This window comes from Lactobacillus sp. ESL0679 (assembly GCF_029433515.1).
In the GTDB taxonomy this organism is placed as follows: Bacteria; Bacillota; Bacilli; order Lactobacillales; family Lactobacillaceae; genus Lactobacillus.
In genome coordinates, this window is the sequence record NZ_JAQTIG010000004.1 from 173,014 (window position 1) to 230,684 (window position 57,671).

Consider the following 57,671-nt stretch of genomic DNA (forward strand, 5'->3'; position numbering starts at 1 on the left):
ACGGCTATGAATGGTCAACAGAAAAATATACTGTGATAATGGAATATCATCCGGCAGCGGTTTTCTATAATCGGAAATTAACGGAAACTATTAAAGAAGATTGGCTCGCACTAAAGCCATATTTAGATAATCAAAAAGACTAGAAAGAAAATTCTAGTCTTTTTTGTTAATTAATATTATTGCGGTAAAGGCCGACAACCTTACCTAAGATTTGCACGCGGTCAAGAATAATCGGTGCCATTGTGTCATTTTCTGGTTGCAAGCGGTAATGTTTTTTTTCTTTATAAAAGCGCTTGACTGTTGCCTCATTTTCTTCAGTCATTGCGACAACAATTTCACCATTAATTGCGGAACTTTGCTTACGCACGATAACGTTGTCACCATTTAAAATGCCTGCATTAATCATACTTTCACCGTGCACTTTTAACATAAATAAGTCGCCAGCGTCATTGGCTAAGTCAGGTGGAAGGGGAAAGTAATCCTCAATATCTTCAACGGCTAAAATTGGTTGCCCAGCAGTAACAACACCGACAACTGGAATTTCACTCGGCTTAATTCCTAATGCTCGTTTGCCTTCTGCTGTAATTTCCAAAGCTCGCGGCTTAGTGGCATCTTTAATTATTAGCCCCTTGCGCTCTAAACGGGATAAGTGCCCGTGAACTGTTGAGGTCGAAGATAAATTGACTGCGGCACAAATTTCACGAACAGTAGGGGGAAAACCACGGTCTGCCACGGTTTCATAAATATAGCGTAATATTTCTAATTGTTTGGAATCATGATTAACAGGCATAATTGCTCCCCATTACTATAAGATAAAATTTCTATAAGGTAAGTTTACCAAAAAGTTTTGCTAAATACAAACAAATGTTCTAAGAACTTAAACTTTTTTTCTTAGTGCAAATAAGGTAGACTTTTTTAATAGAGGTGTAAAAATGACTAAAGATGAAGAAAAGAAATCAATCAATCGCATTAATGAATTATATCGCAAAAAAAAGGCTGGCAATTTGACTAAAAAAGAGGAAGAAGAACGTAAAAAATTACATCAAGAATTTTTGAAAAACTTCCGCGCTAGTTTTAAACAAAACATTGAAGATATGGTTATCATTGATAAAAATGGTAAAGAAATCACGTCCGAAAAGGCAAAACAAGCCCAAAGACGCAAAGGTTTAAGAAAAGATTAATTTTAACCTTTAAATTTTAGGCAAGTTTAGGTAAGATATAACTATTGGATATTTTGAGGAGTTAATTTTTATGAATTTGGCAATAGAAATTGTTTTAATCATTGTTGCACTATTGATCGGCCTCGTTGGTGGCTTTTACGGTGCAAGATCATATATGAAAAAGTATTTTAAGGAAAATCCACCAATCAGTGAAGATATGATTGTTGCGATGATGTCACAAATGGGACAAAAACCATCTGCCAAGAAGGTTAACCAAGTGATGAACATGATGAAGCATCAAAATAATTAATCTTGAGATTAACTAGTAAAGACGGGGATTGTTCCCCGCCTTTTTTGGTTTGGTGTTGGGTCAGATAGGAATAAAAATGGGAATATTTTTTAAATTAGGTTGGTTTTTTAAAAAGGAAAAGAAGCGCTATATAGTCGGAGTTACATTTTTGGCACTAACTTCAGTAGTTAATTTAGTACCACCGCGAATTTTAGGCTTAATGGCGGATCAGCTTGATCAAGGGCATATTAGCTGGGGTCAATATGGCGTCTTAATTTTGGCAATCATTGCGGCGGCACTATTGTTATATGGCTTTCGCTATTTTTGGCGTAAACAAATTTGGGGTGGCGCAGCCGAATTAGAGCGACAATTGCGCTCGAAATTATTTAATCATTTTATGGAAATGGACCGGACATTTTACCAACGTCACCGAACAGGTGACTTGATGGCACACGCAACAAATGATGTCTCGGCAATTCAAGATGTTGCCGGCGCGGGCGTTTTGACTTTGGTTGATTCATTAATTATGAGTGTGTCAACCATGATTGCGATGATCATTTTCGTTGACTGGCGGCTAACGATTTTGGCGTTATTGCCGTTGCCAGTTTTAGCATGGGGAGCATGGCAGTTAGGTAACCAGTTGCATGATGCCTTCGATAAGTCACAGGCTGCATTCTCACGGTTAAATAATAAGACGCAAGAGTCAGTTTCTGGGATTAAAGTTATCAAAACTTTTGGTCAGGGAGCTGAAGATACTGCTGCTTTTGACCAGATGGTTGCTGACACGATCAAGATTAATAAAAAAGTCTTCAAATGGGATGCGCTGTTTGACCCGTTAGGAACAATTATTATTGGTTTAACATATACGATTACGATTATTTACGGTGGCATAATGGTTGCCAACAAGACCTTAACAATTGGTCAACTAGTTTCCTTTATTGCCTATATTGGTAACATGGTCTGGCCGATGTTTGCGATTGGTTATCTCTTCAATATATTGGAGCGGGGAAGTGCCAGTTACGATCGGGTTGAAAAGTTACTTGATGAAAAGCCACAAATCACTGATGAGTATGCAGATAAAAGTATCACGGCAGATGATTTAAGTGGTGACTTAAATTACCACATAAACTCATTTGCATATCCTGATGAGCCGCAACTACCAGTTTTGCAGCAAATTAACTTCACACTGAAAAAAGGCCAGACATTAGGTCTTGTTGGTAAGGTTGGTTCTGGTAAAACGACAATTATTCAGCTGCTATTGCGCGAGTTTGACAAGTATGATGGTCTGATAACATTAAATGGTCATGATATTCGCACAATTCCGCTTGATGTATTATTGCAACAAATATCTTATGTTCCACAAAATAATTATCTTTTTTCAACGTCAATACAAAAGAATATTGCTTTTTCGCAAGCTGATGCACCTGAAGAAGCAATTATTAGTGCGGCTAAAAAGAGTGACTTGCACAACGATATTTTGGAAATGCCAGCTGGCTACAAGACATTGGTTGGTGAAAACGGCGTTTCACTATCTGGCGGGCAAAAGCAACGGATGTCAATTGCGCGGGCACTACTTAAACAAAGTAAAATTCTGATATTAGATGATGCCCTGTCAGCAGTTGATGCACGTACCGAAATGGCGGTTTTGCAATCATTGCGTAAAGAACGTGCGGGCAAGACGACAATGATTGCAACGCACCGATTAACATCGGTTATGAATGCCAATTTGATTTTGGTATTGAAGGATGGCGAGATTGTTGAACGCGGCACTCACGAGCAATTACTGGCTGCAGATGGCTGGTATGCGGAGATGTGGCAAAGGCAAGAATTAGAAGAAAAGGTAGGTGAGTAAGATGGATGAACGAAACGAATCAGTTTGGTCTAAAGAAATTCCGGTTAAAGAGCAACTCGACATTTTCAAACGACTTGTCCGCTTTGTGCTGCAATTTAAGAACGAAATGATTATTGCCGGAGTTGGCGCGCTGCTTGTTAGTATCATCAATATGCTGCTGCCGTATGGCTTACAGTTCTTTCTTGATAATTATTTAGTTAAAGCTGATGTGACAACCCAAGTGATTATTTTTGCCGGTTTATTATATGCTGGTGGATCAGTCATTAAAGGAATTTTGCAGTTTACGTACGAATACTTTTTTGCTCTGGGTTCTGAAAAATCTCTGGAGGGTTTACGGGCAGAATTATATAAAAAATTGCATACCTTAGGGATGCGTTACTTTGATCAGACACCCGCTGGTTCTATTGTTTCGCGCGTGACTAACGATACTATGACACTGAGCAACTTCTTGACAGTGTTATCCAGCGTTGTCTTGTCATTATTTTCTATTATTTCGGCGTTAGTTGCCATGTTTTCAACTAATGTACTCGCTGGCCTGATTGTGCTTGCCTTCTTACCGCTTTCTTTAATCGTTATTTGGCAATATTCCAAGCGCAGTTCCAAGCTTTACCGTAATTATCGTGAGCGGCTAAGTCGAATTAACACCAACTTGAATGAATCAATTGAGGGTGTTTCCCTAATTCAGCAATTCAAGCAAGAAAAACGGATGACTGGTAACTTCGAGCACGAGAATGCGGCGTTAATGAAAACGCGCTTTAACATGATTAACCTCAATTCCTTGTTGCTATCACCATTGACAAGTCTGCTATATTCATTGGCCTTGGCATTAACCTTAATGTATTTTGGCTTTCCCTTACGGCAGACTTTTGTGCCTGCTGGGGTGGTATATGCCTTTTCGCAGTACATTTCGCAATTTTTTAATCCAATTTCAAATTTGATGGATCAAATGACCTTCTTCCAGGATGGGATTGTTGCTGGTAAGCGAATTTTTCGCATTTTAGATGATACTAATTATGAGCCGCAGCAGGATGAACAGCAGGGGCTGACCATTACGCAAGGCAAGATTGAATTTAAGCACGTTAGTTTTTCGTATGACGGTAAAAACGAAATCTTGCACGATATTTCTTTCACCGTTAATCCCGGTGAAACTCTGGGAATTGTAGGTCATACTGGTTCTGGTAAAAGCTCAATTATCAACGTTATGATGCGTTTTTACGAATTTTATCAAGGGCAAGTCTTAATTGATGGCGTTGATATTAAAAAGTATCCTAAGGCAGAATTGCGCAAAAAACTCGGACTAGTCTTACAGGATCCCTTCATGTTTTACGGCGATATTAGTTCTAATATTCGTCTATATAACCAAAAAATCACGGATGAGCAGATTAAGCAAGCTGCAGAAACCGTTCAAGCCGCTGACTTTATTGAAAGGCTGCCGGGCAAGTATCATGCTGAAGTTGGTGAGGGTGGCAGTGAATTTAGCCAAGGTCAACGGCAGCTGATTTCATTTGCCCGAACATTAGTAACTAATCCTAAAATTTTAGTTTTGGATGAGGCAACGGCAAATGTGGATACAGAAACAGAAACGCTAATTCAGGCAGGACTAAGGCGTTTGCGTCAAGGACGAACAACATTAGCGATTGCTCACCGCTTATCAACGATTGTTGATGCCGATCAGATCATTGTTCTTAATCAGGGTAGGATTATTGAACATGGTACGCATCAAGAATTGCTAGCACAAAAAGGTTACTACTACAATTTGTATACTCTACAAAATCAGAATTAAAATTAGCGTGGTGATTGATGTAGCGGTCATACCACGCTTTTTTTAAAATATTGACAGCGATTACATTGTGGCGTAAATTAAGAGATGATGTTTTTATAGTGAGAAAGGAAATTGTAATGGAATATCATAAAATAGATCAAACTGATCGTGAAAATTTAAGTAAATTTATTTCTGAGCCCGAACGGTTCATAACTAAACCAACTGAACACTGGGACCACGACCAGTTTAAGACTGTCAGAGCAATGCCGGAATTAGTAATTCAACCCGTAACTAACGATGAAGTTAAGAATGTGGTTAAATATGCCAGTGATCACAACATTCTAATCGTTCCACGCGGTAATTCAACGGGTTTAATGGGTGCCAACTTAAGTGTTGATGGTGGTATTTCTCTTGACATGGTTAAAATGAACCAAGTGATTGAATATGATCCTGAAAGTTTGACAATGACTGTTCAAGCCGGAATCAGATTAAAGGACATTGAGGAATACTTGGCAGACAAGCCATTTACGTATATGCCTGCACCTGCAATGCACTGGGCAACAATTGGTGGTAATACTTCAACTAATGCTGGTGGCTTAAAGGCCATTAAATATGGCGTTACTAGAGAGCATATTCGTGAATTAAAGGTAGTTCTAACTGACGGTAAGCTTTACAAGTTTGGCTCTAAGGCAGTTAAGTCGGCTTCTGGCTATTCACTTAAAGATTTAATTATTGGTGCAGAAGGTACATTAGGTGTTGTTACTGAGGTAACTGTGCGTCTTTATCCAAAGCCACACAAGTCAATTAATGCAATTATTCCGTTTCCAACCTTGAATGACGCTATTAAATCTGTACCTGCAATCTTAAAATCTGGCGTTGTCCCAACAACAGTTGAATTTATGGGCCGTAAGGTAATCAATTTATGGGAAAAGTATGCTGGTGATCAATTCCCAATTAAGCATGGTGATGGCTTCATTATCGTTGGCCTTGATGCGTTTACTGACGAAGAATTGAAGGCTGAATTGGAACAAACTTTAGCTACTGTCAAAGACTTTAAGGCTGAAGAAGCAGTTGTTTTAAGTGCTGATTCTGCTGAAGCTAAGAAGATTTGGGCATGTCGCGAAGCATTGCTGTTGGCAATTCAGAAGTCAACACCAAAGATGGATGAAATCGACGTTTGTGTTCCAATCAATCACATTCCAGATGTTCTGGATAGAATTGAAGAATTAGAAAACGAATTGCATATTAGAATTCCTAACTTTGGTCACGCAGGCGACGGTAATTTGCACATTTACCTTTGCTCAGATGAAATGAACGATGAAGAATATGCCAAAACAAGTGAAAAGGTAATTAGTGAGTTGTACAAGACCGCCAAAGAACTTGACGGTAACATGTCTGGTGAACACGGTATTGGTTATGCTCGTGCTGGTTACTTCGAGGACTTCTACGGTCATGATTACACCGAATTATTACGCAAGATTAAGACCCTGTTTGATCCAAATGACGTTTTGAATCCAGGTAAAATTTTCAAAATGTAATTCATAAGATAAAAAAACTAGCAGTCCAAGTTAATTTGGATTGCTAGTTTTTTTGAGTTTATTTATTTAACATGTAGTCACGAGTTAAGGGGAGGTTTTTACCAGAAGGACCCTTGGTAATCAGATATTGAATGACATCAATGTTGCCAGATTCAAATGAGGCAGCACAGGCTTGCAAATACAGGTCCCACATTCGGGTAAATCGTTCACCCATCAATTTTTGAATTTGGTCACGGTGCTGGTTAAAGTTCTTATCCCAAATCTCAAGCGTGCGTTGGTAATGGCGTCTAAGCATTTCGATATCATCAATTTGCATATCGCTGGCAATGATGTGCTCGATGTTTTCATTTAAGCCGGGGACATAACCACCCGGAAAAATGTACTTGTTAAGCCATGCATTAGTAGCACCACCTTGCTGGCGGGTAATTCCGTGAATTAGGGCAACACCATCTTTTTTCAGATATTTGGCAACATCACTAAAATACTGTGCCAGATTTTCCTTGCCCACATGTTCAAACATTCCGACAGAGGTAATGCAGTCCCACTGCTTGTCGCCAAGTTCGCGGTAATCTTCCAGCTTAACCTCGGCCACATCTTGCAAATTCTGATCGAAGATTTTCTTCTGCACTAATTTGTATTGTTCTTCGCTAAGTGTCACGCCAGTTACCTTTAGGCCGTATTCCTTAGCAGCTGTGAGCATTAGTGTGCCCCAGCCGCAACCGATATCTAACAGTGTTTTGCCTTTTTGGGGATGTAATTTATTTAAAATATGATGAATCTTAGCAATTTGTGCCTGCTCAAGGTTATCATGATTATCCCCAGCAAAGTAAGCACAAGAATATGTCAGCGTAGAGTCAAGCCATAATTCGTAGAAGTCATTGCCGATGTCGTAATGGCTTTGGACGTCTTTTTCGCTTTGTTCCTCGGTGTGCTTTTGCTCTGGCAAAAATTTACGAAATTTACTTGACCGCAAAAAGCTATCCGAGCTTTCGTAAGCACCGCAAATTAATTGTTGCAAGCTACCCTTGACTTCGATTTTCTTATCCATGTAAGCTTCGCCTAATGCTAAAGAAGCATTACGAGAAATTGCTGTAACTGGAATTTTTTCATTAAAAATAATTTCAATGTCTGGATTACCATTACCGTAAATTTCACCCTTACCGTCCCAATAGGTAACCTTGATCGGAAACGGGAACGACTTACTGAGCATCATTTTGTAAAAAGTTTTCTCTAACAACTTAAAATTCCTCCATTTTTTCAAATATATTTATCATAACACTAACAAAAAAGATTGAACTCTTAATGAATTCAATCTTTTTTATTTAGCAACGTAATGAAAATCCGGATTGTGCTCAGCATCAATTTGATCCCAAACCTTTTGCAATTGCTTATCAAATGCAGCTTCGTTTTCATGGGTTAATTTCATTTTCCGATCAACTTGAATTGGATTACCAAAGCACACATCAAGTGGTTGACGCTTTAATAAATTGCCGAAGGTGAGTGGCCCTTGATAAACGACAGGGACAATTGGCTTACCAGATAATTTGGCAATTGCCAAGGTTCCAGCCTTGAGCTCAGTGGAGTGTCTTGTTCCTGATGGAAAAATAATCAGGGAAAAGTTGCCTTTTCTTAGGCCCTTAATTGGGATTTTAAGTGCTGAAGGGCCAGGATTTTTGCGGTCAACAGCAAAAGCATGTGCGTGAGTCATAATGAACCGTAAAATTGGATTTTTAAACAATTCGATTTTGGCCATAAACATAAATTCCTTGGGACTAGCGGCTAAAGCAAATAAAATTGGCTCCCACCAAGTCCGGTGTGGGGCAGCTAAGATATAGTTACCTTCAGGGATGCGTTCTTTATGATAAACATGTAAATGACCGTTAAGGATCCAAACAATAAATCGCGCAGCTACGCGAATAAAATGATAAAACATGATTAAACTCCTCCAATTGTTGTAAAATATTATAACAAAGCTCAGGGAAAGGACAAAATTTTATGGTGAAATTGGCAGATAGCGAACGAATTGATTATATGTATAGTGATGATTTGAGGATTATTCAGGATAAAACCGCGTTTAGTTTTTCATTAGATACTTTGCTGTTGGCATCACTAGCTAAAGAGGCAGTTCGGGATCGGTCAAAAGTTGCTGACTTGTGTGCGGGCAACTGTGCCGCCAGTATGTATATGGCGTATTTTAACCGGGCAAAATACGATGCAGTGGAAATTCAGGAGGAGGCGGCCTCGCAAGCTCGGCGTTCAATTGAGATTAACCAAATGGAAAATAGAATAACCGTTTTTCAAAAAAATGTTAAGAATGTCGCCAAGTTTTTACGCAAGGATTCTTATGATGTCGTGGTTGTTAACCCGCCATATTTTAAGGTGCCCGAGGGTCATGAAATTAACCCTGATCCAAAAAAGGCAATTGCGCGGCATGAAATTTTAATTAATCTTGAAGAAATAATTGAGGCTGCAAGTGGTCTATTGAAGATGAAGGGGAAGATGTTTATGGTGCATCGGCCCGAGAGATTGAACGAGATTGCCTACTTTTGCATGAAGCATGACCTGAGTATTAAATTTGTGCAGCCCTTTGTTTCGCATCGCGGGGATGACAGTAATTTAATCATCATTGAGGCAGTTAAACACACAGCTAGTGATGGTTTGGTCTTAAGGGATGCAATTGAAGTTCATGATCAAAATGGGGAATTTTTGCCGGCAATTAAACGCATTATCCGTGAAACTCCAGAAGATCGAGCTAAGCGCCAAAAAAGTAAGGATTACTTTTTTTACGTCTTATTATGCAGTGATGGCAGCTTTTATGGCGGCTTTACAGATGATTTGCAAAAGCGCCTGGCTGCTCATAACTCAGGCAAGGGTGCCAGGTATACCAAGGCAAGACGCCCAGTTAAAATGATTTATCATGAAAAATTTGTAGATAAGAATTTGGCATTAAAGAGAGAGTATTGGTTCAAGCACCATCCAAGACAATGGAAAGAAAAATTTTTGCATGAACATGCAGTTGATTTTTAGTCTTGCATCTTAAGCTGAAATCTAGTATTCTATTATGGTGTGCTAAATATAGTACGCAGGTAAAACACATCAAGAGCGATCAATATTTTGGTGCCAAACACTTGGCGAAATATTGAAATGACCGCTTGAGAGGATTAAAAACCATAGGAGGAATTTATTATGTCAGTAGTTTCAATGAAACAATTACTTGAAGCTGGTGTCCACTTCGGTCACCAAACTAGAAGATGGGATCCAAAGATGGCTCCTTACATTTTTACTCAAAGAAATGGTATTTACATCATTGACTTGCAAAAGACAATCAAGATGTTGGACGATGCTTACGCTTTTGTTAGAGCCGTTGCTCAAGATGGTGGCGTTATTCTTTTTGTAGGTACTAAGAAGCAAGCCCAAGATTCTATTGCTGAAGAAGCAACTCGTGCCGGTCAATACTTCGTTAACCAACGTTGGTTAGGTGGTACTTTGACTAACTGGAAGACTATCCAAAGCCGAGTACAAAGATTAAAGGATTTAAAGAAGATGTCAGAAGATGGTACTTTTGAAGTATTGCCAAAGAAGGAAGCTTCACTTTTGACTAAGGAAATGGACAAGCTTGAAAGATTCTTAGGTGGTATCGAAGATATGCCTAGAATTCCAGATGTTTTGTTCGTAGTTGATCCTAAGAAGGAAAAGATTGCCGTTCACGAAGCTAACATTTTAGGTATTCCAGTTGTCGCAATGGTTGACACTAATACTGACCCAACTCCAGTTGACGTAGTAATTCCTTCAAACGATGATGCTATCCGTGCTATTCGTCTTATTTCAGGTGCAATGGCTGACGCAGTTATCGAAGGTAAGCAAGGTCAAGACGATGACGACGAAAGCGTTGAAGTCGAAATGGCTAATGGTGCTGCTGACGATGAAAGTGTTGAAGAAGCAGAAACTACTGAAGAAGATTCAGACAACGAATAATTACTGTTTCTAACTAGGAGGACACATCAATGGCAAATATTACTGCTAAGCAAGTTAAAGAATTACGTGATCGTACCGGTGCTGGTATGATGGACTCCAAGAAGGCTTTAGTCAAGGCTGATGGAGACATTGAAAAGGCAATCGATATTTTAAGAGAAAACGGTGTTGCTAAGGCTGCTAAGAAGTCCGGCAGAATTGCTGCTGAAGGTTTAGCTGAATACGCATTTAACGACAACACTGCTGCTTTAGTTGAAATCAATTCAGAAACTGACTTTGTTTCTTCAAACGACAAGTTCGTTAAATTAGTTGACGATGTTACTAAAGCAATCCTTGTTGCTAAGCCTGCTAATGTAGAAGAAGCATTAAAGGCTCCAATGGGTGACTCAACAATTGGTGAAGAGATCACCAACTTGACTGCTGTTATCGGTGAAAAGATTACTTTGAGAAGATTCGACTTAGTAACTAAGAAGGATGATGAAGTATTTGGTGCTTACAAGCATAATGGTGGTTCAATTGTTGCTCTTGTTACCTTAAAGGGTGACAGCGAAGAAGCAGCTAAGAACATCGCAATGCACGTAGCTGCAATTAATCCAGAATACTTAAACAAGGATTCTGTACCAAAGGCTGATTTTGACCGGCAAAAAGATGTCTTCACTAAGGAAACTGAAAATGAAGGCAAGCCTGCTAAGATTATTCCTAAGATCGTTGAAGGTCGTGTAAACAAGTACTTAAGTGAAATTTGTTTAGTTGACCAACCATACGTTAAGGATTCTGATAAGACTGTTGCTGAATATGCTAAGTCAGAAGGCTGTGAAGTTGTTGGTTATACCCGTTACGAAGTTGGCGAAGGTATTGAAAAGAAGCAAGAAGACTTTGCTGCTGAAGTAAAAGAACAAATGAAGTAATTTATTTGTTAATTAAAAAGAGAGGGTAACTACCTTCTCTTTTTTTCTGGATAAAATCGTTGTCTTTTATTTTGTGGTCGGACAATTTAATGTTTAATATGGTAAAATATTTAGATGATGAGGAGGTCACTATGACTAAAGTTAAATATAAGCGTGTTATTTTGAAAATTTCTGGTGAAGCCCTTGCTGGTGATAAGGGGACAGGAATTAACCCTACAGTTATCAGTCATTTGGCTCAAGAAATTAAGTCAGTTCACGATTTAGGCGTTGATATTGGTATTGTCTGCGGTGGCGGTAACATGTGGCGCGGTGAAACTGGTGAAAAACTAGGCATGGAACGTTCACAAGCTGACTACATGGGAATGCTTGCAACCATTATGAATGGTTTAGCTCTTCAAGATGGTTTAGAGCATGTAGGCGTGCCAACCAGATTACAGACCTCAATTGAAATGCGGCAAATTGCAGAGCCGTATATCAGAAGAAAGGCAATTCGGCATTTAGAAAAGGGGCGCGTTGTAATTATGGGTGGTGGAACAGGTAATCCATACTTTTCAACTGATACAACAGCTGCATTGCGTGCTGCTGAAATCAATGCTGACGTTATTTTAATGGCTAAAAATGGTGTTGACGGAGTTTACTCTGCTGATCCAAAGCTTGACCCTAATGCTAAGAAGTATCAGGAATTAACGCAGCTCGATTTGATTGCTAAAGATTTAAAAGTAATGGATCGGACAGCAAGCTCGCTTTCAATGGATACGAACATACCGCTTATTGTGTTTAACGTTAATACTGAAGGTAATATTAAGAAGGCAGTCATGGGTGAACCAATTGGTACTGTTATTGAAGGTGGTAAATAATGAATAACGAAACAATTAAAAAAGCCCAAGAAAATATGGACAAATCAATTACGGTTTTCCAAAAAAATCTTGGTTCAATTAGAGCTGGTGTTGCTAACGCTGCAATTTTGGAAAGTGTTAAGGTTGACTATTATGGTGCCCCAACTCCGCTGACACAGATGTCGAGTGTAACTATCCCAGAACCACGCGTTTTGTTAATTACACCGTATGACCAAAGCAGTTTGGACAATATTGAGCATGCATTGCTTGCCTCCAACTTAGGTCTAACTCCAGCCAATGACGGTAAGGTAATCAGATTAGTTATTCCACAATTAACTGGTGAAAGACGGCAAGAAATTGCCAAGCAAGTTAATAAGTTAGCTGAAGAAGCTAAAATTGCGGTTAGAAATGTTCGCCGAGATGCGATGAACAGCCTTAAGAAACAACAAAAAGATGATGAAATTACCGAGGATGAGCAACGTAATTTAGAAAAGCAAGTTCAAAAGGCCACTGACAATGCAACCAAGAAGATTGATGAAGTAGCTGACAAAAAGCGCACTGAAATTACTAAAGGTTAATGACAATGGCAGAAAAAAATCAATTAAATCATCTTGCAATTATCATGGATGGCAATGGTCGCTGGGCACGCCGCCAAGGTAAGCCACGGGTTGCTGGTCATCATGAGGGGATGAATAATGTTGAGCGAATTACATTAGCTGCCGATAAGCTAGGGATTAAGATTTTGTCGCTTTACGCATTTTCAACTGAAAATTGGGCACGACCAAAAGAGGAAGTTGCTTATTTGATGAATTTGCCAGTTCGCTTTTTTGACAAATTTATGCCGACGTTAATGGCGAATAATGTTAAAGTGAACATTATGGGTTATTTAGATGAATTGCCACCTAAAACTTATAATGTTGTTCAGCGAGCAATGGCAGAGACCGCCAATAATACTGGCTTAATCTTAAACTTTGCATTTAATTACGGCTCACGCAGCGAAATTACTTCAGCTGTTAAGGAATTGGGTGGCATGATTGAAAGTGGCGCGATTTCTAGTGAGCAAATTGATGAAGAAATGATTTCAGAGCGGTTAATGACGGCTAAGTTTGGTGCTTTTCGTGATCCTGATTTACTAATTAGGACTTCAGGAGAGCAACGAATTTCCAATTTTTTGCTTTGGCAATTGGCTTATTCCGAGTTGGCATTTAGCCCGAAAAATTGGCCTGACTTCAATGAAGCCGACCTGCAAAAATTCGTAAGTGAGTTTCAAAATCGTCACCGCCGTTTTGGCAAGGTTGATGAATCAGATAGTTAGGTAGTTTATATGAAACAACGTGTTATTACAGCAGTTATTGCTTTAATTTTATTTATTCCCATCGTTTATGTTGGTGGTCTTTGGATGGACTGGTTGACTGTGGCTTTTGCGGCAGTTGGGATCAGTGAAATCTTCCTGATGAAGAAACAAATTTTAGTGTCGATTAATTTTTTATTGGCGTTATTAGCAACAATCATTTGGGCCGTTCCAGATTCTTTCATTAAGGGGATGCCATGGCATTGGTCTAAGTATGGTATGTATTTTGCTATTATTATGCTAATGCTGACATGGACGGTTTTATCAAAGAATAAAACGACCTTCGATGACGTTGGTGTCTACACCCTGTCGTCATTATATATTGGGACTGGTTTTCACTATATGGCCGCCATCAGAAATAGCAATAACGGGTTAGCACTTTTGTGCTACGTCTTTGTTGTTGTGTGGCTAACTGATACTGGTGCATACATGATAGGCCGCCAGATTGGTAAGCATAAGTTATGGCCAGTAATTAGTCCTAATAAGACCTGGGAAGGTTCAATTGGGGGTACAATTTGTGCCGTTATTTGCGCAGCAATTTACGTATATTGCGTTCAAGTAGGTTACCCACAAATGCAAATGATTATTATTGCCTTTTTCCTTTCGATTGTTGGGCAAATGGGCGACTTAGTGGAATCTGCTTATAAACGCTACTATGGTGTAAAGGATTCTGGTAAGATTTTGCCGGGACACGGCGGTATCTTGGACCGATTCGACAGTATGCTATTTGTATTACCAGTAGTTGCTGCCTTGTTAGGAATTATGCACTAGGAGAATTCTATTGAAGGGCATACTAATCTTTTTAGTCGTATTTGGTATTCTTGTTTTTGTTCATGAATTTGGGCACTTTATTGTTGCTAAAAAATGCGGTATTTTGGTGCGAGAATTTTCAATCGGAATGGGACCGAAGCTTTTTCAAGTGAGGCGTAATCCGACTACTTACACAATTCGATGGTTGCCATTAGGCGGCTATGTGCGGTTAGCAAGTAAAGATGATGAAACCAAATTAGATCCGGGGATGACTGTGATCTTGCAGTTAAATGATCAAAATGAGGTTGTTAAAATCGACGCATCAGAATCTGATATTCCGCTTGAAGGTGTTCCCGTTCAAGTAACTAAGTCTGACTTAGTTGATGATTTGTTCATCACTGGATACGAAAATGGCGATGAAGAAAAGCAAGTTACGTATCGCGTTAATCATGATGCGACGATAATTGATCAATCTAAGACCGAGTTAGTAATTGCCCCGCGTGATACCCAGTTTCAGCAGGCAAATGTTTGGCAAAAATTAGCTACTAACATCGCTGGACCCTTGATGAATATTATTTTGGGATTTGTTGTTTTTTTAATCTGGACATTTACGGTTCCTGGTCCAGCGACCACTACTGTTGGTCAAGTTACTCCAGGGTCACCCGCACAGGTTGCCAAGATTAAACCGGGCTCCAAATTTATTGCGATTAATGGTCAGCAAACGACCTCTTTTGACGATCTTGCAATGCAAGTAGATCAGAGTAAGGGTAAGAGGATTGCCATTACTTTACTTAAAAATGGTCAAAGAGAAACTGTCAAAGTAAAACCCAAAGCAGTAAAGCAGCAGGGACAAACGAGTTACCAAATTGGAATTTTGGCCCGCAGTGATGAACGCGCTAATGTGAAACTTAAGCGTGGCTGGGCTACTGCTGTTTCTACCACGGGCTTGATTTTTAATGCTGTTGGCGGACTATTTAGACACTTCAGTTTAAATAAGTTATCTGGTCCAGTTGGTATTTATTCGGAAACATCGCAGGTTTCCAAAATGGGCTTTTCGTACATTCTTGCCTTTTTAGCAATGATTTCAATCAATTTAGGAATTGTCAATCTAATTCCAATTCCTGGTCTTGATGGTGGTAAATTCTTGCTTAATATTATTGAAATTATCCGCAGAAAGCCAATTTCTGAGAACCACGAAGCAATGGTTGAACTGATTGGTTTTGGCTTATTGTTAGTTCTAATTATTGCAGTTACTGGTAATGATATTTATCGTTACTTTATTAAATAGAAAATTTTTATTTTTCTTGGGAGAAAATTAATGCGTCAATCTAAATTATTTATGCCGACATTGAAAGAGGCACCTTCTGATGCTGTGGCTAAAAGTCATCAGTTAATGTTGCGTGGTGGCTATATTCGCCAGGTTACAGCTGGAGTTTATGCATATTTGCCATTAGGCTACCGCGTTTTACGCAAGGCTGAAAACATTATGGAAGAAGAAATGGCCAAGATTAACGTGCCAGAAATGTCAATGCCACATTTTCTGCCAGCTTCACTCTGGGAAGAATCTGGTCGTTTGCAAAAATATGGTCCAGAAATGTTCCGTCTAAAGGACCGTCATGGTCGTGAAAGTATTTTGGGGCCAACTCACGAGGAAACTTTTACTGAGATTGTTGCTAAAAATATTAAGAGTTACAAGCAAATGCCAATCGCACTGTACCAAATCCAAACTAAGTACCGTGATGAAAACCGGCCTCGATTTGGTCTATTGCGCGGACGTGAATTTATCATGCTTGATGCATACAGTTTTGCGGCCAATCGCGCGCAACTTGACGAACAATTTGATGATGAAAAACGTGCTTTTGAAGCAATTTATCGTCGTTGTGGTGTTCAAGTAAACCCAGTAATCGCTGATTCAGGTACAATGGGTGGTAAAAATTCAACCGAATTTCAAGCACCAGCCGCAATTGGTGAAGACACGATTGCAACTAATGAAACTGGCACTTATTCTGCTAACCTTGAAATGGCAGTGAGTGATGATACATTTAAGCAAGACCCAGAAGAATTGCAGCCAATGACTGAAGTCGCGACTCCTGATCAGGAAACAATTGCTGACTTAGTTGACTTTATGAACGTACCGGCTACCAGAATTGTTAAGAGTGTCCTTTATATTGTCGATGAAAAAGAGCACGTGCTAGTTTTAATTCGCGGTGATAAGAAAGTAAATGAAATCAAATTGACTCATTTACTTGATGCTGATTCTTTGCGAGTAGCAACCGACGAAGAATTACAGGCGATTACTGGTGCTGCGAAGGGCGGCGTAGGCCCAGTTAATGCTGATTGGGCTGATAAAATTGTTGCTGATAATACAGTGAAGGGTCTTTACAATGTTGTTGTTGGTGCCAATAAGACTGGTTACCAATTGAAGAATGCTAACCTTAACCGAGACTTCAAAGTTGAGCAATTTGGTGATATTCGAGTTGCTAATGAGGGCGAACCTGACCCAGTTGATCACTTACCATTGAAATTTACAACCTCAATTGAAGTTGGCCACATTTTCAAGCTTGGAACTTACTACACTGAGACCATGGGTGCTGATTTCTTAGATCAAAATGGTAAAACTCAACCGGTAATCATGGGTTCATACGGAATTGGTGTGACTAGAATGTTATCAGCAGTTGTTGAACAGCACGCAACTAAATTTGGGATTGCTTGGCCCAAAGAAATTGCACCATTTGCAGTGCACATTGTTCAAATGAAGATGAAGGACGATGCTCAAACTAAGCTGGCTGAAGAATTAGAGCAAAAGTACAGTGCTAATTATGATGTTCTATATGATGACCGTAATGAGCGTGCTGGTGTTAAATTTGCCGATGCCGATTTAGTTGGTGCGCCAATTAGAATTACGATTGGTAAAAAGGCTAGTGAAGGCGTCGTTGAAGTTAAACGCCCAACTGATGATAAAGCTAGTGAAATTACAGTTGCTGAATTAGATAGTTTTGTAAATAAAGAGTTAGGATAATTTTTCGTGACTGATAAAAACAAACTTTTCTTACATCTTTTAGAGCAAATTCATTTTCCAGAACAATTCTCAGATAATGAGTTGCTTCAAAAGGGTGAAATTGAGAACGTGGATGTATACGCTAAAGAACATAAGTGGGATATCCATGTTCTTTTTACTACTCCGCTAAAATTTGAAACTTATGCGGCATTGAATAAGGCAATTAACGCGAGTTTTGCTTCTTTTGTTAAAACGCGGCTTTTTGTTCGAACTGAAGATGGTGCTGATGATTATCTAACAGATTATTGGCACTATGCTGTGCAGAATTCGGACTTTTTGCAGCCAGTTGCCCGTGAGTTCATTTCAAGTCATAAGCCTAAAAAAGAAGATGGGCGTTGGATTATACCCGTTGATAATTTAGTGGTTGATGGCTTAATTGAACAAAAAATGTTGGATCAACTAGCTGAAGAAATGCGTGACTTTGGTTTCTTTAATCTGAAATTTGTAACGCAGCTTGATGAGCAAAACACGCAAAGTAATTTAGCTAGTCTGCAGCAATTGCAAGAGCAGCACGAGCAAAGCATGCAGGAAGCTTATAATGCGGCGCCACCTAAGGAAAAGCCAAAGCCGCAAGCTTATCCAACAAAGAAGACACGTTATGGTAATCGTAAGCTTGATGAAAGCCTGCCGATTACGCAAGTTAAAGATGTGGTTGATGGCACTAGAAATATCGTTATCGAAGGTAATATTTTTAACACTGAAAGTCGGGAATTAAAGTCGGGCGCAATTATTTTTACCGGTGAAATTACAGATTATAGTGACTCAATTTCATTTAAAAAGTTTGTTTCTGATAAAGAACAAATCAAGAGTGTCTCAGAATTGAAGCCGGGTACTTGGGCTAAAATGCAGGGTTCAGCCGCTGATGATCAATGGCAGCACGATGTTGTCTTTAATATTTCTAGTTTTGAAGTTGTTGAGCATGTTGGTCGAACAGAAAAATATCAAGGCGAAGAAAAACGTGTTGAATTGCATTTGCATACTAATATGAGTCAACTAGATGCTACCAATACGGCAACAGATTTTATTCTCGCTGCTAAGAAGTTTGGTCAAAAGGCGATTGCAATCACTGACCACGCCAATGTTCAATCATTCCCTGAGGCCTATAATGTCGGTAAGAAAAACGGGATTAAGATTGTTTATGGTGTTGAAGCCAACATGATTGACGATCATGCGCTGCTTGTACTGAATCCAGCACCAATGACTTATGAAAACCGCGAATTTGTTATTTTTGACGTGGAAACTACAGGCTTATCATCGGTTTACGACACAATTATTGAAATTGGTGCCGTCAAGATGAAAGACGGCGAAGTCATTGAGCGTTTTGATAAGTTCATTAATCCGCACCACCCATTAAGTGAGCAAACGATTAATTTAACCTCGATTACTGACGAGCAAGTTGGGGCAGCTGACGATGAAGCTGTTGTTATCAAACAGTTCCAAGATTTTTATGGCGAGCGGCCTTTATGTGGGCACAACGTTCAATTTGATGTTGGCTTTGTTAATGCAGCACTAAGAAGAGCTGGTCTTCAGGAGATTACACAGCCAGTTGTCGATACACTGGAAGTATCGCGCTTGCTGCACCCAGAACAAACACGGCATACATTGGATTCGCTAGCTAAAAAGTACAATGTTGTCTTGGAACATCACCATCGTGCCAATCAGGATGCCGAAGCGACAGGTTATCTGATGTTTAAGCTGCTTGACGCGTTTAACGCCAAATTTGATGAAGATGACCTAGGCAAGATGAATGATTATGCCGCTCATGGTCAGGTCTTTAAACGCGCGCGGCCGTCACACATGACAATTTTGGCTAAAAATCAGGCGGGACTTAAAAACATGTACCGTTTAATTTCAATAGCCAGCACCAAAGATTTTTATCGGATACCGCGCACACCTAAGTCGGACTTAGCGCAATATCATGAGGGCTTATTATATGGCTCTGGTTGTCTGCAAGGCGATGTCTTTGTTGCCATGATGCAAAAGGGTTATGACGAGGCACGTAAAAAGGCCAAGTTCTATGATTACCTTGAGGTTCAACCACCTGCAAATTATGCGCAAATGATTGTTGACCATCTGATTAGCGATGAGGCAGAGTTAGAAGAAATTTTAACTAATATCTATAAACTGGGTAAGGAATTGAATAAGCCGGTTGTGGCTACGGGGGATGCCCATTATGTTGAAAAGCATGACGCCATTTATCGCACAATTTTAATTTCTGCGCAAAGAAGTAATCCTGATCGCAACAAAACGCAACCTGATTTACACTTTTATACCACGCAAGAGATGCTTGACGCCTTTAGTTTTCTTGGTGAAGAAGCCGCTAAAGAAATTGTCATTACCAATCCGAATAAGATCGCGGCGGCAACTGAAGAGATTGCACCAATCAAGGATGGATTATTCCCACCGCACATTGATAATGCCGATGAAGAAATGAAACGGCTGACTTACGATAAGGCCTACGAGCTCTATGGCAAGCCGCTACCGAAAATTGTCCAAGACCGTTTGGAAATGGAATTAAATTCAATCATTTCCAATGGTTATGCAGTTATTTACTTAATTTCACAGCGGCTAGTTGCCAAGTCCAACAAGGACGGCTACTTAGTAGGCTCGCGGGGGTCTGTTGGTTCAAGTTTGGTTGCGACTATGTCGGGAATTACGGAAGTTAATCCGTTGGCGCCACATTATCGCTGTCCAAAGTGCAAGTATTCTAAGTTCTTTGAGAATGGCGAATATGGTTCAGGTTATGACTTGCCTGATAAAAAGTGTCCAAAATGTGGTGTTGAACTAGTCAAAGATGGACAAGATATTCCGTTTGCTACTTTCTTGGGCTTCCACGGTGACAAGGTTCCCGATATTGATTTGAACTTTTCGGGTGACTATCAGCCAGTTGCGCATAACTTTATTCGAGTTATGTTTGGGCCAGATAATTCATATCGGGCTGGGACAATTGCCACGGTGGCGGACAAGACCGCGTATGGTTATGCTAAGCATTATGACGAAGAACAAGAATTGAACTTGCGTGGTGCCGAGCTTGATAGATTAGCTGCTGGGGTCAGTGGTGTTAAGCGCACAACTGGACAACACCCCGCGGGAATTGTTGTTGTGCCTGATGATATGGATATTTATGATTTCACACCTGTGCAGTATCCTGCCGATGATGTCAATGCGGCGTGGCTGACGACGCACTTTGACTTCCATTCGATTCATGATAATATCTTGAAGTTTGATATTCTGGGGCATGATGACCCGACGATGATCAGAATGTTGCAGGATTTATCGGGAATTGATCCATTGACAATTCCACCCGATGATCCGGGTGTCATGTCGCTGTTTTCTAGTCCGAAAATTTTGGGTGTCAAGCCAGAACAAATTCAATCAGAAACTGGCACCTTAGGCGTCCCAGAGTTTGGTACTAGATTTGTTCGGGGAATGCTTGAGGAGACTAAGCCAACGACGTTTTCAGAGTTGCTGCAGATTTCTGGACTGTCACATGGTACTGATGTGTGGCTCGGAAATGCCGAGGAATTGATTAATGACGGTACTTGCAAGCTGAAGAATGTAATTGGTTGTCGGGACAATATCATGATGGACTTGATTCACTGGGGGGTTAAGCCAGAGGTTGCCTTTTCAACAATGGAATCTGTGCGTCATGGTCGCGGAATTAGCGATGACGACATGGCTGTCTTGAAGAAAAATGACAAAATTCCGAACTGGTATATCCCATCATGTCTTAAAATCAAGTATATGTTCCCGAAGGCACACGCTACTGCCTACATTTTAATGGCGCTGCGGATTGCGTGGTTCAAAGTTTACTATCCCGAGATTTATTACACGGCTTACTTCTCCGTTCGGGCTGACTTATTTGACTTAGTTGCGATGAGTCACGGTAAAAATACGGTCAAAAAGGCGATGGCTGACATTCAGGATAAGGGTAACGATGCTTCTGCTAAAGACAAGAGTTTATTGACGGTGCTTGAAATTGCTAATGAGTGTTTGGAGCGAGGAATTAAGATTAAGATGGTTGACATCAACCAATCAGAAGCAACTAATTTTAAGATTCTTGACCAACACACGATTTTAGCACCATTCAATGCCGTACCTGGACTTGGTAATAATGCGGCTAAACAAATTGTTGCGGCTCGTGCTGAACAAAAATTCTTGTCAAAAGAAGATTTGTCTAAGCGTGGGAAAGTATCGCAGACGATTATGGACTATTTGGAAGATAATGGCGTTCTGGAAGGGATGCCCGACCAAAATCAATTGTCATTATTTGATATTTAATATAAAAAATCGTTAGTCATTAGACTAGCGATTTTTTGTGTTTCCGATTCATTTTAAGGAAGAGAAATTTTTTATTTTATTCTTTGTTTCACTTTTACTAAATTATCAAGCTATAATATAAGTAAAAGATTTCATTTAGTTGATTGAGGGCAAGAAATGGTAACCATTAAACAAGCACAAGATATTATTAGTAATTTTACTAATCCCAATAATGACGATATTAGTTTAAACACTAAGCGTTCACTTTATTCTAGCAAGAACATTGCCAACCAGTCGGGGTATCCTAACCAGCAGAAGCACCTGCTGCATGAACTGAAGGTTGCTCAAGAAAAGTATGGTACTGACCATGATTTTAAGGTCGTGTACAACCACATTCATTCGGCACCGCTGCAATTTTATCTCGCTAACCAATTGGGGATTGCGACTGATAAGGCAGAAGTAGAAATTCGGCAGCAGCAATTGCCGATGATGAGTGAGGCTAAGAAGTTTCGGGATAATTATCTGTCGTATGAGGAAGTTGAAGCGGCAATGATTAAATTAATCGAGGGTTAAGTTTTAGTTGTTAAATTGGTAAATATTTTCAAGTAGAATTACAAATAGCAGCAGATGAAGACTATTACCTACAAAAAGTTGACGCTAACCAGAAAAGTTTTTGATTGAACATCAATGTTAAAATATGATATACTAATTAAGAAGTTCGGATAATTAATTCGAGTGAGCAGTATTTTTTGCTCACTCTTTTTATTACGGAGGAAAATATTTGGCGAAAGTTACAGATCTTGTTCTTACAGAAATCAAACCAATAGTTGCACAGCGCAATGACGAGTTGGTGGACATTGAATACGTAAAAGAAAAAGGCCAAAATTATTTAAGAATATATGTTGACCGTGAAAACGGAATTGATATGGATGAAATCGTCGGGCTTAGTGAATTAGTTTCAACTAAACTTGACGAGATTGAGCCTGATCCGTTCCCTGAACCTTACGTTTTAGAAGTATCTTCACCCGGTGTAGAGCGACCAATTAAAACGAAGAAGGATTGGCAAAAAGCCCTTGATAATTATATTCATGTTGGCCTTTATCAAAAGCTTGACGGTGAAAAGAATTATGAGGGTACGCTCAAGTCATTTAATGATGATGAAATCGAGTTAGAAATAAAGATTAAGACGAGACGGAAACGATTAACTATTCCTCGCAAGTTGATTGCAAATATCCGTTTTGCAATTGAATTTTAGAAAGGCTGATTAAACTTATGTCTAAAGAAATGCTAGAGGCGTTTGCTACTTTAGAGAAGACAAAAGGTATCAAGCAAGACGTTATTGTCGAAGCAATTAAAGCAGCTCTTGTTGCTGCTTACAAAAAGAATTATAATCAAGCACAAAATGTTGAAGTTGAATTTGATGAACGCAAAGGTAATTTTAAATTACTTGCAGTTAAAACTGTTGTTGATGAAGTTCATGATGAACGGCTTGAATATAGTTTGAAGGATGCCTTAAACATCAATAAAGCTTATGAAGTTGGCGACGAAATTCGTTTTGAAGTTGCACCAAAAGACTTTGGTCGGATTGCTGCGCAAACTGCTAAACAAGTTATCATGCAGCATTTGCGTGAAGCAGAACGTAATCACATCATTGACGAGTATTCACAATATGAGGATGAACTGATTACTGGTACGGTTGAAAGACGTGATAATCGCTTCGTTTATGTTAAAATTGGTAATGTTGAAGCTGTGATGCCACACAATGACCAAATGCCTAACGAAACTTACAACCCACAAGACCAAATTCGTGTTCTTGTAACTCATGTTGGTTCTGATTCTAAGGGTGCGCAAATCACTGTTTCTCGGACTGCGCCAAATATGGTCAAGCGCTTATTTGAACAAGAAGTTCCAGAAATTTTTGATGGTACTGTCGAGATTGTTTCAATTGCTCGTGAAGCTGGCGATCGGACTAAGATTGCGGTGAAGTCAAATGATCCTAACATTGATCCTGTGGGTACTTGTGTTGGTCAACGTGGTGCTCGGGTGCAAAATGTGGTTAATGAACTTGACGGTGAAAACATCGACGTCGTTAAGTACGAAGAAGACCCATCAGACTTTATTGCCAATGCGCTGAATCCAGCTGAGGTTATTGCCGTTCAATTTGGCGATGATGAAGACGAGAAGAGTGCTCTTGTAATTGTTCCAGATTATCAATTATCACTAGCAATTGGTAAGAAAGGTCAGAATGTTCGTTTAGCTGCTCGCTTAACTGGTTACAAGATTGATATTAGACCAGAATCAGAAGTTGAATTTGTTGATGAAAGTAGTAAGGCTGCCAACGAAGATAATGAAGAAGCTGCAGAAGCAGCTGAAAATATAACTGATGAAACTGTTGATACTGATATTAAAAACGAAACTGCTGCTGAAGAAGTCGAAGCTACTGATGATAATTTAGAAGCCCAAGCTGATGATGCAGAAGAGCAAGAAGAGCTAGCTGAATCTGAAGAAGAAGCAGACGAAGAATAAGTCTAGGGGTGAGTTCTTTTGAAAAAAAGAAAAATTCCAATGCGGAAAGATCTATTAACTGATACCATGCAGCCCAAAAAGGAATTAGTGCGAATTGTGATTGACAAGGACAAGAATGTCACTGTTGATCCTAGCGGTAAAAAACCTGGACGCGGTGCATATGTATCACTAGATCCAAGTAAGATCAAATTTGCACAAGAAAAAGGTGTTTTAGAACGAAGTCTAGGGGCAAAAGTGCCGGACTCGTTTTATGAAGATCTTTATTCTTATGTAGATCATCAAAAGGCAAGAAAAGAATTGTTTGGTGATAAATAAATTTGCAAAATAGACAAAAAGCATTAAATTTGCTTGGGCTAGCTCAACGAGCTGGGAAACTGGTTTCTGGGCTTGAAATTGTATTAGTTGGCCTTAAAGCAAAGCAAATCAAGATAGTTATTTTGGCTAATGACAGCCATGCCGATACAAGTGAGAAGATCACTAGAGCAGCTAAACAGAATAACGTTAAGGTTATTACTGAATTTAGCAGCGATGAGATGTCGCATGCAATTGGTAAAGAACGTAAGGTGTTGGGCTTAACTGACGCTGGTTTTTGCAAAGCATTAGTACAAAAGATTAATGAAGGAGTGTGATTGGATGGCTAAAAAAAGAATTTACGAAATTGCAAAAGAATTAGGCATCGATAATAAAGTTGTGGTTAAAAAAGCAAAGGACCTCGGCTTTGATGTTAAAAACCATATGTCATCACTAGAAGATTCACAAGTAAGTCAATTAAAGGGTAGTTTCCATAGCTCCGCTCCCGCTAAAAAGCAAGAGAAGACTGCTAAAAAGAGCAGTAAAATCAAGGTTTCTGTTACTTCTATTCGTAAGAATGAAAAGAAACATAATGAAGAAACTGGTAATAGAAATAACAATCGTCGCAGAAATAATCGTCGGTCTAATAACCGAAACTCACAAGAGCGTAATCAGGATCGTCGTTCAAGTAATAATACTAATACAAATGCGCGTACTTCTAAGCCAGCTGCTCAAGATTTGCTTAAGCAATTGAAGCAAAAGCAACGTGTTGAGCAAAGCAGCTTAAATAAGCAAGCTGACAAGGCACGTAAGGCTTATCATGAACATTTGCAAAATCCTAAGGCAGCTGAAGAAGCTAAGAATACTACTACAGCACCTAAGAAACCTGCAAAAGAAAAAACAACTGAGACAAAGGTTATTGGTCCAAAGATTATTAAGCCTTCGCCAGCAAGAATGAAGCAGAACAAACCAGCAGCTAGACAACAGCCAACAGTTAATAATGCAGGCCCAGAGCCAGTTAAGGAAGAAAAGCGCCGTGGTAATGGCTATACTTCACGTAATTCTGGTAAGCCTGGTCGTAAAGGTAGAAACCAAGCTTTTGGCAATAATGGTGGTAATAATCATTCTGACCGTCAAGAACGTCGTAAGCGCAAGAACAAGCGTCGTCAAATTGACCAAACACCTAAAAAGCAGCCAACTCAGAGAAAAGAGCGTCCATTACCAGAGACTTTGGTATACGAAGTTGGCATGAATGCTCAAGATTTGGGTAAGATCTTGCACCGTGAACCAGCAGAAATTGTTAAGAAGCTATTTATGCTGGGAGTAATGACTAACCAAAACCAGTCTTTGGATAAAGATACGATTGAATTGATTGCTGCTGAATACGGTATTAATGCAGAAGAAAAGATTCATGAGGATATTTCTGATATTGATACGCTTTACAGTAAGCGTATGGAAGCATCTAAAGAATCAAAGAACCAGATTAAGCGTCCACCAGTTGTTACAATCATGGGTCACGTTGACCACGGTAAGACAACTTTGCTTGATCGCTTACGTCATACACACGTTTCTGCTCATGAAGCCGGTGGTATTACGCAGAAGATCGGTGCTTATCAGGTTCACGTTGGCGATCATTTGATTACCTTCTTGGATACCCCGGGACATGCGGCCTTTTCAAACATGCGTGAGCGTGGTGCTGAAATAACTGATATTGTTGTCTTAGTTGTAGCTGCCGACGACGGTGTAATGCCACAGACTATTGAAGCCATTGACCATGCTAAGAGTGCCAAGGTACCAATTATTGTAGCAATCAACAAGATGGATGCTCCGGGAGCAAACCCACAACACGTTACTGAACAGTTGATGAAGTACAACTTGATTCCAGAAGATTACGGTGGCGACACAATTTTTGTTAATATTTCTGCCAAAACTGGTGAAAATGTTGACGACTTGCTGCAAATGATTCTGTTGCAAGCTGACGTGATGGAATTGAAAGCTGATCCTAAGCAACAAGCAATTGGTACAGTTGTTGAAGCTCGGCTTTCTCGTGGACGTGGTCCAGTTGCCGATTTGCTTGTTCAACAAGGTACGTTGCACACTGGTGATCCAATCGTTGTCGGTAACCGCTTCGGTCGGGTACGTGTAATGACTAACGATCGTGGTCGACAAATCGACAAGGCAACACCATCAATGCCAGTTGAAATTACTGGGTTGAATGATGTACCTGAATCTGCTGATAAGTTGGTTGTCTTTGATGATGAAAAGACTGCCCGCAGCGTTGGTGAACAAAGAGCACAACAAGCTTTGCAACAATCAAGAGAAAATGTTCAACATATTACTTTAGATAACCTCTTTGATACAATGAAGAGAGAAAACATGAAGGAAGTTGACATTGTCTTAAAGGCTGATGTTCAAGGTTCTGCCGAAGCTCTGCAACAATCACTTGAAAAGATTGAAGTTGAAGGCGTTCGCGTTAACATTATTCACGCTGGTGTAGGTGCCGTTAATGAATCAGATGTTACTTTGGCTGGTGCTTCTAACGGTTTTATCATTGGCTTCAATGTTCGCCCAACTGCAACTGCTAAGTCACAAGCTGAAGCTGATGGTGTTGACATTCGTCTTTACAGCATTATTTACAAGGCAATTGATGATGTGAAAGCTGCGATGCAAGGAATGCTTGAGCCAACTTATGAAGATAAAGTTGTTGGTAGCTTAACTGTTCGTGAAACTTGGAAGGTTTCGAAGGTTGGTACAATTGCAGGTTCCTTTGTTGACTCTGGTTATGTTACTCGTGATTCAACCATTAACTTAATTCGTGATGGTGTGGTAATCTACACTGGTAAAGTTGCTTCACTTAAGCGTTTCAAGGATGATGCTAAAGTAGTTAAGCAAGGTTTCGATTGTGGTTTAACAATTGAAGGCTACAACGATATTAAGATTGGCGATCAGCTTGAAGCAACTGAAAAGCAAGAGGTTAAGCCTAATTAGTAATTTTGCTAGGAGGAAAGTATGAAGCACAGAATTGGTCGTGTTGAAGGAGAAATCCTCCGTGAATTAACCAAAATTTTGCGGAAAAATATTCGTGATCCGCGTGTCAATGATGTTACGATTACTGCGGTTGAATGTACTAATGATTTATCATATGCAACTGTTTATTATAGTATTCTTTCTGAAGATCCAAAAAAGGAAGAAGAGGTTGCTACTGGTTTAGAAAAAGCCAAGGGAATGATGCGTCACTTGCTCGGGCAAGTTTTGACAGTCTATAAAGTTCCTGAGCTAATTTTTAAGCGGGACAACTCTGTTAAATATGGTAGTAAAATCGATAAGTTAATTGCTGATTTAAAAAAGCAAGAAGCAGATCGTAACAATTAAAAAAGGCGCCATTGTGGCGCTTTTTTAGTGGGAACGGGTTTAAAATGTTAAACGGAATTTTAGTAATTGATAAGGCTAAAGGGATGACTAGCGCCGATGTTGTGTACCATCTCCGCAAAGCTTTACATATCAAAAAGATCGGTCATGCTGGAACGCTTGACCCCGATGTTACTGGTGTCTTGCCAATTGCAATTGGTCAGGCAACTAAGCTGATTGAATTAATGCACACGCAAAACAAAAAATATATCGGCAAGGGGATTTTTGGCTACGCCACTGATAGTTACGATATTAGTGGTACAACTTTGGCAACTAAAAAAATGACAGAACCGCTTGCAGCTAATATAATTACTCAGGGGATGCAGTCGTTTGTCGGCAAGATTGAGCAGGTACCACCAATTTATTCAGCAGTGCGGGTTAATGGTAAGCATTTATACGAATATGCCCGTGCAGGAATTGAGGTTGAACGGCCCAAACGGCAGGTTAATGTCTTGGCTTATGACTTAACTGCGCAACCAGCTTTTGATGAAGAAAAAGGTCAAGAGAAATTTGCGTTTGCAATTGAATGTAGTAAGGGGACTTATGTGCGTTCTTTAGTCAATGATTTGGGTGATAAGCTAGGTGTGCCAGCTGTAATGAGTATTCTGCGCAGAACAGCTAGCTCGGGCTTTGATCTTAGTCAGGCAGTCAGCTTGGACGAAATTGTGGCTGATCCAAGTAAAGCAGAGCAACTGATTCAGCCAATCGATGCCTTTTTTAAAGATTACGTGCAAGTTGACTTAACTATGGGCCAGTGGCTAAAAGTGAAAAATGGGGCAGCGATTGCTTTAGAAACTGATGCAAATCAGGTTGCATTACGATACAATAATAAGGTTAAGGCAATTTATCAAAAGGATGAGGATAATTATCGTCCCAATTTGATGCTCTTGCAAAATGAATAGGTGAAATGAAGGTCTTATTGTGCAAATTATCCATTTAACTTATCCAGTTAAAGAAAATTTAATACCAAGTAAAATCGTGTTAGCATTAGGTTTTTTTGATGGTGTTCACCGAGGACATCAGAACTTGATTGAATTAGCGCGTGAAGCAGCAAGTAAAAAGCACCTGCCGCTTGTTGTCATGACGTTTGATCGTCATCCAAAAGAAGTTTATCAAAATGCTAAAGTTGTTTACATTGATAGTCTGGATGAAAAGGCTTATAAAATGGCGCAATTGGGTGTCGATTACTTGGTTGTCATTCATTTTAATGATGAATTTAGTAAGCTAACAGCGCAGGAATTTGTCGATCAAATTATCGTGCGACTAAAAGCAGATACTGTCGTTGCTGGGTTTGATTATACTTATGGCCCCAAAGACGTTGCCAATATGAAAAACTTCCCTAAATTTGCTAAAGGAAGATTTGACATTATTAATGTTCCTAAGCAAACCTATGAGGGTCAGAAGATTGGCTCAACTGAAATTAGAAAAGCAGTTAGTGATGGCAATATGGAGCTAGCAACCAAGCTGTTAGGTTCACCGTATGTCATGTCTGGCATTGTCGGTCACGGACTGCGTAATGGGCATAAGTTAGGCTTTCCTACGGCAAATTTGGTTTGGTCGGAAAACAAAGTTCTGCCTAAAGTTGGTGTCTATGCGACTAGAACAAATATTGGCGATAAATGGTATGATTCCATGACTAGTGTTGGTTATAACGTGACGATTAACGAAGGCAAACGGATTTTTATTGAATCTAATCTATTTGGCTTCGATCAAGAAGCTTACGGGGAAAAAATGATCATCAAGTGGTATAAGTATACTCGAGGTGAAATAAAATTTGCTGATCTTGCCGGATTAAAAAAGCAAATGGCGCATGATGAAGCAGAGATCAAGGCTTACTTTGCTGATAAATAAAGACTTCCATCTACCTAAAAAGTAGATGGAAATTTTTTGCTGCTAGAAAATGTAAATATTTTTAGCACTCGGCTTGACATTCTGCTAAATGCTAGTATCATAATAATTGTTAGCACAAAAGATATGAGAGTGCTAAAAGTGAGGGCGATATTTATGTTGACCGAACGTCAAGAACTTATTTTAAAAACAATCATTAATGACTTTACGCAGACTCATGATCCAGTAGGTTCAAAGACAGTGATGAATCAGTTGCCGATTAAGGTGTCGAGTGCAACCATCAGAAATGAGATGGTTGTCCTAGAAGATAAGGGCTTAATTGAAAAGACTCATTCTTCTAGTGGTCGTGTGCCTTCGAGTGAAGGCTATCGCTATTATCTTGATAATTTAGTTGAGCCGCTGCAAATACCGGAATCTGTTTATACTAAAATTATTAGTCAGCTTGATCGACCGTTTCATCAAGTTAACGAAATTGTTCAGGAAGCTGCTAAAATTTTATCCGATTTAACTAACTATACGGCATTTGCGGAAGGACCGGAAAATCGGGATGTAACGGTAACGGGATTTCGCATTGTATCGTTAGTTGGTCGGCAAGTGATGGCAATTCTAGTTACCAGTGATGGTAGCGTTCAGAATCAGGTTTATAATTTACCGCACAATGTTCATGGAGACGAGATTGAAAAAGCTGTCCGCATGATTAACCATGAACTAGTTGGTAGAAGTTTAACTGAAATTACGCCAGAGCTGCTTAATAAGGCTGTTGGTCAAAATATTAGTGGTAAGCATGCTAGCGAACTGATTGATTTGGTTGAAGATGTCATTAACGATGCTGCCAGCGAGCAGCTATATGTTGATGGCCAAATCAACTTATTAAATAATACATCAAGCAATGATGTTTCAAGTATTCGTTCACTATATGAGTTGGTTGATCAAGATGATTTGATTGCCAACCTTGTAGCCTACCGGCCGACTTCTAATTCGGGAAGATTTCCTGTGAGGGTCAGTTTGGGCTCAGAATTACCAAATGAATTGTTAAAAGATTACAGTTTGTTAACTGCAGAATACAGTGTTGGTTCCTACGGCAAAGGTGTAATTGCTTTGCTGGGGCCAACAAATATGCCGTATTCACAAGTAATAGGCCTACTTGAGTATTTTAGAAATGAGTTGGCAAAGAAATTACTTGAATATTACGGTCGATTTAAATAAGGAGGCTAGCCGTGAGTAAAAACGATTTTCCTAGTGAAAAAGATTTAGACCAAACAGAAGCGACTACCGCAAAGTCAGAAAAAGAAACAACATCTGAAGCGAAAAAGCAAGATGTAAAAACCGACAAAAAAGAAAAAACACCAGAGCAAAAGCTTCAAGAAGAATTGGCTAAAGCTCAAGCAGCCAGCAAAGATTTTGAAGACAAGTATTTGCGTAGTCAAGCAGAAATGCAGAATATGCAAAACCGTTATAATAAAGAACGGGCACAGCTAATAAAGTATGAGTCGCAATCTTTGGCTAAGGACGTATTACCAGCAATGGATAATTTAGAGCGTGCCTTAGGCACCAAGGTTGATGATGAAGCATCTCAACAGCTAAAAAAGGGTGTGCAAATGACACTTGATTCTTTAGTTAAGGCTATGAAAGATCACGGAATTAGTGAAATTGAAGCCGAAGGTGTTAAATTTGATCCGACACTGCATCAAGCTGTTCAAACAGTTGCAGCCAGCAGCGATGATCAAAAGGACCACGTTGTCCAAGTTTTACAAAAAGGATATCAATACAAAGACCGTACATTAAGACCAGCAATGGTTGTTGTTGCACAGTAATGAAAGGATGTTAATCAATGTCAAAAGTTATCGGAATCGACCTCGGAACAACTAACTCAGCAGTTGCTGTTCTTGAAGGTAAAGAACCAAAGATTATTACTAACCCAGAAGGTAACCGGACTACACCATCAGTAGTTGCTTTTAAAGATGGTGAAATTCAAGTTGGTGAAGTTGCAAAACGTCAGGCAATCACTAACCCAAATACCGTTATTTCAATTAAGCGTCACATGGGTGAAGCAGATTATAAAGTTAAAGTTGGAGATAAGTCCTATACTCCTCAAGAAATTTCTGCAATGATTTTACAATATATCAAGAAATTCTCTGAAGATTACTTAGGTGAAAAAGTTACTGAGGCTGTTGTTACTGTTCCTGCATACTTCAACGATGCACAACGTCAAGCTACTAAAGATGCTGGTAAGATTGCTGGTTTAGACATTAAGCGGATTATTAACGAACCAACTGCTTCTTCATTAGCATATGGCCTTGATAAAGATGCCGAAGATGAAAAAGTCTTGGTTTACGACCTTGGTGGTGGTACTTTTGATGTTTCCGTATTGCAATTAGGTGACGGCGTCTTCCAAGTATTATCAACTAATGGTGATACTCACCTTGGTGGTGACGACTTTGATAACAAGATCATGGATTGGCTCATCCAAAACTTTAAGGATGAAAATGGCGTTGACTTGTCTAAAGACAAGATGGCTTTACAACGATTAAAGGATGCTGCAGAAAAGGCTAAGAAGGACTTGTCAGGTGTATCTTCAACTCACATTTCATTACCGTTCATTTCTGCTGGTGAATCTGGTCCTTTGCACCTTGAAGCTGATTTAACTCGTGCTAAATTTGATGAATTAACTAGTGACTTAGTTGATCGTACTAAGGTTGCTTTTGACAATGCTTTAAATGATGCTGACTTGACAGTTAGTGACATTGACAAGGTTATCTTAAACGGTGGTTCAACTCGTATTCCTGCCGTTCAAGAAGCTGTTAAGAAGTGGGCTGGCAAGGAACCTGACCATTCAATCAACCCTGACGAAGCCGTTGCTTTGGGTGCTGCTATTCAAGGTGGGGTTATCTCAGGTGACGTTAAAGACGTTGTTTTGCTTGATGTTACACCATTGTCACTTGGTATTGAAACCATGGGTGGTGTCTTCACTAAGTTAATTGAAAAGAACACAACAATTCCAACTTCTAAGAGTCAAATCTTCTCAACAGCAGCTGATAATCAACCAGCTGTTGACGTTCATGTTTTGCAAGGTGAACGTCCAATGGCTCAAGATGATAAGACTTTAGGTCGCTTTGAGTTAACTGACATTCCTGCAGCACCTCGTGGTGTACCACAAATCCAAGTTACATTTGATATTGATAAGAACGGTATCGTTAATGTTTCTGCTAAGGATATGGGTACTGGTAAGGAACAAAAGATAACAATTAAGAGTTCATCTGGCCTTTCTGATGAAGAAATTCAAAAGATGCAAAAAGAAGCCGAAGAACACGCTGAAGAGGATAAGAAGAAGAAGGAAGAAGTTGACTTACGTAACGAAGTTGACCAATTAATCTTCTCAACTGAAAAGACTCTGAAGGAAGTTAAGGATAACGACAAGGTTTCTGCAGATGATACCAAGAAGGTTCAAGATGCTCTTGATGCGTTGAAGAAGGCGCAAAAGGACAATAACTTGGATGAAATGAAGTCTAAGAAGGATGAATTAACTAAGGTTGCTCAAGATTTGGCTGTTAAATTGTACCAGGCTAATGGTGGTGCTCAAGGAGCAGCTGGTCAAGCTGGCCCGCAAGCCGGTCCACAGAATCCGGGTTCACAAGGCGGCAATACAAGTGATGGTTCTGCAACTGACGGTGAATTCCACAAAGTAGACCCAAACAAGTAAAGGGTTTATAATTGAATAAATTAGAAAAGAACTGCCGCAAAAGTAGTTCTTTTCTTTTGGAAAGTGAGGAGCTTTTAATAGATGGCACAAGAAGACTATTATAATGTGCTAGGTGTTGATCGCAATGCCAGTGATAAAGAAATTAACTCTGCTTACCGTAAATTAGCTAAGAAATATCACCCAGATTTGAATCATGAACCGGGAGCTGAAAAAAAGTATAAGGAAGTTAACGAAGCTTACGAAGTTTTGCATGATAAGCAAAAGCGGGCTCAGTATGATCAATTTGGTTCTGCCGGCGTCAATGGTCAAGGCGGCTTTGGTGGTGGTCAAAGTTATGGTGACTTTAATGGCTTTGGTGATTTCGGCGATATTTTCAATGATTTCTTCGGCGGCGGTAGCGCTGGTGGCGGTCAACGTCAAGCTAATCCAACTGCCCCACAACGTGGTCAGGATCTCGATTATACATTGACAATTGATTTTATGGACGCGATTACGGGTAAAAAGACGCAGGTATCTTATACTCGTAGTGAAACTTGTTCTACTTGTCAAGGAACTGGTGCCGAAAAGGGCACGCATCCAATTACTTGTGATAAGTGTCACGGCTCGGGTTACATGACTGTAACGCAAAAGTCGATGCTAGGTATGATTCGCCGCCAGACAGTTTGTGATAAGTGTCATGGCCGCGGCGTAATCATTGAGCACCCATGTAAAACTTGTCATGGTAAGGGGACTGTTGATGGTAAAAACAACATTGAAATTAACATTCCTGCCGGAATTGATAATGGTCAACAATTACGCTATGAAGGCCAGGGTGAAGCTGGCAAAAACGGTGGCCCTTACGGTGATTTGTACATTAGTTACCGGATTAAGCCATCTAAGGACTTTGAACGTAATGGCAATACAATCTATACCACAGTACCAATTTCGTTTGCTCAAGCAACTTTAGGGGACGAAATTGACATTAAAACGGTTCACGGCAAGAGTAAGTTGAAGATTCCTGCTGGTACCCAGCCTAACAAGAAATTTACTTTGCGTGGCGAGGGTGTACCATATTTGCGCGGTAATGGTAATGGTGATCAGGTAACGACTGTTCAAGTGCAAATCCCAGAGTCAATTAACGAGAAGCAGAAAGAAGCATTAGTTGACTTTGTTAAAGCTGGTGGTGGTTCAATTACCCCACAAGAAAAAGGCTTTTTTGAACGCTTAAAAGAAAAGTTAAAGTAAAAAATTTAATTAAGGATCCTAAATTTTAGGATTCTTTTTCTTTTAAAATTTACAGAACTTCTAATTAATTTTAACTGCACTTGCGAATTTGCTATAATTAGAGAGATAGAAACAAAGGGTGCAAATAATTTATGGATATTAAAAAATTACAAGATTATCAAAAACACATTCGCAACTTTTCAATTGTTGCCCATATTGATCACGGCAAGTCGACAATTGCTGATCGGATTTTGGAATTGACAGACACGGTTTCGCAGAGACAATTAAAGAATCAAATGCTTGATGATATGCCACTTGAACGCCAACGTGGAATCACAATCAAGATGAACTCGGTAGAAATCAAGTACCATGCACAAGATGGTGAAGACTACATTTTCCACTTGATTGATACCCCGGGACACGTCGACTTTTCTTATGAAGTTTCACGGTCACTTGCTGCTTGTGAAGGTGCACTGTTAGTTGTTGATGCATCACAAGGTGTGCAGGCACAGACTTTGGCTAATACTTACCTAGCAATTGATGATGACCTAGAAATTCTGCCGGTGATTAATAAGATTGACTTGCCATCGGCTAATCCAGAGCAAGCTAAAGAAGAAATTGAAGAAATGCTTGGTCTTGATGCTTCCGATGCCGTTGAAGTTTCTGGTAAAACTGGTCAGGGTATCGCTGATATGCTTGAAAAGGTGGTTAATGAGATACCAGCACCAGCAGGTGACTTAACAGCACCATTGAAGGCGTTGATTTTTGATTCAAAATATGATGATTATCGCGGCGTTGTGCTGTCCATTCGTGTTGAAGAAGGGACAGTTAAGCCTGGTGATCAAATTGAAATTATGAATACTGGTAAAAAGTATGAGGTAACAGAAGTTGGTGTGACTAGTCCGCAACCAGTTAAGAAAGATATTTTGATTGCTGGGGATGTTGGTTACTTAACGGCTAATATCAAGTCAGTTCGTGAAACTCGAGTGGGTGATACGATTACGTCTGCAGAACACCCAACAGCAGAGCCACTACCTGGTTATCGGCAAATTCCGCCGATGGTCTATTCAGGGATGTATCCCGTTGAAAATGCCAAATATAACGATTTAAAAGAAGCATTACAAAAATTGCAGTTAAATGATGCCGCCTTGGAATTTGAACCTGAAACTTCAACGGCGCTAGGTTTTGGTTTTCGTTGTGGCTTTTTGGGCTTGCTTCACATGGATGTTGTGCAAGAACGGTTGGAACAAGAATTTGACCTTGATTTAATTATGACCGCGCCATCAGTTGACTACCACGCAATTATGAATGATGGTTCGACGAAGGTGATTGATAACCCATCTGATTTGCCAAGTGCTGGTGAATATAAGGAAGTTCAGGAACCTTACGTTAAAGCTGAAGTTATGGTGCCGAACGATTTTGTCGGTCCGGTAATGGAATTATGTCAACGCAAGCGTGGTGAATTTGTCACGATGGATTATCTGGATAAATACCGCGTTAACGTGATTTATGACATGCCACTAGCCGAAATCATTTATGACTTTTTCGATGATTTAAAATCCTCAACTAAGGGCTATGCTTCACTGGATTATGAAATTACGGGTTATCGGGCAACTGACTTAGTTAAGATTGATATTTTACTCAATAAACAAGCAATTGATGCGTTGAGTTTTATTGCCCACAGAGATGAAGCACAAAAGCGGGCACGCCAAATGACATCAATGCTTAAAAAGCTGATTCCTCGGCAAAACTTTGAGGTTGATATTCAAGGAGCAATTGGCGCAAAAATTATTTCGCGGGCAACTGTCAAGCCATATCGTAAAGATGTTACCTGGAAAATTCACACGGGTGATCCCGATCGTCGGGCTAAATTGTTAGAAAAGCAAAAGCGCGGTAAAAAGCGTATGAAAGCAGTTGGTCGTGTCGAAGTGCCACAAGATGCATTTATGGCCGTCTTGAAGATGAACGATGATGATTTAAATTCGAAGTAGAATATTAAGGAGAAAACTTAATGATCGAGTGGAAACAGCGTTCCGCTAAGGAGTTACCTTCTGAGTTAATTGAAAAATATCAACTTAGCCCAATAACGGCTAAGTTGTTTTCTTTGCGTGGCATTAATACTGATGAGCAGTTAAACTTTTGGTTTAATGCGACCGAGGAAGATTTGGCTGCGCCTAATTTAATGCATGACATGGATAAGGCAATCGATCGCATTACTAAGGCAATTGATCAGGGTGAAAAAATAACCATTTATGGCGATTACGACGCAGATGGGATTACTGCAACAACAATCATGATGGAGACACTGGAAATACTAGGTGCAGATGTGCATTACTTTATCCCCGATCGCTTTCGTGATGGTTATGGCCCCAATCTAGCGGCTTATCAAAAGCTTGTAGAAGATGGTACTCAGCTCATTATCACAGTCGATAATGGTGTAACCGGCGTTCAAGAAGTTGCTTATGCAAAAGAACATGGCGTTGACACAATAATTACAGACCACCATACTTTCCAGGAAGAAGTGCCTGATGCGTATGCAATTGTGCACTGTAATTATCCGGGCCAGCAATATCCGTTTGATGATTATTGTGGTGCTGGCGTTGCGTACACAATTTGCCGTGAATTGATGCAAGATCCAATGTCTGAACTATTAGAGCTTGCCATGATTGGTACTATTGGCGATATAGTCAAGGTATCTGGTGAAGGTCATATTATTGTTAAACGCGGGTTAGCAATGCTTAACCAAACGCAGCGTCCGGGCTTGCGGGCATTAATTAAAAACGCAGGCTTGAAGCTGGGGACAATTGATGAAACCGACGTTGGCTTCAATATTGCACCACGACTAAATGCTGTTGGCCGACTGGCTAATGCTAGTCTTGCTGTGGAGTTGCTGCTTTCCGATGATGAAGAACAAGCACAAAAATTAGCGAACCAAATTGAAGAACTCAATAATGAGCGCAAGGAATTGACAGCCGCAGTTTATCAATCATGCATTGAGCAGGTTAAGATTAACGGCTGGCAGACTAAGAATACTCTGGTAATTTATGATCCTGAATTTCACGAGGGTGTGCTTGGCTTAGTAGCCAATAAAGTTGTTGAGAAATTCCATAAACCAACGATTATTTTGACTAAAAATGAAGCGGGAATCATTAAGGGTTCAGGCCGCTCAATTCCAGGATTTAACTTATTTGACGCGTTGTCTCCTTTAAAAGAAAAATTGTTGACCAAATTTGGTGGGCATGATTTTGCTTGTGGCTTATCAACTACGGCTGATAAAATTGACGAGTTGCGGGATGCCTTTGAAGCTAGCTTTAAGGACACGCCAAATTTAGCAGTGAAGCAGTGTGACTTTGAATTACCATTAGTTAAGTTGTCGCCAGATACAGTGAACGAGATTAATCTTGCTGGGCCGTTTGGTACTGACAATGTTAAACCAACTTTTAGCATTACGCATGCAGCGATTAACAATTTTGACTTTATGGGCAAGGACAAGACGCATATCCGTTTTCAGGCGGTTAAAGATGCGGGCAAATTAGATGTTGTTGGCTTTAATAAGGAATACGTCACGCGTAATCTTTTACCATTCGTTGACCAAATTTTTATTCAGTTAGGGCTGAATACTTTTCGCAATCAAACCAAGCTGCAGGGTATCATCGAGGGCATTGTCTTTAAAGCTCCGAAGCTAGCCGTTCCAGCTCCAGTAGTTGACTTGCGACAAGAAAAATACGTGATGGGCTTTGCTGATCGTTATTTATTATTTGATGAAAAAAACCAGACGGTTGCTGTCAATAGTTTAGGAATAAATCCCGATAAAATTGCGCTAGTGCGTGATTATGAAGGCAATGGCGAGGTTGCCGCATTAATTGATATGCCCCATAATTTGCCTGAATTGAATCAGGCATTGACGAATAACTATCAGCAGTTATATTTGCGCTTTTTACTCGACCAATTACCAGTTGAAAGTATTCCAGCCAAGACAGATTTTGCGCGAGTTTTAAAATATGTTTATGCTCATTCAGATTTATCACCAGCAGATTATCGGCAAGTTGCACCATTTCTGGGATTAGACTATAATAGTTTGCTGTTTATTTTACGGGTTTTCTTTGAGCTTAACTTTGTTCAGTTGCAGAATAACCAGATTGTTGGGGTAACCAATCCTACTAAAAAGCCACTTTCAGCGTCTAAATATTTTACTGCGGTAACTTCTCAAATCACTTTTGCAAGCAGATTAAGACAAATGCCAACTAATAAATTATTAATGTATGTCAATCAGCAGCTAAAGAAGCACTGATACACGCTTTTTAGTGCTTTTTATGATTAAATCTGTTAGAATATGTAAGTTAAATTGTGCTTTGAAAGAGCAAATGAAGTTTTGGAGGTTTTTCTTCTTATGGAAAACATTTTTGAAGAACGGATTGCCAGTGTTAATGACTTTCCGAATAAGGGGATTGTCTTTCGGGATATTACCCCGATTTTGCAGGATGGCGAATTGTTTAGAGCAGCCACGCATAAGCTTGCAGAATACGCTAAGAGTAGAAAAGCAGATGTCATTGTTGGTCCTGAAGCTCGTGGATTTATTGTTGGCTGTCCCGTTGCAACTGAATTAGGTTTAGGCTTTGTTCCTGCAAGAAAGCCTCATAAGCTCCCAAGAGAAGTCGAGAGAGCTTCATATGATTTGGAATATGGTTCTAACAGCTTAGAAATGCATAAGGATGCAATTAAACCAGGACAACGAGTAGTTATCTGTGATGACTTACTTGCAACAGCTGGAACGTTGCGTGCCTGTAAGCAGTTAATTGAAAATTTAGGTGGTGTCTTAGTTGGAGCCGCATTTTATATTGAATTACCTGATTTAAAGGGTAAGGAAAAGTTACCAGGACTTGATATTTATTCACTTGTCCAATATCATGGTGCTTAATAGCAAAGCAGTTTTCTTTTGTAATTAAAGAAAACTGTTTTTTTATTAGTGTTGCAAAAACAAATATTTTTACATACCTGATTAGCGTCGGTATAATAGATCGTATGTTTTAAAAGGAGAAGTGAAAAAATTGCAATTAAGAAGAGCAACAATGACTGACTTTGATCAAATTATGGCAATTTTAAAAGATGGCGCTAAACAATTGGCAGAAAGTGGTGTCAATCAATGGCAGGGTGAATATCCATCGCCTGATCAGATTAAAGAAGATATTGAAAATGGTTGGGCATACCTAGCTGTTTCTGATGATGAGGAGACTGTTGGTGCAATTTCGATCGTTACACCGCCCGATCATTCATACGATAAATTAAATGGTGACTGGCTAGTGCAAACGGATAATTATGTGGTTATTCATCGAGTCGCAATTCATTCTAAGCACGCTGGTAATGGTTACGCCACTAAGCTGTTGCAAGCTGTCATTGAAAATATTCGGGATAATCACCCTGAAGTTGATTCAATTAGAATTGATACTCATGAAGATAACAAGGCAATGCAACACTTGATTGATAAAATGGGCTTTAGGCAAGTGGGAACTTTACATGGTGTTTACCGTGCTGATGAAACCTCATATGTTTATGAACTAGTCCGTTAAAGATGATACTCCTAAATTTTAGGAGTATTTTTTTGCAAAAAAATAGAGCTTTTTAACTAAAAAGCTCTATTTTAAAGTCATTATCTATTTTTCATAATTGGCTGATAGAATAAGTCAACTATTACAGCTGCCACGATTGCAATTGCAAAGGTAATTAACAGGTTAGTCCAACTAATCTTTGTCATTGCAATACCAAAGATAGCAAGGATAATTGTTAAAATTACATCAGCAATTTGGGTTAAACCAACGGCTTTCGATGGGTAATCCTGCCAGAAGAAGCGCTTGGTTCTAGTAATCAGCAGGATGAACATTGCACTCAATACAAGGTAGACATAAACCATCGTTGAAACTGTACCATGGCTAAAGCCGTGGGTATTTAGATAGCCAACTGCAATAATCCCAATTACTGTCCAGCCAAAAGCAAGTGAAAAGGCGATTTTGGCTAATTTAGCGATATTCCAGTTTTCTGGCTTATAAGTGATATGCGTGCGGTCGGTCCCAATCATCATGGTTACCATATTATTCATAATAGTATAGATAACCATTGCGTTTAACGCCATCGGAATATAATTGAAGAAGAGGTAACCAAATGTTAGCAGCATTGTCAATTGGGCTGTTCTTGCTAATTTAGTTAAAGACCACGTGGTCATTCTTTGGTAAACACGGTGACCAGCATCTAAAATCTTAACAATTGAACTCAAGCCATCAGTTAGTAAAACCATCTTTCCGGACCGTTTAGCAACGTCAGCAGCGTTAGATACGGCAATGCCGACTTCTGCTTGCTTCAATGCAGGTGAGTCATTAACGCCATCACCGGTCATACCCACAATATAGCCCTTCTTTTGGAAGAACTTAACCATGCGCAATTTATCTTCTGGTAAGACATCCGCAATTCCGGCCAACTGATTAATGTCGGTATTTTCGTTAAAATCATGGATTGAAATCACATCATCAGTTAAATCAACTTGTTTAGCAACTGCTAAAGCTGTCTTTTGATTGTCACCAGTTAACATGATTGGGCGAACACCGCGCTTTTTCAATTCGGCTAAGGCAGCCTTAGAATCTGACCGAACCTTATCTTGTAAAATAAAGACCCCAGCGAGTTGGTCATTGATTAGTAGGGCACAGGAACGTCCCGCACCAAAGTCGATTTCCTTTACCTTGTCATTAGCGGTTTTATCAATTAGAGAAAGCTGCTTAAATGAGCCTAGCTTAACGTTATAACCATCAACGTTAGCCATTGAGTACCCAGTACCAGAAGTGAAGGGGATAAAGTCATCACTTGTTTTAACCGGTAATCCTTGTTCAACAGCATACTCATCGATTGCGGCATCGATGATTTTTTTATTCCGTTGGTCAGTTGCAGCAGTAGCTAGTTCGAGCACCAACTTGTTGTCAAGTTGGCTGAAATTAGTCCATTGAGCAACTGCAGTCTTGTTTTCAGTGATCGTTCCTGTTTTATCTAATAAAATCAAGTTCAAATTGGCAGCATCTTGAATACCAGTTAAATCGGCAGTCAGAACACCGTCCTTGCTCAATCTAGTTGCTTCAAATGAGTTAGATAAGGCAAAAGTCGATGGCATTGCCACTGGAATTGAAGCAATGAACATCATTGCTAAAAATGGCAGCATGTTAACTAAATTCTTAATGTCGCCACCCTTAAAGAAGGAAGCAACAATGATAATTAGAGTTAGGAGACCGTCCAGTAAGCAAAGGTAATAAATAATCTTGGTTAATAGCTGCTGTAAATGTCCAGGAGCTGCAGAATTATTAATTAGGTTAATGGTCTTACCTGAACGAGAGTCTGACCCAGTAGCAGTTACAATTGCTAAGCCAGACCCTTCGACAACCGTTGTACCAGCAAAAGCTGCATCATTAACTTTCTTATGAACTGTTTTTGCTTCACCGGTAATTGAACTTTCATCGGTTGAAAGTTGGCCATCAACAAGTTTGACATCAGCTGCAAGCACGTCACCCGGCTGCAAATTAATCAGGTCACCAGGTACAAGATACTTGGAATCGATGTTTTGCCACTTATTGTCGCGTTGAACGGAAACAGTTGGTGTTAATTTGTGGGAAATATTATTTAGTACTCGACGTGAACGCTTCTTTTGTGTCGCACCATTCCATGCCGCAAATAGTAACATTAACAGTACAAATAATGATTGAATCCATTTTCCTAAAATACATTCCAAAAGCAGGGCTGCTTCCAGAATCCAAGCGGATAGGTTCCATAATTTAGATAAAAATTCTTTAAAAAAGTTAAATTGTGGTTCTGGAACCTCATTTAACCCTTTTTCTTTAAGAAGTTTATCTGCTTCAGCTTGACTTAAGCCGGTAATTTTTTCAGACATGATTTGCCTTCCTTTGATTAATTTATACTTTATCTAAATTAGCACAGTTACGTCTTTTTTTCTAGGAAATAAAAGCATAGCCGCTTGATAATATTAATGTTTATTTTAAAAATTAACTGAGAATAAATGTTTTTTAAGTAGGCAATGAGAACCAGAGAAGCTGAGCATAAATCCTTTTAGCTGAGTCCAGCTTATCTACGAACATCAATGATGAATGAATTAAGATCGCCGCGATACTTGGCAATTGAATATTCAATTGGCTTTTCGTCACTAGTAAGTCCTTGAGTGTGAAAATAAAAGATTGGCTTGTTATTTGGAATATTAAGTAGATTGGCCGTAGTTTCATCAGCTTCTAGAACTTCCAACTTTCTAATAACGTGCGTTACTTTTAAGTGGTATTTTTCCAAAGTGCTGTAAAGAGAATCCTTAACGAAGTTGTAGTTAATTAGCTCAGGCACTCTTTCTTCTGGAACATAAGTAGTAACTAAAACGATTGGCTTCTGATCAGCATAACGTAATCGTGTCAGCTTAAAAACTGGTGCATTCAACGGAATTTTTAAGTTCTCACTTACTTCAGAGTTAGCTTGTTGGACTTGAAAGTAAAGCAGGTTTGTCTTAGGGTAAATACCTTTTGTATTCATTTCTGTGCTGTAACTTTCAATTACATGCGTAAATTCCTGCTCGATTTTTGCTTGTCTAACGATCGTTCCGCGCTTGCGCCGGCGCTCTAAATAGCCTTTGTTGACTAGCTGAGAAATTGCTTGCCGCACGGTCGGCCGACTGACATGATAGTTTTCGGCAAGTTCTACTTCTCTAGGAATCAGTGTGTTTTGTTTGTAGACACCAGTTTGTATTTTCTTTAGTAGATCGTCTTCAATTAATTTATATTTAGGTTGTCCTGCTTTTGTCACACTATTGCCACCTTTTTTATGTAATTACAAGTTACTATAACACAAAAAAATCAATGCTTACCAATTCCAGTTGGTATTTTGCATTGATTTTTTTATCTTAAAATTTTTATTCTAAATATCTAGCGAAGTAATGTTGTCATCTTCAAAACGTTTCTTCAACGTCTCAATGATTTCCACGCCAGAGCTAGTCCCAATTCGCTGTGCACCTGCGGCAATCATTGCTAAAAAGTCATCGATGTTGCGAATACCACCAGCTGCCTTAACTTTGACATTAGGGTCAACATTTTCCTTCATTAACTTAACATCTTCAACTTTAGCACCAGCAGTTCCAAAGCCGGTCGAAGTCTTAACAAAGTCAGGTTCCACTTTTTTAGCAATTAGAGCTAATTGCTTAATTTCATCTTTGGTAAGAAAGCAGGTTTCAAAGATTACTTTGCACGGAATATTCTTTTCATGGCATGCAGCAACAATTTGCTTCATTTCGTCTTCAATGTAGTCCCAATCATGGTCACGTACTTTGGTTAAATTTACTACATAATCAATTTCGTTAGCACCATTTTCGATTGCATTTTTAGTATCAAAAACTTTTGAAGCCACAGTTGTTTGTCCTAAAGGGAAACTAATTGCTGCTCCAGTATCAATGTCTGTTCCCGCAAGTTGCTTAGCGCAATATTCTGATTGAACTTGATTAATTGCCACCATCTTAAAATGATACTTTTTTGCTTCGTCACAGAGTTTCTTCATATCTTCTTGAGTTGCATACGGATGTAAATTCGTATGGTCAATTAAGCGGGCAAAGTCATCAATTGTATATTTCATAATTATTTCTCCTTTATGTATTTACATAATAAATTATAATAACTAAAATCAAAAAGGTCAACAATAAATTAAATGCTTATAAAAATAGATATTGACTTAAAGATAGCGATTCTATATAATGACATTGTAAAAAATAATATGTAATTACCAAATGGAGATGAAGCTAGTGAAAGTTCTTTTGACATCACATGATTTCTTAACTCTTATTAGCTTAAACAAGAAATGTTAACTTAATACTATTCACAAATTGCAATTTTCGAGTGATTTTTATTGAAACTTTTTTAAAAAGTTTATTTTGATAATTAATGAATAATTTTAGTTCAAAAAATTGTGTTAGTATTGCCTATAAAGTTATTTTGGAAAAGGCTTTAATCAAAGTTATAGTAGGATTTTTAATCTCCCAAAGAGTGGAAAAAAACTAATTTTGAATTTAATAAAAACCTCTAGAAAAGTGAGGTTGCTTTAATGAATGCTGGGTGGTATATTCTCTATAAGAAGTGTGGGTGAAACAATGGCAAAAGATGAAACTGTTAAAAGTGAAATGATTTCTGATAGTGATTTTGAAACTGGTGAAAAACAAAACTTAATGCCTGCCGTAAAATTTAACAACGAAATAGCACAGTCAGAAATTATGAGAGAAGTAAATAAACTTCCAGAACTTGAAAGTAATTTATTTTTTCTAAGCGTTGCACAATTATATCAAGAACATAACCATATTGTGAAATTTGATAGTTCTCAGATTAAAGATGTCCTTAATTATCAGAAACATGTGACTAATAAATACTGGCTTAATAAGTTAACTAAAGGATTTGAAAGACTATTAAGCATCAAGCAAAAGATAACAAGAAAAAACATTCAAACTGGTCGTGAATCTACAACTGTTGTTAACTTGTTTAGAACAGCGACGGTTTATCATGATGACCTTAGTGTTGAAATTCAAGTATCTCCAGAATTCGAATACTTGTTTAATGATATATCTAACTGGACCAGATTTTCGCTTTATAAATATGTTGACATTCACTCGGTTTATTCCAAAAGATTATTTGTAAACTTAAAGCAGTATCGAGTTGTCGGACATAGAACTTATGGAATAGAAGAATTTAAGGAAGCTCTATCTATCCCTAAAAGCTATAAGCCAGGGAATATACAGCAAAAAGTGCTGGATGTTGTGTCCGAAGAAATGGCATCGGTCTTTTTTGACTTTAAGATAACTAAAAATTATCTTAAAGGCGTGCGGGGAAGGAAACTAGGTGGATATACATTCTCTTGGAGGCCTGAAAAAAATAGTCAAAGAGAAATTTACGCTAATGTTGAAATCCAAAAAACTTGGGCCTTATATTCAATAAGGTCTAGCAATTATTTGTCTACTAAGCAGAAATTTAGAGCAATTGATCGCTTACGTGGCCAACGCTTGGGAACTACTGAAAAAAATTATAAGAGGCATCATCCAACGACTTACTTTTTAGAACCGGAAGATGAAAACAGAGAAAAAAGATCAGTTTTTGTTAGAGGAAGTTTGGAAGCAATCAAGCATTATAAAGCAACTGAGTTAAGAACCCTAATTGAACTTTACGAGGATATGAATGAAAATGGTTTACTTTATACAGGCGATATTGAAGATTTAACTATTATGGAATATCGACTATTAATGATGAAGATTAAATCTGTTCAAAAAAAGCCAGAGAATGCCGAAAAAATAAATAATAATGATGGAACCTTAACTTCTGAAATTTTAGATTTTAATAATTTGGGACAAAAAGATCTATCAGAAGCTCGTTTAAAAGCAATTTGTAAAGAAGCTGTTAAACAACAATTTGGCAGAAAAAGAAGAAAAATAGATCATAGACTGTTGGAAGATAAAGAAGAATTTTGGGATGATAATAAGCAGTAGAACGAAGAAGGCCTTGTGCTAGTGAAGCGCAAGGCCTTTCCCATAGTTATGGCAGCTTTCCAAACCGTGTAATAATAATTTTTAACTTTTAAAAGTTGTCCGTGGCTTAATTCAAGACATATTCTAAGTTAAATAAATTTAGTCGATTATTTTTAATAAAATTATGAAAACTTATGCTGAAGCATAAGTTCGCTTAGTTAATGTTGTAGGGAAACATATATTTGCTCGAAAAAATGTACAGTTATAATTAGAAAGTTAAACTTATGAAGAATACAAAAGAAAAAATACTTTTATTGATAAAGCAAAATAATCAATCAGCGGATAAACATATTTCGACAGAAAATATTGCAGAAAAATTAAGTGTCAAACGGAATACAGTTAGTTATTATCTAAATCAGTTAGTTAATGAAAATAAAGTGATAAAAATTGACACGAGACCAGTAGTCTTTATAGATAAAGAAACTGCCCAAAAAAATGCTAAAGTCAAATTATCTAATGAATATAAAGACTTAGCTGCATTTAAAGAGACCCAAAAAGAGTTTGATGTATTTGAAAAGGTGATTGGTCATGCTCAATCTTTATCTGGACCAATTAAAAAGTTAAGAGCTGCTGCTTCTTATCCTGGACGCTTACCAATTTTAATAAATGGACCAACAGGAACAGGAAAAAGCTATTTAGCAGAAAAATTCTTTGAATATTGTCGGGAAGAGGGGGTTATTTCTTCCAAAGGAAGATTTGTTAGTTTTAATTGTGCTGAATATGCTGATAATCCTGAATTGTTAACTAGCACGCTTTTTGGGTATGTAAAAGGAGCTTTTACGGGCGCCGAAGAAGCACATGATGGACTGTTTGATAAAGCAAACAATGGGATGCTTTTTTTGGATGAGGTTCATAGACTTGACCCTAAAGGACAGGAAAAATTATTTTCTTATCTTGATACGGGTACAATTTCTGCGCTTGGGGATGCAGGAAAAAGTAAATCTGTTAACGTTCGCTTAATTTGTGCGACAACAGAAGACGTTAAAAGTTGTTTTTTAGCAACATTTATGCGAAGAATACCAGTTCAAATTACAATGCCAGCACTTAGAAATAGAACTGCTAGTGAAATTCGGTCACTTATTATTTATTTTTATCTTGAACATGCCAAAAAAATCAAGAAAAATATCCAAATTAGCAATCAAGTTTTTATAACCTTAAATAATACTAGCTATGATAATAATGTTGGACAGTTAAAAAATGATGTTTTATTATCTGTTGCCAGTGCATTAAGCAACAAAAACGATGTTTCAAATCAAGAAATTAAGGTTAAATTAACTGATTTACCACAAGATATTTTAGTATCAAGTATAAATAAAGTTGATCAAAGAGCGACCAGAAGTAGCAACAATATAGTCGTTACACCTGAAAATGATATTAGTGATTTTTTTGATGTTAATCAAAGATTAGACTACATAAAAAAGGCAATTATAAAGATCTTTACTCTGTATCAAGATGAATCATTTGAAAGTTTTAAAGTAAAAGCTATTGAAACAGTAAATAACTTATGTGATTATTTGATTTTTAAAAGAAAAGCTTTGAATGTTGGCGAATTACCTTTGGACTTAATTAAACAGCGCCTCAATCAAGAAGTAGGATACCTTCAGGATGATTTAAAGAATGATTTCAATGGTAATCTTATCGTTGCAATTGCATATTACTTTTATTTTCGACAAGAGAATCATTGGCAGCTTTCAATTGAAGAAGGAAAACTAGCTGACAAAATAATAAATGAAATGGTTGAAGTTACTTATACTGAGCCTGTTGTAGAAACTATTATAAGTGTCGTTAACAATAGTTTGAATTTGTATACTGATGAAGTAGACAAATTATTTTTAACAATTTATTTGAGCGGTGCACAAAGAAAAAAAGCCACTAATTTGGTTCATTGTATTCTTTTAGCTCATGGATATTCGACAGCAAGTAGTATTGCTGATACGGTAAATAAAATAGTAGGTAAACCGTTACTTGATTCGTTTGATATGCCGATTGATATTACGCCAACAAATATTGCCAACAAAGTGGCAAATTATATTCACGTCCGTGGAGTAACAACTGGACTGATCTTAATGGCAGATATGGGCTCGCTAGAAAAAATTCCTGAATTAATAAAAGCAGATGTTAGTTTCCCAATTGTGATTTTCAACAATGTTTCTACTCAGTTAGCCTTGTTTGTAGCGGAATCTATCAAAAAGCAAGAACCACTGCAAAAAATAGTTAAAAAGATGAATAATACAATTCATAATGATTATCGTATTATTTATCCAACAATGATCAAAGAAAATGTGATTATTGTTTGTTGTACTACAGGTGTTGGTACAGCTAGTAAAATTAAGAATATGATAGTTGAAAGTTTACCAGCTAAAAGAAATGTTACTGTTAAAGCATATTCATATGATTTACTAACAGCAGAAGATCAAGAGGATACACTTAAACAGAAATATAATATTTTGACAATTATTGGTACTGCCAATCCTAAATACACTAATGTACCATATATTTCTATTGATCAATTGGTCAATGGTTCAAAAATCACTTTACTTGAAAGTGCGTTAAAGAAAATTTTAAGTAAGAAAGAATTGTATGATTTTAATGATTCGATTCTACGAAATTTTACTATAGAACGTGTAATTAATTCTTTAACGATTTTGGATACTAAAGCTGTAATTAAGAACATAGATTTCTGTATTAAAAAGCTTAATAGCTATATGGAAATCAGATTATCTAATCAGACGGTTATGGCGCTTTATGTACATGTTAGTTGTATGATTGAAAGAATTATTCGTAATCAATCGTTGAACAATAATCCAATAAACTTTAAGGAAGATGAGAACAGTAAAAGACAAGTTGAATATATTCGTATTTCATTAAGTCAATTAGAGAAGATATACAATATCAAAATTCCATTGACAGAAATTAAGTACATCTATGAGCTGATTTTTAACACAGAAGAAAATATTTTTTCTGATGATGAATAAAAAGTTGACAGAAAAGGCACTAAAAAAGAATTTTCTGTCAAAAAGATAAAATTAGTCTAACTTAGATAAAGAAAAAATATCAAAAAAAGCAATAGCAACAAGCTATTGCTTTTTTTGACACAAAGTTGGCACGATTATTGCTGTATAGCTAGTGAGATAATAATTAGTAATTTTTTGAAAGGAAATCTTATTATGAGTATTGTATTGGCAAGAATTGATAATAGATTGTTACATGGAATTATTGTGACGCAATGGGCACCACAATCTGGTTCTAATAGAGTGATGGTAATTGATGATGAAACGGCTAATAACCCAGTAAGTAAGGCTACTATGAAAATGGCGAGACCAGCTGGAAATGCAATTTCTATTATTACAGAAGAAAAAGCCTTGACTAACTTTAAGAGTGGAAAATATGATCCAGAAAAATTGTTAATTTTAGCAAAAGAGCCAAAGATCTTTTTGGATTTAGTTAAAGCTGGGGTTTCTATTGACAAATTAATAATTGGTGGAACTACTGCTAGAGAAAATGGTATTCAGATTTCCAAACGTGCATTTGCAAATTCAGAAGAAGTGGAAGATTACAAAGCTTTAATAGATGCTGATGTGAGATTAGTTTCACAGTATGTTCCAGCTGATAAAGAAGTTGAAATAACGAAGAAATTTTTAGAAGGTCAAGGCGAAATTTAAAATGCATTTTACAATTTTACAAATTATTTTATTAACACTTTTAGCGTTTTTAAAACATGTTGATTACTATGGTATTCCGATGTTGTTTGTAAATTATCCTGTATTTTGGGGATTATTTACTGGTTTTGTCATGGGAGATGTAAAAACAGGTTTATTAGTTGGTGGGACTGTACAGCTAATGTCGTTAGGAGTTGCCGGCTTTGGTGGTTCATCGGTTCCTGATTATGGTACAACTGCAATTATTGCTACTGCTTTTGGTGCATCAATGGGCAAAAGTGCTGGCTTAGCTATTGGGCTACCTGTTGGTATGCTGGGTGTTCAGCTAGATGTTGTTGTTAAAATTTTGAATGGTTTTGTTGCTAAAAAAGCTAAAAGCTATGCTGACGCACGTGAATTTAAGAAAATGAGTGCAGTTACTTGGTTAGGGCCGTTGTTATTTGGTCTATCCGCTGCTATCCCTGTATTTATTTCTGTTACTTTGGGTCAATCAGCAGTTAATTTCATTTTGCAGAATATGCCAAAATGGTTCATGACTGGGTTAACAATTGCAGGTGAAATGTTACCAGCAGTTGGTATTGCAATGCTGCTTAATTATATGCCGACTGGCAAGTTAGTAAATTATTTATTAATTGGGTTTTTCCTAACTGCCTTTTTGAAAGTGCCTATCATTGGTGCGGCTATTATTGGGTTTGCCGCTGCATTTGCTGCATATAAGCAAGCAGAAAAAGAGGGGCAAAGAGTATCTACAAGTAGTGAAACTGCAGCTGGAATTGGAGAAGATGAATAATAATGTTTAAAAAACAAAAAGATAGTCAAACATATGGTCCAATAGTTACAAAAAAAGATCTTCATAAAGCAAATTATCGTTGGTTAATGAGTGTTGAAACTTTTAATTATGAAACTCAGCAGGGTGCATCTGTAGCTTATGCATTGTCACCAATTTTACGTAAGATATATAAAAATGATGATGATTATGTTGAAGCCTTGGACAATCATTTCCAGTATTACAATACACAACCTTGGCTTGCCGCAATTGTTTTAGGCGCTTGTGTCGCAATGGAAGAAAAACAAGGCTTAGCTGCTAAAAATGCTATCAACGATTTTAAAGTTGGTACAATGGGACCTTTGGCCGGGATTGGTGATTCTCTCTTAATGACAATGATCCCAACTATTATGGGTTCAATTGCTGCATATATGGCACTAGAGGGTAATCCGTTTGGAATTATACTTTGGGGTATTTTGATTGCAATTATTTTCTTCCTACGGATGCACTGTTTTGAATTTGGATATCGTCAAGGTTCTAAAGTGTTAGTGGAATATGGTGATAAAATAAATTATCTAACGGAAGCAGCCTCTGTATTAGGAATTACAGTCGTAGGTTCTTTAATTGGTTCAGTTATTTCGGTTACTTCACCGTTAAAATTTCAATTTGGTAAAGTATCAATGCCAATCCAACCAATGCTTGATAAGATTATGCCAGAATTAATTCCTGCTATTTTAGTATGGGTTGCTTATAAACTTTTAAAGTCAAAAAAGATGAGTATGACTTGGGTAATTTTATTATTTATTGTAATAGCAATGTTTGGTGCAGCATTTGGCTTCTTAAAGTAAGATAGGACTTAATATGAAAAAAATAATCGTTATTACTCATTACACATTGGCAAAAGGTTATCAAGAAACTCTTGCTGGATTAACTGGAAATGATAATATTGTTACTTCAATTTGCGCATATATGAATAATGAAGAAACACCAGAATTAAAAGAAAGCATTGCGAAGCAGTTAAATACAACAGATGAGTTTTATTTATTAACAGATTTGAGTTTTGGTAGTGTTAATCAAATTGTCAGTCAGTTTATAGCTGATAATATTCATGTAATTACAGGTATAAATTTACCTTTTGCCTTAGAACTAGCTCTGGCTGCTAAAAATAATTTGCCAATCAACTTAGAGCAAATGATTGATGAAGCTCGGAAGCAGTTACTACAAGTAGAAAAAATTTCAGAAACTGACAACCAGGATGATGAATAGATAGGAATAAAAATGAGTACATTAGACGATGTTTTACATTTTAAAAATGAAAAAAGTCGAACTATTTCGGCTGAAAATAAAACTGGAGTACCTGGTAAAGCAGCGATGTCAGCTGGAAAATTAGGGCCGAGTAGAAAAGGTTCAGCTGATATATCCTTAAATCAAGGGGAAACAGTGACTTTAGCTGATATTAAAGGGCCAGGAGAAATTAGACATATGTGGTTTACTGTGACTGATAAAACCACTAAAGGAAGCTTTGTTTTGCGTGACTTAGTGTTACGTATGTACTGGGATGATGAAAAAGAACCTTCTGTGGAAGTTCCTTTGGGTGATTTCTTTTGTAATGGTTTTGCTACACGCTGCCAAGTAAACTCAATTCCGATTGTTGTTAATCCAATTGGTGGTATGAATTGTTACTTTAAAATGCCGTTTAATAAGCATGCAAGAATTACAATTACTAATGAACATCCAGCATTTATTAAGCACTTTTTCTATACGGTAAATTACGTTGAAAAAGATGCCACAGAAGAAAATTTGCTTTACTTTCATGCCTTTTGGAATCGCGAAAATCCAGTTAAAAAGGGACAAGATTACACTTTAATTGATGGAATTAAAGGAAAAGGTTATTATGTTGGAACCTATATGGCTCTTTGTGCTTTAGAACGTTATTGGTGGGGGGAAGGTGAATTTAAATTCTTTATCGACAGTGATGAACAATATCCTACAGTAACTTCTACAGGAGCTGAAGATTATTTTGGAGGTGCATGGGCTTTTCAACAGCAGGAATATGGGCATTTACCAACTACTATAACTTATTCAACTCCATATCAAGGCTATCCTTTCCACTCAACGCAAGATCATACAAGAGATGTGTTTAGTGCTGGTAAGCCTGATCCAAATTCAGTTCATGCTTGTGGGAATGACGGGTTACCACAGCATGGACTGTATCGTTGGCATTTGCCAGATCCAATTGCCTTTAGTGAAAGTTTAAAAGTAACCTTTCAAGATATTGGTAATGATGATATTGGACTGTTTGAACGCTCAGATGATGTTTCAACGGTTGCATATTGGTATCAAACTGAACCTCATAGTAGTTTTCATAAATTCTTATCTAGAAGAGAACGCTTACCAAGATAAAATTAATTGAATTTATTGATAATGAAATTCAGATCTTACCAGATTGGGAACACGGAATTAAATACCTTAATTTTTATGGCTCAATAAAGAAATTTTTGTTGTAGATGAAAGGTTTGTATAAATTGATATGTTCAATTTATATGGACCTTTTATTTTTTTAAATAAATTAATATAGAAAAGTAAAATATTATAAATAATGAAAAGGAGTTAAGCAAATGATTTTAGGGTCAATTGAAGCTGGGGGAACGAAATTTGTGTGTGCGATTGGTAATGAGAATTATCAGATTAAAGATAAAATTACCATTCCTACAACCACGCCTGAAGAAACACTAAGAAAAACGGCGGATTATTTTAAAAAATTTGCTGTTGACGCAATTGGAATTGCTTCGTTTGGTCCAATTGAAGTACGCGCAACAGCGCCTAACTACGGGTTTATTACCGATACACCAAAAGCAGGTTGGCAAAATACAGATTTTGTTGGCTATTTAAAGTCTAAAATTAATGTACCGATGTTCTTTACAACTGATGTTAATGGCTCGGCCTATGGAGAATATGTGATGTCATTGTTAAGTAATGAAAACATTGACAGCCTAGTTTATTACACGATTGGTACTGGTGTAGGTGGTGGTGCCATTATTGATGGCAAGCTTGTTGGTGCTCAAGGACATCCGGAAATGGGACATGTTTTACTCAAGAGACACCCAGATGACCTCAATTTTACTGGTGTTTGTCCATTTCACGAAGATGTCTTGAGGGTTTAGTTTCAGGGCCAACATTTGAAGCTCGCTTAAATAAACCTGGTAAGGAAGTACCTTTATCTGATTCGACTTGGGACATCATGAGCTATTATGTGGCACAAGCAGCTGTGCAAGTTACATTAATTTTGCGACCGGATAAAATTGTTTTTGGCGGTGGTGTAACTAGTGAAGAATTTTTACAAAAGGTGCGCCGTGATTTTGCTAAAATATTGAACAATTATGTTCATGTTCCTGCACTTGAACAATATATTACTCTACCGGAAATCCAAGATAATGGTTCAGCTACCGTGGGTGATTTTGCTTTAGCAAAGAGATTATTGAAGGAATAACTATTAGCTTTTAATGTAGCAGAAATCAATAATTAATAGTAAAGAAAAGCCCTTGCGCTAATATAGCGCAGGCCTTTCTCATAGTTACGGAAACGTTCCGAATTGTGTAATAATAATTTCAAACTTTTAAAGTCTGACTTTTAGCTTAATCCAGGACGAAATCTAAGTCAAATAAGTTAAGTCGTTTGTTTTACCAGACGTAGAACCAGCAGAAGATGGTTAAAGCTAGTACTTTAAGGACTAAAAGGGCAAAAAAATAGATCAAGTTTTTCAAATAAGAAATTTCTTGGTCTATATTTTTTTGCCTGAGACATTCATTTTGACCAGACACTTTGTTAGGATATAGGAAAACATTTTGCTGAAATTATTCTATGCAAGGAAAATTAACATAGAAATTAATATATAAATAATTTATTTAATTATATAAAGGATAATTATAGTTTTCCTACGAATTCATTATAGCATTTTAGCAAACTAAAAAAAGCAAAATGTTATTTTATTTTTTACATTATAACTAGATTATTAAGCGCTTAAAATAAAAAAGCTGATATATAAAATAAATTTTGCTGTATTAAGATATTTAAAAGATTACTTCTGTATGACTAATGTGATTTAGGCAGGCCTAGTTAAAGTAATTAATGTAACAAAAACAGTTGAATATTTATTCATTTGTCTTAAACAGTTGGGCAAGTTAAAATGATTCACGGACATTTTTTCGCTAGAAAACTAAGGACACACTTACTCTTTTCCTGAAAACAATTTTTTGACAAATCTGTTTTCTAGCTCAGAAGTGTCTGGGAAAAAACTAGCTTCTTAGACAAAAAAATATAGACCAAGAATTTCCTGTTGGGAAAACTTGATCTATTTTTTGGTCCTTTTAGTCCTAAAAGTCTTACTTTTGGCCCGCTTCTGCTCCAATATTTACTTAAGTTCATCATCATGAACATCAGGCCAACATCAGTTTCAACCTTTTTCTTGCCTCGTAAGTGTGCGCGGCGCATACCAAATACACTCTTCATATGCCCAAAAACTGGCTCGACGTCTGACTTTCTACAGCCATAGATGCGCCTGCCTTCATCACTTTGAAGAGTTTGTTTTGCTTTTTCTTTTAAATATTGCCAGCTGGGATTATATTGGATCTGTCTTTGCCGGCCGCTCTTAGTTTTAGCTAGTTCAGTTAATTCAGCTGTTAATTGAAACTCATCTGCCTCGTAAATTTTAAGATCAGAAACTAAACCTGTGCTCTTATTCTTTCGTTTACTGTATTTTTTGAAGTTGAAACGCACACCTTGCCAGTCAAGGTAATAATCATCTTGTTCGTTATAAGTCCAATTTACTAGCTTAGTAGGATCCTTTTGATATTTCCTGGTTTGTTCTTTTTCATATCGACCGTAGGGAATAAAGTAATCCTTATCTTCATACTTATTTTCAAGCAGAGAATAATTGTACTCACTGCCATAGCCAGCATCAGCGACAATATTCTTGAATTTATCTAAAACTGTCATCTGCTCTAAGAAGGGTGCTAAAGTTTTAAAGTCAGTTGGATTAGGGTAAAGTGCATAGTCTACTACATATTGATCCGTAGTGGCGGCTTGGATATTATAGCCGGGTTTGAGCTGGCCATTCTTCATGTGATCTTCCTTCATATGCATAAAAGTCGCATCATGGTCAGTCTTCCGCTCACCAAATATTTTGATTGCTTGTTCATACTTTTCTGCCCTGGGGATAAAGTCATTACGCAATTTATGCAGTACCTTTTTAAGACCACGTCTTTTACGCTTTTTAGCTGAACCTCCAGGTATTACTTTAGGTTCAGCTACGATTGCCTGATCTAATTGTTTGATAGCCGTTTCTGTTTGGTCAGCGATCATTGCCAAGCCTTGACTAGTTTGCGCCTCTTCCTCAGTGATTGCCTGGATTACTTCTTTTTGGATTAGTTCATCATAGAGTTCAATGGCACTAATCTTTAATTTAGCATGATACTTTTCAACGGCTCTTTTCCAAACAAAAGTATACTTATTGGCATCAGCCTCAATTTTAGTGCCATCAATAAAGATAGCGTCCTCCCTAACTAATCCCTCTGCTTGCAAGAGATTAGTGAAATAGACAAAAGCTTGCTTGATCAGCCGATTAGCATGTTTACTGGATCTAAAGTTATTGATCGTATGGTATGAAATATGTCTGCCACCAGCAATGACCATCATTGGCAGATTTTCTTCCAGCATTCTTTCAATCTTTCTGCCAGAGAAAACACGCCTAGAATAAGCAAAAAGCAGTATCTTAAGCATCATTGCCGGATGATAAGCAGGTCGACCGGTAGTTGATTTAGTTTCTAACATCACATCATCAGGAATAGAATCGACAAAATCGCTAATAACCTGGGCAAGATGATTTTTAGGGATAGAAAAGTCTAAATTGAGTGTTAAAGCAGTTTGACCTGTGATATAATTTTGATACATGAAAAGCCCACCTTTTTTGTTTTTTGTGATGAATTAATAATATCAGGGCTGGACTGGAATGTATATAAAAATCCGTTAGAACACAAAAGTTCTAACGGATTTTTTGTTTAATGCCGAGTTTTTCCCAGACACTTCTTGATTGCCAATTTTTAGTTTTTTCTTTAAAAATACCAGAAACCATCTAAGTTATAACTTATAGTAGAGGTAAAATAATAAATTATTCATTCAATTCAAAAGAATTGATAAAAGAATTAGCAAATGATATTGCAGAAAAAGGTGATTTTGTGCTTTGGGCATATTGGATTTTGATGGACAACAAGCAAGAAATTTATGTTGACTATTATTATCTAGATGATCCGGACTTAGAAAAAAGACCGGTTAGCCAAAAGCTTGCTAAATATGTTGAAGATGTACCTGCAGAATACAAAACGGTAGCTGATTTCGACAAAAAGATGAGCGTCAACTATCCTGAATTTTTCAGAAAAATGATGATGGCTAGTGATTTGCTGCAATTATTCAAGCAAGAAAACGAAACAATATAACTATGCTAAATGTGAAAAGGAAAAAACATGGCCACGGTAAGATTTAAAAAAAGTGATATTAAGAAGTGGACAGCAAAGGCGATTCAAATTAAGCTGCCAAATGTAAAAGGACAAGGTAAGCTTACAGCATGGTTACCATTAAAATTAGTTCATAAAAGTCATAAAGTACCTGTCTATTTCGTTACTATTAGTGATGATTTTACTTTTTGGTCTAATGCGAAGAAATCAGGAAAGATAAAGGCAGCTGAATTAGCACAATGGTTCAAGTAAATACTTTTCTGATGCTTATGCGATAATCGTGTTCTTAATGGTCGAAAAGGTCAGTAGCTTTTTAAACGAGGGTAATTGGGATGGCTCTCAAAATATATAATTTATGAGGGTTATTCGGACATAGATAAATCCAAATCAGATAAAAGGGGCTTAGAATTTAAATGGCTCTTTGTCAAATTCTGTTGATGAAGA

The 57,671-nt window shown here is 37.9% G+C and carries 49 protein-coding genes and 1 pseudogene (1 of these 50 running past the window's edge); 43 read left to right on the top strand and 7 right to left on the bottom strand.

The genetic code is table 11. The features are described from left to right. Positions 1 to 143: the final stretch of a uracil-DNA glycosylase gene (locus PT287_RS06615; RefSeq protein ID WP_277133635.1), read on the top strand. It extends 508 nt beyond the left edge of the window; the window shows 143 of its 651 coding nt (coding positions 509–651); the start codon falls outside the window, past its left edge; the stop codon is at positions 141 to 143. A gap of 23 nt (positions 144 to 166) precedes the next feature. Here the strand turns inward: PT287_RS06615 and lexA are convergent, their stop codons facing one another. Continuing rightward, complete coding sequence (lexA, locus tag PT287_RS06620; protein ID WP_277133637.1) at positions 167 to 790, bottom strand: transcriptional repressor LexA; 624 nt, start codon at positions 788 to 790, stop codon at positions 167 to 169. 142 nt (positions 791 to 932) lie between these two features. Between lexA and PT287_RS06625 the strand changes: the two genes are divergently transcribed. From PT287_RS06625 to PT287_RS06645, 5 genes are all read left to right on the top strand, one after another. Then, on the top strand, positions 933 to 1,181 hold the full coding sequence (locus PT287_RS06625) for a DUF896 domain-containing protein (protein WP_277133638.1): 249 nt from the start codon (positions 933 to 935) through the stop codon (positions 1,179 to 1,181). Positions 1,182 to 1,251: 70 nt separating this feature from the next. Further along, positions 1,252 to 1,470, top strand: a complete 219-nt coding sequence (locus tag PT287_RS06630; RefSeq protein WP_277133639.1) for a YneF family protein — start codon at positions 1,252 to 1,254, stop codon at positions 1,468 to 1,470. A 76-nt stretch (positions 1,471 to 1,546) separates the two neighbouring features. Beyond that, positions 1,547 to 3,301 carry an ABC transporter transmembrane domain-containing protein gene (locus tag PT287_RS06635; protein WP_277133641.1) on the top strand — a complete coding sequence of 585 codons (1,755 nt, stop codon included), beginning with the start codon at positions 1,547 to 1,549 and terminating at the stop codon, positions 3,299 to 3,301. A gap of 1 nt (position 3,302) precedes the next feature. After that, positions 3,303 to 5,084, top strand: a complete 1,782-nt coding sequence (locus PT287_RS06640; RefSeq protein ID WP_277133643.1) for an ABC transporter ATP-binding protein — start codon at positions 3,303 to 3,305, stop codon at positions 5,082 to 5,084. A gap of 116 nt (positions 5,085 to 5,200) precedes the next feature. Next, complete coding sequence (locus tag PT287_RS06645; protein WP_277133645.1) at positions 5,201 to 6,601, top strand: FAD-binding oxidoreductase; 1,401 nt, start codon at positions 5,201 to 5,203, stop codon at positions 6,599 to 6,601. Between the two features lie 58 nt (positions 6,602 to 6,659). On the opposite strand, the gene PT287_RS06650 is transcribed toward PT287_RS06645, so the two are convergent. Both PT287_RS06650 and PT287_RS06655 read right to left on the bottom strand, forming a co-directional pair. Then, complete coding sequence (locus tag PT287_RS06650) at positions 6,660 to 7,838, bottom strand: cyclopropane-fatty-acyl-phospholipid synthase family protein (protein ID WP_277133647.1); 1,179 nt, start codon at positions 7,836 to 7,838, stop codon at positions 6,660 to 6,662. An 81-nt stretch (positions 7,839 to 7,919) separates the two neighbouring features. Beyond that, positions 7,920 to 8,534, bottom strand: a complete 615-nt coding sequence (locus tag PT287_RS06655) for a 1-acyl-sn-glycerol-3-phosphate acyltransferase (protein ID WP_277133649.1) — start codon at positions 8,532 to 8,534, stop codon at positions 7,920 to 7,922. A 62-nt stretch (positions 8,535 to 8,596) separates the two neighbouring features. Between PT287_RS06655 and PT287_RS06660 the strand changes: the two genes are divergently transcribed. From PT287_RS06660 to PT287_RS06790, 27 genes are all read left to right on the top strand, one after another. After that, positions 8,597 to 9,628 (top strand): GIY-YIG nuclease family protein, encoded by a 1,032-nt coding sequence (locus PT287_RS06660; protein WP_277133650.1) that lies wholly within the window; start codon positions 8,597 to 8,599, stop codon positions 9,626 to 9,628. 159 nt (positions 9,629 to 9,787) lie between these two features. After that, positions 9,788 to 10,576, top strand: a complete 789-nt coding sequence (gene rpsB / locus PT287_RS06665) for a 30S ribosomal protein S2 (RefSeq protein WP_277133652.1) — start codon at positions 9,788 to 9,790, stop codon at positions 10,574 to 10,576. Positions 10,577 to 10,605: 29 nt separating this feature from the next. Continuing rightward, positions 10,606 to 11,481 (top strand): translation elongation factor Ts, encoded by an 876-nt coding sequence (gene tsf / locus PT287_RS06670; RefSeq protein WP_277133653.1) that lies wholly within the window; start codon positions 10,606 to 10,608, stop codon positions 11,479 to 11,481. A 131-nt stretch (positions 11,482 to 11,612) separates the two neighbouring features. Beyond that, a complete protein-coding gene (pyrH, locus tag PT287_RS06675) occupies positions 11,613 to 12,338 on the top strand; it encodes a UMP kinase (protein WP_277133655.1) in 726 nt (241 codons plus the stop codon). Continuing rightward, positions 12,338 to 12,895: a ribosome recycling factor gene (gene frr, locus PT287_RS06680; RefSeq protein WP_277133656.1), complete on the top strand. Its 558-nt coding sequence runs from the start codon at positions 12,338 to 12,340 to the stop codon at positions 12,893 to 12,895. Before pyrH ends, frr begins: the two co-directional genes overlap by 1 nt. Before the next feature lie 5 nt (positions 12,896 to 12,900). Then, positions 12,901 to 13,632 carry an isoprenyl transferase gene (locus tag PT287_RS06685; protein ID WP_277133658.1) on the top strand — a complete coding sequence of 244 codons (732 nt, stop codon included), beginning with the start codon at positions 12,901 to 12,903 and terminating at the stop codon, positions 13,630 to 13,632. Between the two features lie 9 nt (positions 13,633 to 13,641). Then, positions 13,642 to 14,439, top strand: a complete 798-nt coding sequence (locus PT287_RS06690) for a phosphatidate cytidylyltransferase (RefSeq protein ID WP_277133660.1) — start codon at positions 13,642 to 13,644, stop codon at positions 14,437 to 14,439. Between the two features lie 10 nt (positions 14,440 to 14,449). After that, positions 14,450 to 15,706 carry an RIP metalloprotease RseP gene (gene rseP, locus PT287_RS06695; RefSeq protein ID WP_277133661.1) on the top strand — a complete coding sequence of 419 codons (1,257 nt, stop codon included), beginning with the start codon at positions 14,450 to 14,452 and terminating at the stop codon, positions 15,704 to 15,706. Positions 15,707 to 15,736: 30 nt separating this feature from the next. Continuing rightward, complete coding sequence (locus PT287_RS06700; protein WP_277133663.1) at positions 15,737 to 17,437, top strand: proline--tRNA ligase; 1,701 nt, start codon at positions 15,737 to 15,739, stop codon at positions 17,435 to 17,437. A gap of 6 nt (positions 17,438 to 17,443) precedes the next feature. Continuing rightward, the gene (locus PT287_RS06705) at positions 17,444 to 21,757 is read left to right on the top strand and encodes a PolC-type DNA polymerase III (RefSeq protein WP_277133665.1); all 4,314 of its coding nucleotides are present in this window, start codon (positions 17,444 to 17,446) and stop codon (positions 21,755 to 21,757) included. 156 nt (positions 21,758 to 21,913) lie between these two features. Continuing rightward, positions 21,914 to 22,309: a hypothetical protein gene (locus PT287_RS06710; RefSeq protein ID WP_277133667.1), complete on the top strand. Its 396-nt coding sequence runs from the start codon at positions 21,914 to 21,916 to the stop codon at positions 22,307 to 22,309. Positions 22,310 to 22,517: 208 nt separating this feature from the next. Then, positions 22,518 to 22,991 (top strand): ribosome maturation factor RimP, encoded by a 474-nt coding sequence (gene rimP / locus PT287_RS06715; RefSeq protein WP_277133669.1) that lies wholly within the window; start codon positions 22,518 to 22,520, stop codon positions 22,989 to 22,991. Between the two features lie 17 nt (positions 22,992 to 23,008). Further along, complete coding sequence (gene nusA, locus PT287_RS06720) at positions 23,009 to 24,262, top strand: transcription termination factor NusA (RefSeq protein ID WP_277133671.1); 1,254 nt, start codon at positions 23,009 to 23,011, stop codon at positions 24,260 to 24,262. An 18-nt stretch (positions 24,263 to 24,280) separates the two neighbouring features. Further along, positions 24,281 to 24,577 carry a YlxR family protein gene (locus tag PT287_RS06725; RefSeq protein WP_277133672.1) on the top strand — a complete coding sequence of 99 codons (297 nt, stop codon included), beginning with the start codon at positions 24,281 to 24,283 and terminating at the stop codon, positions 24,575 to 24,577. 2 nt (positions 24,578 to 24,579) lie between these two features. Beyond that, positions 24,580 to 24,891: a ribosomal L7Ae/L30e/S12e/Gadd45 family protein gene (locus PT287_RS06730; protein ID WP_277133673.1), complete on the top strand. Its 312-nt coding sequence runs from the start codon at positions 24,580 to 24,582 to the stop codon at positions 24,889 to 24,891. A gap of 4 nt (positions 24,892 to 24,895) precedes the next feature. Further along, positions 24,896 to 27,541, top strand: a complete 2,646-nt coding sequence (gene infB / locus PT287_RS06735) for a translation initiation factor IF-2 (protein ID WP_277133675.1) — start codon at positions 24,896 to 24,898, stop codon at positions 27,539 to 27,541. A gap of 21 nt (positions 27,542 to 27,562) precedes the next feature. Continuing rightward, positions 27,563 to 27,925 carry a ribosome-binding factor A gene (locus PT287_RS06740; protein ID WP_277133676.1) on the top strand — a complete coding sequence of 121 codons (363 nt, stop codon included), beginning with the start codon at positions 27,563 to 27,565 and terminating at the stop codon, positions 27,923 to 27,925. 44 nt (positions 27,926 to 27,969) lie between these two features. Next, positions 27,970 to 28,863, top strand: a complete 894-nt coding sequence (gene truB, locus PT287_RS06745; RefSeq protein WP_277133678.1) for a tRNA pseudouridine(55) synthase TruB — start codon at positions 27,970 to 27,972, stop codon at positions 28,861 to 28,863. A 19-nt stretch (positions 28,864 to 28,882) separates the two neighbouring features. Further along, positions 28,883 to 29,812, top strand: a complete 930-nt coding sequence (gene ribF / locus PT287_RS06750) for a riboflavin biosynthesis protein RibF (RefSeq protein WP_277133680.1) — start codon at positions 28,883 to 28,885, stop codon at positions 29,810 to 29,812. Between the two features lie 153 nt (positions 29,813 to 29,965). Then, the gene (gene hrcA, locus PT287_RS06755; protein WP_277133681.1) at positions 29,966 to 31,015 is read left to right on the top strand and encodes a heat-inducible transcriptional repressor HrcA; all 1,050 of its coding nucleotides are present in this window, start codon (positions 29,966 to 29,968) and stop codon (positions 31,013 to 31,015) included. A gap of 11 nt (positions 31,016 to 31,026) precedes the next feature. Then, positions 31,027 to 31,623 carry a nucleotide exchange factor GrpE gene (gene grpE, locus PT287_RS06760; RefSeq protein ID WP_277133683.1) on the top strand — a complete coding sequence of 199 codons (597 nt, stop codon included), beginning with the start codon at positions 31,027 to 31,029 and terminating at the stop codon, positions 31,621 to 31,623. Positions 31,624 to 31,640: 17 nt separating this feature from the next. Continuing rightward, the gene (dnaK, locus tag PT287_RS06765) at positions 31,641 to 33,509 is read left to right on the top strand and encodes a molecular chaperone DnaK (protein ID WP_277133685.1); all 1,869 of its coding nucleotides are present in this window, start codon (positions 31,641 to 31,643) and stop codon (positions 33,507 to 33,509) included. Between the two features lie 81 nt (positions 33,510 to 33,590). Then, a complete protein-coding gene (gene dnaJ / locus PT287_RS06770) occupies positions 33,591 to 34,733 on the top strand; it encodes a molecular chaperone DnaJ (RefSeq protein ID WP_277133686.1) in 1,143 nt (380 codons plus the stop codon). A 131-nt stretch (positions 34,734 to 34,864) separates the two neighbouring features. Beyond that, the gene (lepA, locus tag PT287_RS06775) at positions 34,865 to 36,703 is read left to right on the top strand and encodes a translation elongation factor 4 (RefSeq protein ID WP_277133688.1); all 1,839 of its coding nucleotides are present in this window, start codon (positions 34,865 to 34,867) and stop codon (positions 36,701 to 36,703) included. Between the two features lie 23 nt (positions 36,704 to 36,726). Next, positions 36,727 to 39,003 carry a single-stranded-DNA-specific exonuclease RecJ gene (gene recJ / locus PT287_RS06780; protein ID WP_277133716.1) on the top strand — a complete coding sequence of 759 codons (2,277 nt, stop codon included), beginning with the start codon at positions 36,727 to 36,729 and terminating at the stop codon, positions 39,001 to 39,003. Positions 39,004 to 39,102: 99 nt separating this feature from the next. After that, entirely contained in the window at positions 39,103 to 39,630 is a 528-nt protein-coding gene (locus PT287_RS06785; RefSeq protein ID WP_277133689.1) for an adenine phosphoribosyltransferase, read from the top strand. Between the two features lie 130 nt (positions 39,631 to 39,760). Beyond that, positions 39,761 to 40,279 (top strand): GNAT family N-acetyltransferase, encoded by a 519-nt coding sequence (locus PT287_RS06790; RefSeq protein WP_277133691.1) that lies wholly within the window; start codon positions 39,761 to 39,763, stop codon positions 40,277 to 40,279. Positions 40,280 to 40,359: 80 nt separating this feature from the next. Here PT287_RS06790 and PT287_RS06795 read toward each other — a convergent pair whose 3' ends face one another. The 3 genes from PT287_RS06795 to deoC all read right to left on the bottom strand — a co-directional run bounded on the left by PT287_RS06795 (position 40,360) and on the right by deoC (position 44,363). After that, positions 40,360 to 42,633, bottom strand: coding sequence for an HAD-IC family P-type ATPase (locus tag PT287_RS06795; protein ID WP_277133693.1), 2,274 nt, complete (start codon positions 42,631 to 42,633; stop codon positions 40,360 to 40,362). Between the two features lie 191 nt (positions 42,634 to 42,824). After that, on the bottom strand, positions 42,825 to 43,544 hold the full coding sequence (locus PT287_RS06800) for a GntR family transcriptional regulator (protein WP_277133694.1): 720 nt from the start codon (positions 43,542 to 43,544) through the stop codon (positions 42,825 to 42,827). A gap of 111 nt (positions 43,545 to 43,655) precedes the next feature. Beyond that, a complete protein-coding gene (deoC, locus tag PT287_RS06805; protein WP_277133696.1) occupies positions 43,656 to 44,363 on the bottom strand; it encodes a deoxyribose-phosphate aldolase in 708 nt (235 codons plus the stop codon). Positions 44,364 to 44,874: 511 nt separating this feature from the next. On the opposite strand from deoC, the gene PT287_RS06810 reads away from it, so the two are divergent. From PT287_RS06810 to scrK, 8 genes and pseudogenes are all read left to right on the top strand, one after another. After that, positions 44,875 to 46,254 (top strand): replication initiation protein, encoded by a 1,380-nt coding sequence (locus PT287_RS06810; RefSeq protein ID WP_277133698.1) that lies wholly within the window; start codon positions 44,875 to 44,877, stop codon positions 46,252 to 46,254. A 263-nt stretch (positions 46,255 to 46,517) separates the two neighbouring features. Continuing rightward, positions 46,518 to 49,268, top strand: a complete 2,751-nt coding sequence (locus PT287_RS06815; protein ID WP_277133700.1) for a sigma 54-interacting transcriptional regulator — start codon at positions 46,518 to 46,520, stop codon at positions 49,266 to 49,268. 192 nt (positions 49,269 to 49,460) lie between these two features. Continuing rightward, entirely contained in the window at positions 49,461 to 49,955 is a 495-nt protein-coding gene (locus PT287_RS06820; protein WP_277133702.1) for a PTS sugar transporter subunit IIB, read from the top strand. Position 49,956: 1 nt separating this feature from the next. Beyond that, positions 49,957 to 50,742 carry a PTS sugar transporter subunit IIC gene (locus PT287_RS06825; RefSeq protein WP_277133704.1) on the top strand — a complete coding sequence of 262 codons (786 nt, stop codon included), beginning with the start codon at positions 49,957 to 49,959 and terminating at the stop codon, positions 50,740 to 50,742. A gap of 2 nt (positions 50,743 to 50,744) precedes the next feature. Next, complete coding sequence (locus PT287_RS06830; RefSeq protein ID WP_277133705.1) at positions 50,745 to 51,566, top strand: PTS system mannose/fructose/sorbose family transporter subunit IID; 822 nt, start codon at positions 50,745 to 50,747, stop codon at positions 51,564 to 51,566. 13 nt (positions 51,567 to 51,579) lie between these two features. Then, positions 51,580 to 51,984: a hypothetical protein gene (locus PT287_RS06835; RefSeq protein WP_277133706.1), complete on the top strand. Its 405-nt coding sequence runs from the start codon at positions 51,580 to 51,582 to the stop codon at positions 51,982 to 51,984. A gap of 12 nt (positions 51,985 to 51,996) precedes the next feature. Continuing rightward, a complete protein-coding gene (locus tag PT287_RS06840; RefSeq protein ID WP_277133707.1) occupies positions 51,997 to 53,121 on the top strand; it encodes a glycoside hydrolase family 172 protein in 1,125 nt (374 codons plus the stop codon). A gap of 215 nt (positions 53,122 to 53,336) precedes the next feature. Further along, positions 53,337 to 54,208, top strand: a pseudogene (scrK, locus tag PT287_RS06845) (fructokinase ScrK). Between the two features lie 779 nt (positions 54,209 to 54,987). On the opposite strand, the gene PT287_RS06850 reads toward scrK, so the two are convergent. After that, positions 54,988 to 56,667: an IS1182 family transposase gene (locus PT287_RS06850; protein ID WP_277133709.1), complete on the bottom strand. Its 1,680-nt coding sequence runs from the start codon at positions 56,665 to 56,667 to the stop codon at positions 54,988 to 54,990. Between the two features lie 239 nt (positions 56,668 to 56,906). Here PT287_RS06850 and PT287_RS06855 point away from each other — a divergent pair, with 239 nt between their 5' ends. Beyond that, a complete protein-coding gene (locus PT287_RS06855; protein WP_277133711.1) occupies positions 56,907 to 57,209 on the top strand; it encodes a hypothetical protein in 303 nt (100 codons plus the stop codon). Between the two features lie 27 nt (positions 57,210 to 57,236). Further along, positions 57,237 to 57,479: a hypothetical protein gene (locus PT287_RS06860; protein WP_277133712.1), complete on the top strand. Its 243-nt coding sequence runs from the start codon at positions 57,237 to 57,239 to the stop codon at positions 57,477 to 57,479. Positions 57,480 to 57,671: the final 192 nt, after the last annotated feature.

Excerpts from the sequence above, each read along its gene's own strand:
- lexA (WP_277133637.1), bottom strand. The coding sequence starts at position 790 with ATGCCTGTTAATCATGATTCCAAACAATTAGAAATATTACGCTATATT.
- PT287_RS06625 (WP_277133638.1), top strand. The coding sequence starts at position 933 with ATGACTAAAGATGAAGAAAAGAAATCAATCAATCGCATTAATGAATTA.
- PT287_RS06630 (WP_277133639.1), top strand. The coding sequence starts at position 1,252 with ATGAATTTGGCAATAGAAATTGTTTTAATCATTGTTGCACTATTGATC.
- PT287_RS06635 (WP_277133641.1), top strand. The coding sequence starts at position 1,547 with ATGGGAATATTTTTTAAATTAGGTTGGTTTTTTAAAAAGGAAAAGAAG.
- PT287_RS06640 (WP_277133643.1), top strand. The coding sequence starts at position 3,303 with ATGGATGAACGAAACGAATCAGTTTGGTCTAAAGAAATTCCGGTTAAA.
- PT287_RS06645 (WP_277133645.1), top strand. The coding sequence starts at position 5,201 with ATGGAATATCATAAAATAGATCAAACTGATCGTGAAAATTTAAGTAAA.
- PT287_RS06655 (WP_277133649.1), bottom strand. The coding sequence starts at position 8,534 with ATGTTTTATCATTTTATTCGCGTAGCTGCGCGATTTATTGTTTGGATC.
- PT287_RS06660 (WP_277133650.1), top strand. The coding sequence starts at position 8,597 with ATGGTGAAATTGGCAGATAGCGAACGAATTGATTATATGTATAGTGAT.
- rpsB (WP_277133652.1), top strand. The coding sequence starts at position 9,788 with ATGTCAGTAGTTTCAATGAAACAATTACTTGAAGCTGGTGTCCACTTC.
- tsf (WP_277133653.1), top strand. The coding sequence starts at position 10,606 with ATGGCAAATATTACTGCTAAGCAAGTTAAAGAATTACGTGATCGTACC.
- pyrH (WP_277133655.1), top strand. The coding sequence starts at position 11,613 with ATGACTAAAGTTAAATATAAGCGTGTTATTTTGAAAATTTCTGGTGAA.
- frr (WP_277133656.1), top strand. The coding sequence starts at position 12,338 with ATGAATAACGAAACAATTAAAAAAGCCCAAGAAAATATGGACAAATCA.
- PT287_RS06685 (WP_277133658.1), top strand. The coding sequence starts at position 12,901 with ATGGCAGAAAAAAATCAATTAAATCATCTTGCAATTATCATGGATGGC.
- PT287_RS06690 (WP_277133660.1), top strand. The coding sequence starts at position 13,642 with ATGAAACAACGTGTTATTACAGCAGTTATTGCTTTAATTTTATTTATT.
- PT287_RS06700 (WP_277133663.1), top strand. The coding sequence starts at position 15,737 with ATGCGTCAATCTAAATTATTTATGCCGACATTGAAAGAGGCACCTTCT.
- PT287_RS06710 (WP_277133667.1), top strand. The coding sequence starts at position 21,914 with ATGGTAACCATTAAACAAGCACAAGATATTATTAGTAATTTTACTAAT.
- nusA (WP_277133671.1), top strand. The coding sequence starts at position 23,009 with ATGTCTAAAGAAATGCTAGAGGCGTTTGCTACTTTAGAGAAGACAAAA.
- infB (WP_277133675.1), top strand. The coding sequence starts at position 24,896 with ATGGCTAAAAAAAGAATTTACGAAATTGCAAAAGAATTAGGCATCGAT.
- PT287_RS06740 (WP_277133676.1), top strand. The coding sequence starts at position 27,563 with ATGAAGCACAGAATTGGTCGTGTTGAAGGAGAAATCCTCCGTGAATTA.
- truB (WP_277133678.1), top strand. The coding sequence starts at position 27,970 with ATGTTAAACGGAATTTTAGTAATTGATAAGGCTAAAGGGATGACTAGC.
- hrcA (WP_277133681.1), top strand. The coding sequence starts at position 29,966 with ATGTTGACCGAACGTCAAGAACTTATTTTAAAAACAATCATTAATGAC.
- dnaK (WP_277133685.1), top strand. The coding sequence starts at position 31,641 with ATGTCAAAAGTTATCGGAATCGACCTCGGAACAACTAACTCAGCAGTT.
- dnaJ (WP_277133686.1), top strand. The coding sequence starts at position 33,591 with ATGGCACAAGAAGACTATTATAATGTGCTAGGTGTTGATCGCAATGCC.
- lepA (WP_277133688.1), top strand. The coding sequence starts at position 34,865 with ATGGATATTAAAAAATTACAAGATTATCAAAAACACATTCGCAACTTT.
- PT287_RS06785 (WP_277133689.1), top strand. The coding sequence starts at position 39,103 with ATGGAAAACATTTTTGAAGAACGGATTGCCAGTGTTAATGACTTTCCG.
- PT287_RS06795 (WP_277133693.1), bottom strand. The coding sequence starts at position 42,633 with ATGTCTGAAAAAATTACCGGCTTAAGTCAAGCTGAAGCAGATAAACTT.
- deoC (WP_277133696.1), bottom strand. The coding sequence starts at position 44,363 with ATGAAATATACAATTGATGACTTTGCCCGCTTAATTGACCATACGAAT.
- PT287_RS06810 (WP_277133698.1), top strand. The coding sequence starts at position 44,875 with ATGGCAAAAGATGAAACTGTTAAAAGTGAAATGATTTCTGATAGTGAT.
- PT287_RS06815 (WP_277133700.1), top strand. The coding sequence starts at position 46,518 with ATGAAGAATACAAAAGAAAAAATACTTTTATTGATAAAGCAAAATAAT.
- PT287_RS06820 (WP_277133702.1), top strand. The coding sequence starts at position 49,461 with ATGAGTATTGTATTGGCAAGAATTGATAATAGATTGTTACATGGAATT.
- PT287_RS06825 (WP_277133704.1), top strand. The coding sequence starts at position 49,957 with ATGCATTTTACAATTTTACAAATTATTTTATTAACACTTTTAGCGTTT.
- PT287_RS06830 (WP_277133705.1), top strand. The coding sequence starts at position 50,745 with ATGTTTAAAAAACAAAAAGATAGTCAAACATATGGTCCAATAGTTACA.
- PT287_RS06835 (WP_277133706.1), top strand. The coding sequence starts at position 51,580 with ATGAAAAAAATAATCGTTATTACTCATTACACATTGGCAAAAGGTTAT.
- PT287_RS06840 (WP_277133707.1), top strand. The coding sequence starts at position 51,997 with ATGAGTACATTAGACGATGTTTTACATTTTAAAAATGAAAAAAGTCGA.
- PT287_RS06850 (WP_277133709.1), bottom strand. The coding sequence starts at position 56,667 with ATGTATCAAAATTATATCACAGGTCAAACTGCTTTAACACTCAATTTA.
- PT287_RS06860 (WP_277133712.1), top strand. The coding sequence starts at position 57,237 with ATGGCCACGGTAAGATTTAAAAAAAGTGATATTAAGAAGTGGACAGCA.